The 43783-nt window shown below is 60.1% G+C and carries 44 protein-coding genes; 20 read left to right on the forward strand and 24 right to left on the reverse strand.

Annotation, left to right across the window (positions count from 1 at the left end; translation table 11 throughout):
• A partial coding sequence (locus tag VNZ65_RS00615) for an argininosuccinate lyase (protein ID WP_325665038.1) occupies window positions 1-691 on the reverse strand: 691 nt, incomplete at its 3' end.
• 17 nt (window positions 692-708) lie between these two features.
• Here VNZ65_RS00615 and VNZ65_RS00620 point away from each other — a divergent pair.
• Window positions 709-1263, forward strand: a complete 555-nt coding sequence (locus VNZ65_RS00620) for a TlpA disulfide reductase family protein (protein WP_325665040.1) — start codon at window positions 709-711, stop codon at window positions 1261-1263.
• 103 nt (window positions 1264-1366) lie between these two features.
• Here VNZ65_RS00620 and VNZ65_RS00625 read toward each other — a convergent pair whose 3' ends face one another.
• The 4 genes from VNZ65_RS00625 to VNZ65_RS00640 all read right to left on the reverse strand — a co-directional run bounded on the left by VNZ65_RS00625 (window position 1367) and on the right by VNZ65_RS00640 (window position 4662).
• Window positions 1367-2242: a 3-hydroxybutyryl-CoA dehydrogenase gene (locus VNZ65_RS00625; protein WP_325665042.1), complete on the reverse strand. Its 876-nt coding sequence runs from the start codon at window positions 2240-2242 to the stop codon at window positions 1367-1369.
• 11 nt (window positions 2243-2253) lie between these two features.
• Window positions 2254-3198, reverse strand: a complete 945-nt coding sequence (locus VNZ65_RS00630) for an electron transfer flavoprotein subunit alpha/FixB family protein (RefSeq protein ID WP_325665044.1) — start codon at window positions 3196-3198, stop codon at window positions 2254-2256.
• A gap of 90 nt (window positions 3199-3288) precedes the next feature.
• Window positions 3289-4041, reverse strand: coding sequence for an electron transfer flavoprotein subunit beta/FixA family protein (locus tag VNZ65_RS00635; RefSeq protein ID WP_325665046.1), 753 nt, complete (start codon window positions 4039-4041; stop codon window positions 3289-3291).
• Between the two features lie 393 nt (window positions 4042-4434).
• Window positions 4435-4662 (reverse strand): sulfurtransferase TusA family protein, encoded by a 228-nt coding sequence (locus VNZ65_RS00640; protein ID WP_038491550.1) that lies wholly within the window; start codon window positions 4660-4662, stop codon window positions 4435-4437.
• A 264-nt stretch (window positions 4663-4926) separates the two neighbouring features.
• Here VNZ65_RS00640 and VNZ65_RS00645 point away from each other — a divergent pair, with 264 nt between their 5' ends.
• A complete protein-coding gene (locus VNZ65_RS00645) occupies window positions 4927-6276 on the forward strand; it encodes a hypothetical protein (RefSeq protein ID WP_325665050.1) in 1350 nt (449 codons plus the stop codon).
• Window positions 6277-6287: 11 nt separating this feature from the next.
• On the opposite strand, the gene VNZ65_RS00650 is transcribed toward VNZ65_RS00645, so the two are convergent.
• The 6 genes from VNZ65_RS00650 to ugpQ form a co-directional block, all read right to left on the reverse strand.
• Window positions 6288-7877: a rhomboid family intramembrane serine protease gene (locus VNZ65_RS00650; protein WP_325665052.1), complete on the reverse strand. Its 1590-nt coding sequence runs from the start codon at window positions 7875-7877 to the stop codon at window positions 6288-6290.
• Window positions 7878-7967: 90 nt separating this feature from the next.
• Window positions 7968-8522: an NUDIX domain-containing protein gene (locus VNZ65_RS00655; protein ID WP_325665054.1), complete on the reverse strand. Its 555-nt coding sequence runs from the start codon at window positions 8520-8522 to the stop codon at window positions 7968-7970.
• A 121-nt stretch (window positions 8523-8643) separates the two neighbouring features.
• Window positions 8644-11268, reverse strand: coding sequence for an alanine--tRNA ligase (gene alaS, locus VNZ65_RS00660; protein WP_325665056.1), 2625 nt, complete (start codon window positions 11266-11268; stop codon window positions 8644-8646).
• A 259-nt stretch (window positions 11269-11527) separates the two neighbouring features.
• Window positions 11528-11791, reverse strand: a complete 264-nt coding sequence (locus VNZ65_RS00665; RefSeq protein WP_325665058.1) for a hypothetical protein — start codon at window positions 11789-11791, stop codon at window positions 11528-11530.
• Between the two features lie 29 nt (window positions 11792-11820).
• A complete protein-coding gene (locus VNZ65_RS00670; RefSeq protein ID WP_325665060.1) occupies window positions 11821-12408 on the reverse strand; it encodes a hypothetical protein in 588 nt (195 codons plus the stop codon).
• A gap of 157 nt (window positions 12409-12565) precedes the next feature.
• Window positions 12566-13342, reverse strand: a complete 777-nt coding sequence (gene ugpQ, locus VNZ65_RS00675) for a glycerophosphodiester phosphodiesterase (RefSeq protein ID WP_325665062.1) — start codon at window positions 13340-13342, stop codon at window positions 12566-12568.
• A 228-nt stretch (window positions 13343-13570) separates the two neighbouring features.
• On the opposite strand from ugpQ, the gene VNZ65_RS00680 reads away from it, so the two are divergent.
• The 6 genes from VNZ65_RS00680 to VNZ65_RS00705 all read left to right on the forward strand — a co-directional run bounded on the left by VNZ65_RS00680 (window position 13571) and on the right by VNZ65_RS00705 (window position 19157).
• Complete coding sequence (locus VNZ65_RS00680) at window positions 13571-13855, forward strand: 2TM domain-containing protein (protein ID WP_325665064.1); 285 nt, start codon at window positions 13571-13573, stop codon at window positions 13853-13855.
• A complete protein-coding gene (locus VNZ65_RS00685) occupies window positions 13852-14967 on the forward strand; it encodes a sensor histidine kinase (protein ID WP_325665066.1) in 1116 nt (371 codons plus the stop codon). The genes VNZ65_RS00680 and VNZ65_RS00685 overlap by 4 nt, the downstream gene beginning before the upstream one ends.
• On the forward strand, window positions 14964-15758 hold the full coding sequence (locus VNZ65_RS00690; RefSeq protein WP_325665068.1) for a LytTR family DNA-binding domain-containing protein: 795 nt from the start codon (window positions 14964-14966) through the stop codon (window positions 15756-15758). Before VNZ65_RS00685 ends, VNZ65_RS00690 begins: the two co-directional genes overlap by 4 nt.
• A 182-nt stretch (window positions 15759-15940) precedes the next feature.
• Entirely contained in the window at window positions 15941-17716 is a 1776-nt protein-coding gene (locus tag VNZ65_RS00695; RefSeq protein WP_325665070.1) for a glutamine--tRNA ligase/YqeY domain fusion protein, read from the forward strand.
• Window positions 17717-17909: 193 nt separating this feature from the next.
• Entirely contained in the window at window positions 17910-18554 is a 645-nt protein-coding gene (locus tag VNZ65_RS00700) for a DUF4429 domain-containing protein (RefSeq protein WP_325665072.1), read from the forward strand.
• Window positions 18555-18647: 93 nt separating this feature from the next.
• Window positions 18648-19157 carry a DUF1993 domain-containing protein gene (locus VNZ65_RS00705; protein ID WP_325665074.1) on the forward strand — a complete coding sequence of 170 codons (510 nt, stop codon included), beginning with the start codon at window positions 18648-18650 and terminating at the stop codon, window positions 19155-19157.
• A gap of 86 nt (window positions 19158-19243) precedes the next feature.
• Here VNZ65_RS00705 and VNZ65_RS00710 read toward each other — a convergent pair whose 3' ends face one another.
• Complete coding sequence (locus tag VNZ65_RS00710) at window positions 19244-20158, reverse strand: LysR family transcriptional regulator (protein WP_325665076.1); 915 nt, start codon at window positions 20156-20158, stop codon at window positions 19244-19246.
• Between the two features lie 138 nt (window positions 20159-20296).
• On the opposite strand from VNZ65_RS00710, the gene VNZ65_RS00715 reads away from it, so the two are divergent.
• On the forward strand, window positions 20297-21556 hold the full coding sequence (locus VNZ65_RS00715) for an MFS transporter (RefSeq protein WP_325665078.1): 1260 nt from the start codon (window positions 20297-20299) through the stop codon (window positions 21554-21556).
• Window positions 21557-21887: 331 nt separating this feature from the next.
• On the opposite strand, the gene betA is transcribed toward VNZ65_RS00715, so the two are convergent.
• From betA to betI, 3 genes are all read right to left on the reverse strand, one after another.
• Window positions 21888-23558, reverse strand: a complete 1671-nt coding sequence (gene betA / locus VNZ65_RS00720; RefSeq protein ID WP_325665080.1) for a choline dehydrogenase — start codon at window positions 23556-23558, stop codon at window positions 21888-21890.
• 70 nt (window positions 23559-23628) lie between these two features.
• Window positions 23629-25101 carry a betaine-aldehyde dehydrogenase gene (gene betB, locus VNZ65_RS00725; RefSeq protein WP_325665082.1) on the reverse strand — a complete coding sequence of 491 codons (1473 nt, stop codon included), beginning with the start codon at window positions 25099-25101 and terminating at the stop codon, window positions 23629-23631.
• Between the two features lie 41 nt (window positions 25102-25142).
• Window positions 25143-25736: a transcriptional regulator BetI gene (gene betI, locus VNZ65_RS00730; RefSeq protein WP_325665117.1), complete on the reverse strand. Its 594-nt coding sequence runs from the start codon at window positions 25734-25736 to the stop codon at window positions 25143-25145.
• Between the two features lie 277 nt (window positions 25737-26013).
• Between betI and VNZ65_RS00735 the strand changes: the two genes are divergently transcribed.
• The 3 genes from VNZ65_RS00735 to VNZ65_RS00745 all read left to right on the forward strand — a co-directional run bounded on the left by VNZ65_RS00735 (window position 26014) and on the right by VNZ65_RS00745 (window position 28432).
• On the forward strand, window positions 26014-27591 hold the full coding sequence (locus tag VNZ65_RS00735; protein ID WP_325665084.1) for a BCCT family transporter: 1578 nt from the start codon (window positions 26014-26016) through the stop codon (window positions 27589-27591).
• 159 nt (window positions 27592-27750) lie between these two features.
• Window positions 27751-28116: a type II toxin-antitoxin system RelE/ParE family toxin gene (locus VNZ65_RS00740; protein WP_325665119.1), complete on the forward strand. Its 366-nt coding sequence runs from the start codon at window positions 27751-27753 to the stop codon at window positions 28114-28116.
• Between the two features lie 25 nt (window positions 28117-28141).
• The gene (locus tag VNZ65_RS00745) at window positions 28142-28432 is read left to right on the forward strand and encodes an XRE family transcriptional regulator (protein WP_325665086.1); all 291 of its coding nucleotides are present in this window, start codon (window positions 28142-28144) and stop codon (window positions 28430-28432) included.
• A gap of 89 nt (window positions 28433-28521) precedes the next feature.
• Here VNZ65_RS00745 and VNZ65_RS00750 read toward each other — a convergent pair whose 3' ends face one another.
• Both VNZ65_RS00750 and VNZ65_RS00755 read right to left on the reverse strand, forming a co-directional pair.
• Window positions 28522-29820 (reverse strand): solute carrier family 23 protein, encoded by a 1299-nt coding sequence (locus VNZ65_RS00750; RefSeq protein ID WP_325665088.1) that lies wholly within the window; start codon window positions 29818-29820, stop codon window positions 28522-28524.
• Window positions 29821-30048: 228 nt separating this feature from the next.
• Window positions 30049-30567 (reverse strand): DUF1269 domain-containing protein, encoded by a 519-nt coding sequence (locus VNZ65_RS00755; protein WP_325665090.1) that lies wholly within the window; start codon window positions 30565-30567, stop codon window positions 30049-30051.
• A gap of 150 nt (window positions 30568-30717) precedes the next feature.
• Here VNZ65_RS00755 and VNZ65_RS00760 point away from each other — a divergent pair, with 150 nt between their 5' ends.
• Window positions 30718-31020, forward strand: coding sequence for an antibiotic biosynthesis monooxygenase family protein (locus VNZ65_RS00760; RefSeq protein WP_325665092.1), 303 nt, complete (start codon window positions 30718-30720; stop codon window positions 31018-31020).
• A 228-nt stretch (window positions 31021-31248) separates the two neighbouring features.
• Here the strand turns inward: VNZ65_RS00760 and VNZ65_RS00765 are convergent, their stop codons facing one another.
• Window positions 31249-31422 carry a DUF3563 family protein gene (locus VNZ65_RS00765; RefSeq protein ID WP_231880138.1) on the reverse strand — a complete coding sequence of 58 codons (174 nt, stop codon included), beginning with the start codon at window positions 31420-31422 and terminating at the stop codon, window positions 31249-31251.
• A gap of 356 nt (window positions 31423-31778) precedes the next feature.
• On the opposite strand from VNZ65_RS00765, the gene sbcB reads away from it, so the two are divergent.
• A complete protein-coding gene (gene sbcB / locus VNZ65_RS00770) occupies window positions 31779-33212 on the forward strand; it encodes an exodeoxyribonuclease I (protein WP_325665094.1) in 1434 nt (477 codons plus the stop codon).
• A gap of 156 nt (window positions 33213-33368) precedes the next feature.
• Here sbcB and VNZ65_RS00775 read toward each other — a convergent pair whose 3' ends face one another.
• From VNZ65_RS00775 to VNZ65_RS00795, 5 genes are all read right to left on the reverse strand, one after another.
• A complete protein-coding gene (locus VNZ65_RS00775; RefSeq protein ID WP_325665096.1) occupies window positions 33369-33683 on the reverse strand; it encodes a DUF3861 domain-containing protein in 315 nt (104 codons plus the stop codon).
• Between the two features lie 44 nt (window positions 33684-33727).
• A complete protein-coding gene (locus VNZ65_RS00780; RefSeq protein ID WP_325665098.1) occupies window positions 33728-34177 on the reverse strand; it encodes a PadR family transcriptional regulator in 450 nt (149 codons plus the stop codon).
• The gene (locus VNZ65_RS00785; protein ID WP_325665100.1) at window positions 34147-34293 is read right to left on the reverse strand and encodes a hypothetical protein; all 147 of its coding nucleotides are present in this window, start codon (window positions 34291-34293) and stop codon (window positions 34147-34149) included. The genes VNZ65_RS00780 and VNZ65_RS00785 overlap by 31 nt, the downstream gene beginning before the upstream one ends.
• Before the next feature lie 130 nt (window positions 34294-34423).
• On the reverse strand, window positions 34424-34960 hold the full coding sequence (speG, locus tag VNZ65_RS00790) for a spermidine N1-acetyltransferase (protein ID WP_211444554.1): 537 nt from the start codon (window positions 34958-34960) through the stop codon (window positions 34424-34426).
• 51 nt (window positions 34961-35011) lie between these two features.
• A complete protein-coding gene (locus tag VNZ65_RS00795; protein ID WP_325665102.1) occupies window positions 35012-37492 on the reverse strand; it encodes an acyl-CoA dehydrogenase in 2481 nt (826 codons plus the stop codon).
• Window positions 37493-38012: 520 nt separating this feature from the next.
• On the opposite strand from VNZ65_RS00795, the gene VNZ65_RS00800 reads away from it, so the two are divergent.
• The 5 genes from VNZ65_RS00800 to VNZ65_RS00820 all read left to right on the forward strand — a co-directional run bounded on the left by VNZ65_RS00800 (window position 38013) and on the right by VNZ65_RS00820 (window position 41477).
• Entirely contained in the window at window positions 38013-39131 is a 1119-nt protein-coding gene (locus VNZ65_RS00800; RefSeq protein WP_325665104.1) for an SDR family oxidoreductase, read from the forward strand.
• A gap of 114 nt (window positions 39132-39245) precedes the next feature.
• Window positions 39246-40124: a KPN_02809 family neutral zinc metallopeptidase gene (ypfJ, locus tag VNZ65_RS00805; protein WP_325665106.1), complete on the forward strand. Its 879-nt coding sequence runs from the start codon at window positions 39246-39248 to the stop codon at window positions 40122-40124.
• A 124-nt stretch (window positions 40125-40248) separates the two neighbouring features.
• Window positions 40249-40536: a hypothetical protein gene (locus VNZ65_RS00810; protein ID WP_325665108.1), complete on the forward strand. Its 288-nt coding sequence runs from the start codon at window positions 40249-40251 to the stop codon at window positions 40534-40536.
• A gap of 30 nt (window positions 40537-40566) precedes the next feature.
• Window positions 40567-40797 carry an RNA-binding S4 domain-containing protein gene (locus VNZ65_RS00815; RefSeq protein ID WP_211444559.1) on the forward strand — a complete coding sequence of 77 codons (231 nt, stop codon included), beginning with the start codon at window positions 40567-40569 and terminating at the stop codon, window positions 40795-40797.
• 77 nt (window positions 40798-40874) lie between these two features.
• Entirely contained in the window at window positions 40875-41477 is a 603-nt protein-coding gene (locus VNZ65_RS00820; RefSeq protein ID WP_325665111.1) for a DUF924 family protein, read from the forward strand.
• A 5-nt stretch (window positions 41478-41482) separates the two neighbouring features.
• Here VNZ65_RS00820 and VNZ65_RS00825 read toward each other — a convergent pair whose 3' ends face one another.
• Window positions 41483-42352 (reverse strand): MBL fold metallo-hydrolase, encoded by an 870-nt coding sequence (locus tag VNZ65_RS00825; RefSeq protein WP_325665113.1) that lies wholly within the window; start codon window positions 42350-42352, stop codon window positions 41483-41485.
• Window positions 42353-42769: 417 nt separating this feature from the next.
• On the opposite strand from VNZ65_RS00825, the gene VNZ65_RS00830 reads away from it, so the two are divergent.
• Window positions 42770-43783: beta-lactamase hydrolase domain-containing protein (locus VNZ65_RS00830; protein ID WP_325665115.1), on the forward strand; the 1014-nt coding region annotated here is incomplete at its 3' end.

Raw genomic sequence — 43783 nt, forward strand, 5'->3', positions numbered from 1 at the left:
TTGCATCCATGGAATTGCGCATCGGGCGGGCAAATCCCAGGCTGTGGGAGGTCGCGTCGCGATCGATGGGAAAAGACGTGCCGGCCAACGCCGCGGCGCCCAAGGGCGATTCATTCAGCCGCTTCCTGGTGTCCTCGAACCGTCCACGGTCGCGGCCGAACATCTCGACATAGGCGAGCAGATGATGGCCGAAGGTTACCGGCTGGGCCACCTGCATATGGGTGAAGCCCGGCATGATGGTCTCGACATGTTTCTCGGCCTGTGCGAGCAGCGCGCGCTGCAAGGCAAGCAGACCGGAATCGGCGTGCTCGCAGGCCGCGCGTACCCACAGCCTAAAATCGGTGACCACTTGGTCGTTGCGCGACCGTGCCGTGTGCAGCCGTCCGGCAGGCGGCCCGATCAGCTCGGCCAGCCGGGCCTCGATATTGAGATGAATGTCCTCCAGTTCGCGCTTGAAGACGAATTTGCCTTCGGCGATCTCTTTCTCGATGGCGGTCAGACCATCCAGGATGGCCTGGCCGTCGTCCTTGGAAATGATCCCCTCATTGGCCAGCATGCGGCAATGGGCGCGCGAACCCGCCAGATCTTCGGCCGCGAGGCGCTTGTCGAAATCGATCGAGGGGGTAATCTCCCTCATGATGGCGGCGGGGCCGGAGTCAAACCGTCCGCCCCACATTTTGTTCGTGCTCATTGTCTCATCCGGGTGTCATGACCAAGAAAATCATCATCTGCTTGGCCGCAGGTCTCGCCCTGGTAATGGGCGTTCTATATGGGAAAGGGCTGCTTTCTGTCCATCAGGGGTTGGAGCCGCCGGCTTCGCTGTCGGCTCTGGTGCTGGAAAAGACCCCAAAAACCGCCCCGGATGTGCATTTCATCGATGGCCAGGGCAACCGCCATGCGCTCCAGGCATTCCAGGGCCGCTATGTGCTCGTCAATCTCTGGGCCACCTGGTGCGCGCCCTGCGTCAGCGAGCTGCCGTCCCTGGCCCGGCTGTCGCGCTTCGCGCCGGGGCTGAAGGTGGTGGCGGTTAACACGGACACGACAAAGGTGGACGCCGCCGGATTCCTCAAGAGCCACGATGCCGGCGCCCTGCCGGTCTATCTGGATTCGGACCGGATGATGTTGCGGAGCTTTGTGGTGCCGGGCCTGCCCGCGACCATTTTGATCGGCCCTGACGGCAAGGTTGTGGCGCGGGCGGAGGGGCCTGCCGACTGGGGGTCGCCCGAGGCGATCCAGTATTTCAAACGCATCACGGGAACCTAGCGCCGATCTTTTGGGTCGTGGGTTCGTCGGCCGTGCTCACCTACTCTGGGTACGCTCCGCGCGCCCTCCTGCCCACGCCCCATAATCTCTGGCTACTGATGGATTAGCGCGTGGGGACGGGATGTTCGCCGCGGTAATCGTAGAAACCGCGGCCGGTCTTGCGGCCGAGCCATCCTGCCTCCACATACTTCACCAGCAGCGGGCAGGGGCGATATTTGGAATCCGCCAAGCCTTCATAAAGCACCTGCATCACACTGAGGCAGGTATCCAGCCCGATAAAGTCGGCCAATTGCAGCGGCCCCATGGGATGATTGGCGCCAAGCCGCATGGCGGTATCGATCGCGTCCACATTGCCCACGCCTTCATAAAGCGTATAGACCGCCTCGTTGATCATCGGCAGCAGGATGCGGTTGACGATGAAGGCCGGGAAATCCTCGGCATAGGCCGCGGTCTTGCCCACGCGCTTGACGATCTCCAGCGCGGTTTGGAAGGTGGTGTCGTTGGTGGCGATGCCGCGGATCACTTCCACCAGCTGCATCACGGGCACCGGATTCATGAAATGCAGGCCGATGAAATTCTCCGGACGATCGGTAGAGGCCGCCAGCCGCGTCACGGAAATGCTCGAAGTGTTGGTCGCGATCAGCGCCTTGGGCGAAATGCGCTGACATAGGTCCTGGAAAATCTTTTTCTTGACAACTTCATCTTCCGTCGCGGCTTCCATCACCAGGTCGCGGTCCCTGAGATCATCAAGTGTCTGGGTGGTGCGGATACGTGCCAAAGCCGGCTTGATCTGTTCTTCCTTGATGATGCCCTTGTGCGCCTGGCGCTGCATGTTCTTCTCGATCAGGCCCACGGCTTTGGCCAGCGCTTCCTTGTTGATGTCATCCAGCACCACGTCATAGCCGGCCAGCGCCAGCACATGCGCAATGCCGTTGCCCATCTGGCCCGCCCCGATTACGCCGATCTTTTCAACAGCCATGTCGTTTGCCTTTAGTTGTAGCCGCGCTTGGCGAGTTCTTCGTCCAGCTCCGGGAGAATCTTGAACAGGTCGCCCACCAGTCCGTAATCAGCCACCTGGAAAATCGGCGCTTCTTCATCCTTGTTGATGGCGACGATGACCTTGGAATCCTTCATCCCGGCCAGATGCTGGATCGCGCCGGAAATGCCGACGGCGATGTACAGCTGCGGGGCGACGATCTTGCCGGTCTGGCCGACCTGCCAGTCGTTCGGCACGAAGCCGGCGTCGACCGCGGCGCGCGAGGCGCCCATCGCTGCGTTGAGCTTGTCGGCCAGCGGCTCGAGGATCTTGAAATTCTCCGCCGAACCCATGCCGCGGCCGCCGGAAACGATGATCTTGGCAGCGGTCAGTTCAGGACGGTCCGACTTCGCCAGCTCGCGCGATACAAATGCCGACTTGCCGAAGTCGGCAGCGGCGGCGATGTTTTCCACGGCAGCGGAACCGCCGCTTGCAGCAGCGTCGAAACCGGTGGTGCGGACCGTGATGACTTTCACTGCATCGCTCGATTGCACGGTGGCGATGGCATTGCCGGCATAGATCGGGCGCTCGAAAGTGTCAGGACTGTCGACCTTGGTGATTTCGGAAATCTGGCCGACGTCCAGCTTGGCGGCAACACGCGGCAAGATGTTCTTGCCGTAGGCGGTAGCCGGCGCCAGGATGTGGCTGTAGGCCGCAGCCAGGGCCAGCACCTGGGCGGCGACGTTTTCCGCCAGGCCATCGGCAAAATAAGCCGCATCGGCGACCAATACCTTGCTGACGCCGGCCAGCTGGGCTGCGGCTTGCGCGGCCGCGCCGCAATTGCTGCCGGCGACCAGTACATGGACCTCGCCGCCGCATTGGCTGGCGGCGGTAACGGTGTTGAGAGTGCTGCCTTTTAACGAGGCATTACCGTGTTCGGCGATGACTAAGGCTGTCATGGGGGCTCCTGATTTTGTTGACGCGCGCCTGCATTCTTGCGGCGCTGCGCCTGGTTCTTGGTGAATGGCCGGTAAGTGCGTCTGCCGCGCTTACAGTACCTTGGCTTCGTTCTTCAGCTTGGCGACCAGCGTGGCAACGTCAGGCACTTTGATGCCGGCGCTGCGCTTGGCAGGCTCCACCACTTTCAGCGTCTTCAGGCGCGGCGCCACGTCGACACCGAGATCGGCCGGCTTGAACACGTCCAGGGTTTTCTTCTTGGCTTTCATGATGTTCGGCAGCGTCACATAGCGCGGCTCGTTCAGGCGCAGGTCGGTGGTGACGATCGCCGGCAGCGTCAGGGCGATGGTTTCCAGGCCGCCGTCGACTTCACGCGTCACGGTCACCTTGCCGTCTTCCAGCACGACCTTGGAGGCGAAAGTGGCTTGCGGCCAGCCCAGCAGCGCGGCCAGCATCTGGCCGGTCTGGTTGCAATCGTCGTCGATCGCCTGCTTGCCGAGGATGATCAGTTGCGGCTGCTCCTTGTCGGCCACGGCCTTCAGCAGCTTCGCCACCGCCAGCGGTTGCAGGTCGGTGTCGGCAGTATCGACCAGGATGCCGCGGTCGGCGCCGATCGCCATCGCGGTGCGCAGGGTTTCCTGGCATTGCGCGACGCCGCAGGAAACCGCGATCACTTCAGTGACCTTGCCGCCTTCTTTCAGACGCGTGGCTTCTTCCACCGCGATTTCGTCAAACGGATTCATCGACATCTTGACGTTGGCAATATCTACACCGCTGCCGTCCGACTTGACCCGCACCTTGACGTTGTAGTCGACGACACGCTTGACTGGTACTAATACTTTCATCGTTATGCCTTTTATTTGAAATAAAAAAATCTGAACCTGAATTGGCGCGGGTTGGAGCGGATTGCCGCGGCGAACGTAAGGTTAACGTTTACGTAAATCTCAATTGGGAATTATAAGAGAGAATTCGATCCGACGCTGAAATTTAGCACGATCGTTCTATTAAATCTTAGAGCAAATCGCCTAATCGCACACAGATCTTGTAAAACCGCTCACGTTCCATGCAATGTACGTCTTGGAAAATTGGCGTTCAGACCGGAACCGGCAGAGGGAAAATCAAGACAGGAGGAGAAAATCGAGCTACAACTCAGACAGGGGGCGGCCTACAGGACGCAGGGCATTCATTCAAACGATAGGCACAGGGAAAGACAAGCGCAGGTTCAGCTATCCGGCCGCTTACTTGCGCTTCATGAAGAAAATGAACTCCCGGTTTTCTTCACTCTGCTCCAGCAGATCGTTGCCGGTCTGTTTCGCGAATGCCTGGAAATCGCGCACCGAACCGGAATCGGTAGCCAGCACACGCAGCACTTCGCCACTCAGCATGTCCGCCAACGCCTTCTTGGTTTTCAAAATCGGCAGTGGGCAATGCAAGCCGCGGGCGTCGAGTTCTTTATTAAATTCCATAACCACTTCGTAATGTAAAAATTTTTAACATTTATTGCTATTCGCTGATTCTACTCCAAACGATGGCGCGTTTGACGCGTCGCAACATGCCATCAATCATTTTTACAACAGCATGGCGAATAGTAAATATGTCTTTAATACAATCTTTCCAGGCATCTACATGCTAATATTCAATTGATAAGTATCGCACTGTAACAAACACAATAACAAGCACAGTCGCCGGGCCCACAGCCCGGCCTGATGACAAATTCCGGGGAACTCATCATGCGGGACAGCCATAGCGAAAAGCCTTTCAGCAACATCACACCGTTCTGGCAGCGCTTGCCCCAGTTCTTTCTGTATCCGCTGCAAGGCCAGCTGATCTGGCACCCGGCGGTCTACGCCCTGATCGGCACCGGCCTGTGGCTGCTCGGCAGTCATGACGAGGACGGCGGCTTCTCTCCTTTTATCCTGACCATTGCGATCCTGGTCGGCATCGGCTTTGCCATCGACCTGACGCGCCAGGCATTCCGTATCCTGGAACAAACCTCACTCGGCAATTTGCGCTGCGCCGATTTCGACGAGGCCGACGATGTGCACAAGATGTCGCCCTACAAGCTGCTGCTGATCATGATCGTGCAAGGCTTCTTCGTCGGCGTCCTGGCCTCCATCCATCCCATGCTGGGACTGTTGGCAACCGCTATCGCCAATCTGATGCTGCCGGCCAGCATCATGGTGCTCGGCTATACCCACAGCTTTACCGACGCCATCAATCCGGTCAGGGTTTTCAAGATGATCAAGGCTTGCGGCTGGCCGTATCTGGCGCTGTGGGTCTTCGGTTTCATACTAAGCCAATGCGCGCCGATTGTCATCATGCTGTTTGTCGGAAAATTGCCGTTGACCGTGCTAATTACACTGGCCATTTTCGCCAGCGCTTACTTCACCTTGGTCGGCTTCAATCTGATGGGCTATACGATGTACCAATACCATCATGAAATCGGCTATTCGCCGGACCGCGATTTTGAAATCAATGCGCTTGCCAGCAGCCGCAACAATCGCCCCCTGAGCGACGACGACATCCTGGCGCAGCAGGTCGGCGCGCTGATTCGCGACGGCAATATCGACCTGGCGATGGAAATGATCTGGGAAGAACTGCGCTACGACCAGTTCAATCCGCAGCTATCGGCCCACTACGCCAAGCTGCTGCTGTTAAAGGGCGACAAGGCCAAGCAGCTCGAATATGCGCCGCGCCATCTGTTCACCCTGGCGCGTGCGGGGAAAGCCGGCCGTATCGGCGAAGCCTGGCAGCAGGCGCGCCGGCTCGATCCCGCATTCAAGATCGAGAATCCCGATCATGTACTGGAAATTGCCGCGGCTGCCGCCAGCGTGCGCGAATATCAGATCTCGCTTGAAATCGTCTCGGGCTTCCACAAGCGCGCGCCGCGCCACAAGGATGTGCCGGCGGCGCTGGTGCTGGCCGGCAAATTGCTGTCCGACCATCTGCGCCAGGATGCGCGCGCCTTGACGCTGTTCAATCACGTCATCGCGCAGTGGCCGGACAGCCCGGCCGCTACTGAAGCGCAGCAATACAAGAAGGTGATCGAAGCCATGACCCAGAGCTCGCAACCGGCCTGAGGCACAGCTTCTCAGTAACGGTTGCCGGGACTGGCAACCCAGCGGCTCTCTTCGCTCAGGGGAAACTGCTGCAGCAATAGCTGCTGATAGTGCTGCGCCTGATCGTGCCTGCCCGCCGTCATGAAGCCGCGGGCGATAAACTGTATCAGTTGCGGCAGCTGCTGGTGCTGGCGCGCGGTGACCAGCAGGATCTGCAGGATGGCGGCGGCGGTTTGCGGCTGGCCATTCATGGCGAAGCGGCGGGCGACCGCCAGCGACTGCTCATTGCTGAGCAGCGGCCGCGGCTCCGCGCTGGCGACATAGTCGAGATAGACCTGATGAATTTTTTGTTCGTCGAAGCGGCCTTTCGGCAAGCTCAGCAGCATCTGCGCGCTTTTGTGGAAGGCCGGCCCGGACGGCGCGCCCTTCGATAAATTGAACAGCTGCAGCAGCCAGTCCGGCTGCGGCGTCTTCTGCTGCGCCAGCGTCTTGCTGACCAGGCTGCCGAAATCGCGCCGGGCGCGCTCGAAATCGAGCCGCGCCAGGGCGGCATAAGCGCTCTGCTGCAGACTGCGCAGCAGCTTGTCGTCGTCGCCGTTGGAGACATAGCTGGCATGCGCCTGCGCCAGCTTGCCGCGCGCCAGCAAGCGGTAAATCAAAGCCAGCAAGGCGCCGCCCAGCAAGCCGCCGATGTGGGCGTAGTAATTGGTGTTCGACGGCTGGCCGAACAGCAGGTCGAAGGCTTCCTTGCCGACCCAGATCGGCAACATGATCAGCGCCGGCGCCTTGAAGAAATCGAAGTAAAACAGAAACCAGTAAAAGAAGCGGATCTTGCGCAGGCCGTACAGCACGGTGTACATGCCCATGACGCCGGAAATCGCGCCCGATGCGCCGAGCGACAAGGCCGTGCTGTCGCCTTCGAACAGCAGGTAGAACGCTGCCGACAGCAAACCGGCCAGCAGGTAAAACAGCAGGTACCAGCCGCCGCCCAGCAGGATTTCCACCGCGTAGCCGACCATCGCCAGGAACACCATGTTGCCCAGCACATGCTCGACGCTGCCATGCAGGAACATATGGGTCAGCAAGGTGACCGGCCGTTCGCCGGCCTGCGCCGGAATCAGCGCATAGCGCTCGGTGAAGCTGCGGCTGCGGATAGTCAGATAATGTTCGCGCTGCTCTTTCCACTCCGCCAGGTCGTCGGCATCGATGGTGCCCAGCAGCGGCGGCTTGGGCTGCTGCATCAAGGCGCCAAATTTGCCGTCGGCATCGAGCACATGCCAGCGTTCAATCAGGGACTGGTAGTCATCCAGGGAAGTCTTTTTGCCGTCGCGCGCCGCCGCCAGTTCGCTGCGCGCCCGTATCTGGCGCCAGCGTTCCAGCCCCTTGCGCATGGCCGCACCCGCCTCCGGCTTGTTCTGGTTTTCCAGGAAACGGGCATAGGCCAGGAATTCGAATTCCGGCAGGCGCGACTCGGCCAGGTAATACTCTGCAGCCGGCTCCATATGGCTGCGTTCGCCCCATTGGATGCCGAAGTAGATCAGCAGGTTGACCAGCACCAGCAGGATCGTGACCAGCGGCGGACGCCTCCAGTCTGGCTTACGGTCTACCGGGATGATCAGCATGGCGGCTCAGGAGCGGGATAAAATTTCGATAGCGTGATTTTACCCAGTCATTGCCGTGTGGCAGCGTTATTTTTTACGCATCAGACCGCTTCATGCCTTCAAGGCCGGCTCGGCTGGCGCCGTCTGCAGCAACGGCCGCTCGACGTATTCCACCGCCAGGCCCTGGCCGCGCATCCAGTCGGCCACGGCATGGCCGGTGCCGGCGCGCCACGGACGCAGCTGAGCCGGTTCCAGCAGCCGGTATTCCAGCAACTCGGGCGACAGCCGGATAGTGCCGGAGGCCATGACGTGATAGGCGATGATCAATTCGTTCTTGCGGATGAATTCGTAGACGCCGACCAGGCTGATCTGCTGCGCGTCGAGGTTGGTTTCTTCCTTGAGTTCGCGTGCAACGCCCTGCTCCGGCGTTTCATCGCGCTCCATGAAACCGGTGATCAGCGCAAACATGCCTTCCTGCCACGCGGCATTGCGCGCCAGCAGGATCTTGCCGTCGATCTCGACGATCGCGGCCAGCACCGGCAGCGGATTATCCCAGTGCGTCCAGTGTCCCTCGGGGCATGCCAGGCGCAGTTTGCCGCCTTCGTCTTCATCGGCGCGCTGGATCAGCGAGGCGGCGCACACCGGACAGAACTTGAATTCGCTCATGATGGTTTTATTGGTTGCAGACAGAATGAAAAAAGCGGGAAGAATCAATCCGCGATACTACTGCGATTTGATGCTTCCCGCTTTGCCGGCTCGCTTTCGGGGCCGCTGATTCAGACCAGACCTATGCCCGTTCGCCGACCCAGGCCGCGACGCCTTGCAAGGCAGCGGCCAGGCCGCTCGGATCGGTGCCGCCGGCTTGCGCCATGTCGGGACGGCCGCCGCCCTTGCCGCCGACCTGCTGGGCAACGAAGTTGACCAGCTCGCCGGCCTTGACCTTGGCGGTGGCGTCGGCAGTGACGCCGGCGATCAGGCTGACCTTGCCGTCCTTGACCGCCGCCAGCACGATGGCCGCGGTTTTCAGCTTGTCTTTCAGCTTGTCCATGGTCTCGCGCAGGGTGGCGCTATCGGCGCCTTCCAGTGTCGCTGCCAGCACCTTGATGCCGTTGACGTCAACCGCCTGCAACACCAGCTCATCGCCTTGGTTGGCCGCCAGCTTCGACTTCAGGCTGCTCAGCTCTTTTTCCAGCGCCTTGACGTGATCCTGCACCTGCGCGATGCGCTGAGTCAGTTCTTCCGGTTGCGCTTTCAATGCCGCGGCAGCTTCGTTAACGCGGTTGCTCAGACTCTGCACCAGCGCCAGGCCGGCTTCGCCGGTCACCGCTTCAATACGGCGGATGCCGGCGGCAACGCCGCCTTCGCCGACGATCTTGAACAAGCCGATATCGCCGGTGCGGCTGACGTGCGTGCCGCCGCACAGTTCGCGCGAAGTACCGATAGACAACACCCGCACTTCATCGCCGTATTTCTCGCCAAACAAGGCCATGGCGCCGGCGCCGACAGCATCGTCGAACGACATCAGCTTGGCTTCGGTAGCGACGTTGGCGAGGATTTCGCGGTTGACGATTTCTTCGATACGGCGGATCTCATCGGCGCTGACCGGGGCGTTGTGACTGAAGTCGAAACGCGTCTTGTCGGCATCGACCAGCGAGCCCTTTTGCGCAACATGCGCGCCCAGCACTTCACGCAATGCCTTGTGCATCAGGTGGGTGGCCGAGTGATTGCGGATGGTGCGGTTGCGTACCGCGGTGTCGACCTTGGCGTTGACTTTATCGCCCACTGCCAGCGCGCCGCTGCGCAGATTGCCATGGTGGCCAAAGACTTCTGCCTGGATTTTCAATGTATCGGCTACTTCAAACAGCGCGCCGGCAGCTTCCAGCACGCCGCAATCGCCTACCTGGCCGCCCGACTCCGCATAGAACGGCGTGGTGTCGAGCACCACGATGGCGTCCTGGCCGGCTTCGATTTTCTGTACCGCGCTGCCATCCACATACAAGGCCAGCACTTTGGCTTCGTGCGCCAGCTCGTCATAGCCGACGAAACGGGTCTTGTCGCCGCTGTATTCGACTGCCGCAGCCATCTTGAACTTGCCTGCCGCGCGCGCGGTCGATTTCTGCCGCTCCATCGCCGTGGCAAAACCGGCTTCGTCCAGCTCGACTTCGCGTTCGCGGCAGATATCCGCAGTCAGATCCAGCGGGAAGCCGAAGGTGTCGTACAGGGTGAAGGCAGTTTCGCCGTCCAGTTTCTTCGGATTCTTGGCCAGTGCCGTTTCCAGGATCTTCATGCCGTGTTCCAGCGTTTCGCCGAAACGTTCTTCTTCCTGTTTCAGGACTTGCTCGACGCGCTCGGCGGCTTCCGGCAGCTCGGGATAAGCTGCGCCCATTTCCAGCACCAGGTCCTTGACCAGCTTGTAGAAGAACGGCTTGGTCTGGCCCAGCTTGTGGCCGTGGCGCAGCGCGCGGCGGATGATGCGGCGCAGCACGTAGCCGCGGTCTTCGTTGCCCGGAATCACGCCGTCGACCACCAGGAAAGAACAGGCGCGGATGTGATCAGCGATAACCTTCAGCGAATTGTTTTCCAGGTCGCTGATATGGGTTTCGCGCGCAGCGGCCTTGATCAGGCGCTGGAACAGGTCGATTTCATAATTGCTGTGCACATGTTGCAGCACGGCGGCCAGGCGCTCCAGGCCCATGCCGGTATCGACGCATTGCTTAGGCAGCGGCGTCAGGGTGGCGACGCCGGTCTTCGGATCGATCTGGCGGTCGAACTGCATGAACACGTTGTTCCAGATTTCGATGTAGCGGTCGCCGTCCTGTTCCGGGCTGCCCGGAGGACCGCCCCAGACGTCAGGACCGTGGTCGTAGAAAATCTCGGAGCAAGGGCCGCACGGACCGGTATCGGCCATCTGCCAGAAATTGTCCGATGCGTAAGGCGCGCCCTTGTTGTCGCCGATGCGCACGATGCGTTCTTTCGGCAGGCCGATCACCTTGTGCCAGATATCGTAGGCTTCGTCGTCGGTTTCATACACCGTGGCCCACAGTTTATCGGCCGGCAGGCCGTACACCTTGGTCAGCAGCTCCCAGGCCCAGACCAGCGAGTCATGCTTGAAGTAGTCGCCGAACGACCAGTTGCCCAGCATTTCGAAAAAAGTGTGGTGGCGTGCGGTATAGCCGACATTTTCCAGGTCGTTGTGCTTGCCGCCGGCGCGCAGGCAGCGCTGCACCGAAGTAGCACGCACGTAGTTGCGCTTTTCGGTGCCCAGGAACACGTCCTTGAACTGCACCATGCCGGAGTTGGTAAACAGCAGGGTCGGATCGTTGCCGGGCACCAGGCTGGAGGAGCGCACGATGGTGTGCCCCTTGGATTCAAAGAATTTGAGAAACTTTTCGCGGATTTCGGCTGAGTTCATGTTCTTGGGCAAAAAATGAAACGGAATAAGGGCAATCGACATACCGCAACGCAAAAAACCGGGTCCGGCCCATACGGCGTTGCTAAATAGGTACTTTTGCAAACCTTCGATTATACGTGATACCTGCCGCACGATTCAGCAGGAGGCGCATGAAAAAAGCCCACCGGGATCGCTCCCGACGGGCTTTTAATGATATCAGGTAAGGAATTCAGTAAAATCCGGCCCGAATCCGGCCCTGTATCAGCCTTGCTGCACGCTATTAAGCGCCTTTGTTGACTGGTGTAGCTGTGATAGCGTGGCTTTTCTTGTGGTGATGCTTTTTGTGCTTTTTCACTGCCTTGGCTGGCGCAGCTGCATCCGGAGCAGCGGCAGCAGGAGCGGCCATCGGTGCGGCAGGCGCAGGAGCCGGGGCTGGAGCAGCGGTTTGCGCCATGACTGGCAGAGCGAAAGCAGCGACGACTAAGGCAGCCAGCAATTTATTGATCTTCATTTGGAAATCCTTTTCAGTGAGGTAAAAGTACACAAATGTGTTGCACTAAAGATAACACATGATCAGCCATTCGTCTTGTCACGATGAATACGGCTTGAAACTCGGTTCTGCACTCGATTAACGCGGGCCTGTTCATTTGCGTTGACATGACCGTTGCGGGCAACCCGCGCTTCGCTGCGGTCGACATGTGCCTCGCCGCGCTGCAGGCTGCCGACCTGGCGTTTGTCCAGGCTGCCGGACTTGATGCCGTTCTCGATGCGCTGTTCCTGGTTGGCGTTGCGCTGTACGTCCGCCTGCATGCGCTGGCTGGAGACCGAGTTGGGATTACCGACCGCGCCGTTATGCTTGTCGGCGCTGATATCCTGGCTGACCTTGTTCTGCATCCCCTGGATGCGGGCTTTTTCCGCCGGGCTCAGATTGCCGTTCTTGAGCGCATTGGCTTCGGTACGGTCGACCTTGGCTTCCTGATGTTCCAGCTGGCCGGCTTCGCGGGTGGTCAGCTGGCCGGACTGCAGGCCGCTTTCAATCCGGTTCTGCTGGTTGACGTCGCGCTGTGTTTCGCTGGCGGTGCTCTGGGCAAAAACCGGCGCTGCCAGCAAAGTGGCCACGAGCGCGGTCAGCAGGAAGGAAATTGATCTTGTGGTTTTCATGGTAATCCTTTCGGTTAGGCTGGTCGGGCTGATGAGCAGCTTGCTCATGTGACCTTCAACGCTAGCCGTCGCCATACGCCGACAAGGGACTTGTAAGCCATGTAACGAATCGTAAAACCAGGTAGCCCTGTAGGGTGGGCACGCCTTTGTGCCCACCCTACGCAAAATCGGCGGCGATCAGATCGATACGGTCAGTACAAAAACCGTCCACGCCCCAGTCCAGTATTTCCGTCGCCCGCTCCGGCTTATTCACGGTATAGCAAAACAGACCATAGCCGGCCTGCTTGACCGCCTGCACCTGCATCGGCGACAGGTATTTGTGGTTGGTGTGCAGCGCCACCGCATCCAGCTGTTCCAGCCGCTGCCGCCAGTCGTCTTCGATGGCGTCGCTCAGGAAACCGCGCGGAATATCGGGCGCGGCGACCTGGGCCGCGCGCAGCGCATCAAATGAAAATGAGGAGAACAAGGGCAAGGCCGGATCCGGCCAGGTGCCCTGGTCGGCCGCCACGTGCACCGCCAGCTCGGCTTCGAAGACTTGCTCGGTGACCTGCGCCACGATGCGCCCGGTTTCTATTTCAAAGCCTTCGGCCGGCTTGATTTCCACATTCATCCAGATGGCGTTCTGGCGGCAAAAATCCAGCACCTGGCGATAGGTGCAGATGCGCTCGCCGGCAAACTGCGGTCCCAGCCAGCTGCCGGCATCCATCGCCGTCAGCTGATCGGCATTGAAATCGGCAACCTTGCCGACGCCGCGCACAGTGCGGCCGAACACAGGATCGTGCATCAGGATCGGCACGCCGTCACGCGACAGCATGACGTCGAACTCGACCGCATGGAAGCCATGCTCCAGGCCGCAGCGCATGGCTGCGATGGTGTTTTCCGGCGCCAGCGTACCGCCGCCACGATGCGCGACTATTTTAGGATAAGGCCACATGAATCGTCTCTTTCTATCTAATAAACAAGAATGACAGGCGTGTTTTGCATGCTTTTTTGCTGCCAGCCGGTCGTGATTAGTCTCATTCTTAATGGATTTAAGTATTTTGGCAATCGGCGACTGCCGGCGGCGACTCGCGCCACGCAATCCCGCTTTCGTCGCATTCCGCTTTTTGGCGATCAAGAGCGAGCCCAGAATAGCCTCATTCCCACTCCAGCGAGAACTGCCATGAACGATGCCAACCCAAGCTTGCAGGACGCCCGCCGCCAGGTCGAACGGAAAATCGGCTTTTACCTGCACCTGGCGGCATATTTGATTGTAAACAGTGGCCTGTTGCTGCTGAATTTCTTGCATAATCCCGGTCACCCCTGGGCGCTGGGACCGATCCTGGGCTGGGGCATCGGTTTGCTGTTTCACGGCGTTGCCGTATTCCTCAAGGACCCAGGCGCGCAGTGGAAGCAGCGCATGATAGAACGAGAACTAGAAAAACATAAACCCACACCCCCACCATGAAACCAGCTCCACAGACAGTCTTGCCGCTCACCGCCGAACCGCTGGCGCGGCGTCTGCTGCGCACCCTGTATTTCAACCTCGCCATCGACGTCATGTGCGCCGTGATCGTGACTTACGTGATGCGCATCAGCGACCAGTTCCTGCCCAACCTGGTGTTTTCGCTGTGCATCGGCCTGACGGCGATGGTGCTGATAGAAGCCGGCCGCTCCCTGGTCTGGCGCAACGCTACGCCGCCCAAAGTACATTTCCTGGCTTACATACTGGTGGCGGCAAGCATCGCCCAATACCTCGGCATCCGCCTGGCCGGCAAGCTGCTCGGATTGTCCGCAGACAATTTCTCTTCTATGTATATGAATATAAATGGCCTCGGCCTGATTATCCTGACCGTTTCGGTCTGCGTCGGCGCTACCCTGTTTTTCTGGAATCTCAGCACGCTCGCTGAACTGCGTAACCAGGCTGCCATCGAAAGAGCACGCGCCACGGCCGTCGAGAAACAAGCCTTGCAGGCGCAACTGCAGATGCTGCAGGCGCAGATTGAACCGCACATGCTGTTCAATACGCTGGCCACCTTGCAAAGCCTGATTGCGCTGGATGCGCCGCGGGCGCAGCAGATGCTGGACCAGCTGATCCAGTTCCTGCGCGCTTCGCTGTCTTCCTCGCGCATCGAGCACACCACGCTGGCGCAGGAATTCAGCCTGATGGAAGCCTACCTGGAACTGATGTCGCTGCGCATGGGCAGCCGCCTCAGCTTCGATCTGCAACTGCCGGCCGCCTTGCGCGATACCGTGATTGCGCCGATGCTGCTGCAGCCCTTGGTGGAAAACGCCATCAAGCACGGCCTGGAACCGAAGATCGAAGGCGGCCGCATCGAAGTCAGCGCCAGCCGCCAGGGCCAGCTGCTGCTGCTTGACGTCAGCGACACCGGCCTCGGGCTGGCAGCCGGTTTTGCCGACATCGGGCAGCAAGCCCCCGCCAGCCAAGGCAGCCATATCGGCCTCAGCAATATCCACGAACGGCTGCAGGCGCTATACGGTTCTCGCGCCAGCCTGAGCGTCAAACCCAATCTGCCGCATGGCGTCATCGCCCAACTCCAACTCCCTGTCCTGTCATGACTACACCATCCAATCTGCGCGCCCTGATAGCCGAAGACGAACCGATCCTGGCAGCCGCCCTGCTGCAAGCCTTGCAGCGGCTGTGGCCGGAACTGCAGGTCATCGCCAGCGTCGACAACGGCCAGGCGGTGGTAGAGCAAACCCTGAAGCAGCGTCCCGACATCCTGTTCCTGGACATCAAGATGCCCGGCAAGAGCGGCCTGGAAGCGGCCCAGGAACTGGCGGAGGAATGGCCGGAGAACGAAGCGTTTCCACTGATCGTGTTTGTCACCGCCTACGATGAATATGCGATCTCCGCCTTCGAACATGCCGCCGCCGATTACGTGCTGAAACCGATCAGCGATGCGCGCCTGGGCAAGACCATAGTCCGCCTGCAGGAGCGCCTGCAGCAAAACAGCGACGGCGATGCCGCGCTGGAGCGCCTGATCGGCCAGTTGCACAATATGCAAGCGCGCAGCAGCGCCGAGCCGCTGACCATGATACGCGCCGCGGTCGGCAACCAGATCCGCATGATCCCGATCAATGATGTGATCTATTTCGAGGCCAGCGACAAATACATCAATGTGGTCACCGCCGACAGCGAATCGCTGATCCGCACCAGCCTCAAGGAATTGCTGCCGCAGATCGACAGCCGCCAGTTCTGGCAGGTGCACCGCGGGACCATCGTCAATCACCTATGCATCCAGATGGCGATACGCGACGAAAGCGGCAAGCTGTCGCTGAAACTGCGCGGCCGCAGCGAAAGCCTGGCGGTGAGCCGGGTATTCGCCCATCTTTTCAAACAGATGTAAGGAGCGCGCGGCCGGCGCCGGCGCCAATGTTGTTTTTGGCAACAAAAGAGCATCCGGCACCGTCCTTTTATCGCTCTCCTGATCGCAGTGCAACAAAATCCCGCAGGTGACGCCTGCAAAGCGCCACGCTACGGTAAAATGAGTCATCACCTCATTCTGCAAAGCGTATAAATAAATCTTCCATGAGCACAGACCACACCAACGGCCACACCCCACCTGCACCAGCCTCGTCCAATTTCTTGCGCGGCATCATCGAAACCGATTTGACGGCTGGCGCCTATGCCGGCCGCCAGGACAGCCAGGGTCAGCCGTTGCCGCAAGTGGTCACGCGTTTTCCGCCGGAGCCTAACGGCTACCTGCACATCGGTCACGCCAAGTCGATCTGCGTCAACTTCGGCCTGGCGCGCGATTACGCCGGCCGTTGCCATCTGCGCTTCGACGACACCAATCCGGAAAAAGAAGAGCAGGAATACGTCGACACCATCATCGACAGCGTGCGCTGGCTCGGCTTCGACTGGAAAGACGGCAGCGGCGAGCATCTGTACTTCGCCAGCAACTATTTCGACAAGCTGTATGAAATGGCGGAGTACCTGATCACTGCCGGCCTGGCCTATGTCGACAGCCAGAGCGCCGAGGAAATGGCCGCCAACCGCGGCAATTTCGGCGAAGTCGGCAAGGATTCGCCGTTCCGTAACCGCTCTGCGGCCGAGTCGCTGGACTTGTTCCGCCGCATGAAAGCGGGCGAGTTCAAGGATGGCGAGCACATCGTGCGCGCCAAGATCGACATGGCGTCGCCCAACATGAACCTGCGCGACCCGGCCATCTACCGCATCCGCCACGCCCACCATCACCGTACCGGCGACAAGTGGTGCATCTATCCGATGTACGACTACACGCACCCGATTTCCGATGCGCTGGAAAACATTTCGCACTCGGTCTGCACCCTGGAATTCCAGGATCACCGGCCGTTCTACGACTGGATCCTGGAACACCTGAGCAGCGCCGGTTTCCTGCAAAAGCCGGTGCCGCACCAGTACGAATTCTCGCGCCTCAACGTCACCTATGTGATCACCAGCAAGCGCAAGCTGCGCCAGCTGGTGGACGAAGGCATCGTCGACGGCTGGGACGACCCGCGCATGCCAACCCTGGTAGGCATCCGTCGGCGCGGCTTCACGCCGGAATCGCTGCAACTGTTTTGCGAGCGCACCGGCGTCACCAAATCGGACGGCTGGATCGACATGAGCTCGCTCGAAGGCGCGCTGCGCGAAGACCTCGACCCGAAAGCGCCGCGCGCCTCGGCAGTGCTGCGGCCGCTGAAGCTGATCATCGACAATTTCCCGGAAGGCGAAACCGTGGCCTGCAATGCGCCGGTCTATCCGCCTGCGCATCCGGAACATGCTACCGCGCTGCGTCATTTTCCTATCAGCAAGACGTTGTGGATAGAGCAGGAAGATTTCATGGAAACGCCAGTAAAAGGCTATTTCCGCCTGTTCCCGCCGACCGCCGACAAGCCGGGCAGCCGGGTCCGCCTGCGCCACGGCTTCGTGGTTGAGTGCACCGGCTTCGACAAAGATGCCGATGGCAAGGTCACGGCAGTACATTGCACCTATTTCCCTGACAGCAAGAGCGGCACCGAAGGCAGCGCCAACTACAAGGTCAAGGGCAACATCCACTGGATCAGCGTCGCCCATGCGCTGGAGGCCGAAGTGCGGCTGTACGACCGCCTGTTCACCGATCCGCATCCGGATGCCGGCGGCAAGGACTTCAAGGCCGCCCTCAATCCGGACGCCAAGGAAGTGATCACCGCCTACCTCGAGCCTGGCCTGAAGGATGCCAAGCCGGAAGAGCGCTATCAGTTCGAACGGCACGGCTATTTCATCGCCGACCGCATCGATTCGCAGCCAGGCAAGCCGGTATTCAACCGGACCGTGACCCTGAAAGACGGCTGGAGCAAGTAAAAGCCGCCAGGAAATTTCCACACAGAAACAAACAAAGACGCCACGCCGTAAATTCGGTCTGGCGTCTTTATTCATTTTGCGGCCGGTGTTACATTAACTGACTATAAGTATCAGCGTTATGTGCTGAGATGACGCCAAATAGACAGTAAATACAGGGTAAGCAGACGTGGGGCTAGCGGTTATACAGGTAGAGATGCAAGTACGGGGCGTTAACGGCCAGGTAACGCTACTCAGTGACCGGATCCAGATCAAGCGCGCGGGCGCCATGGCCCGCCTGACGCAGGCCCGCAATGGCGGCAAGGACATCTTGCTCAGCGAGCTGAGCGGGGTCCGCATCCAGCTGCCCAACCTCCTCAGCAACGGCTATATCCGCTTTTTCCTGGTCAATGGCGAGGCGGTCGACGCCAGCCTGATCCGCGCCGCCAGCGATGCCAACACGATATTGTTCAGCAGCCGGCAACTTTCCCGTTTCACTCTGCTCAAGAGCGCGATTGAAAAAAAGATCGCGGCCGGCCAGCCTGCGCCCATACTGCTGTTGCCCGCACCTGCGCTTCCTGAAACCGTAGTCCCGGAACCTGTCATCGCAGCGCCTGCAGTTCCTGAACCTGAAATGCCTGAACCCGCAATTGTTGCATCAGCAACGCTTGAACCTGTTATCGCAGCGTCGGCCGTTACTACGCCTGTGATCGCGGCGCCTGCGGCCGTCCCGCCGGTACTCCCCGCAGGACGGCCGCCGGTCGATTTCGACCAGCTGGACCGGATAGCGGAACAATACAAGCAAGGACTGATTTCGCGCGCCGAATGGGTCGCCACCAAACGCAAACTGCTTGGTCTTTAGGCAATTCGGCCGCGCTCAGCGGACTCGGCAGGCAAGCACTATAATCATGCACCTTTCCTCCCGCATTGCACGACCACCAACCAAGGAATACTCATGAGCATCTCCATGTACAGCACTTCCATTCCCGTCTTCAAGCAATTGCTGAACGCCCTTAGCGACGTCCTGGCAAAAGCCGAAGCGCACGTCACCGAAAAGAAGATCGATCCGAATGCGCTGCTGCAGGCACGCCTGTTCCCGGACATGTTCCCGCTGGTGCGCCAGGTGCAGATCGCCGCCGATTTCGCCAAGAGCGTGCCGGCACGCCTGGCCGGCGCTGAAGTCCCTTCCTATGAAGACAATGAGCAAAGCTTCGCCGACCTGCATGCCCGCATCCAGAAGACGCTGGCCTTCATCGACGGCCTGTCGGCAGAAAAAATCGACGCCAGCGAAGCATTGGAAATCGTCCTGCGCCCTGGCACGCCGAAAGAAAAGAAACTGAACGGCCAGACTTACCTGCTGGGCTATGGCTTGCCGCAATTCTTCTTCCACGTCACCACCGCCTATGACATCCTGCGCCACAACGGCGTGGAAATCGGCAAGCGCGATTTCATGGGCGCTTACTAAGCCGGTTCAGACAGGATTTTCTGTCGATGTGAAAAGCGACCCATACGGGTCGCTTTTTCTTTGGGGCCGACAGCTTTCCGTACGGCTCAGGGCAGCAAGCTCAGCTCCTCCTCCAGCATCGCGCTCATATCCAGCCGCAAGCGTTCGAGCGGCGCCGCCAGCCGGCCGGGTGCCCGGGCATGCAACAGCCAGGTATTCACGCCGCCCTTGAACTCGGGCACGTTCAGCACTTTCAGCTGATCGCGGAAAGCGCTGCGCGCCCAGGCGCCGGGCATGATCATGCCGATGCCGACGCCGCGCGCCACCAGCGACAGCTGCAGTTCAGTACCGAAGGTTTCCACCGCCACATCGATCGGCAAGCGCGCCGCATCCAGCGCATGCCGGATCGACCGGCGTATGCCGCAGCCATCCTGGTTCATCACCCAGGAATGCTGCGCCAGTTGCGCCAGCGACACGCTGCCTTTGCTGCACAACGAGGATGCCTTGCTGGCGACAATCAGGGGGATTTGATGCCCCAGCAGATGCGTCGTCAGCGTATTCGGCGGCATGACATCGTCCGGCAGCACTACGGCGGCGGCATCGATCGCATTGCTTTCCAACAGCGTCAGCAAGGCGGGCGACCAGCCGGTGGTGATACGCAAGGTCAACCTGGCGAATTCGCTGCGCAGGCAATCGATCGGATGCGTCAGCGCCAGCTCCGCCAAGAACGGCGCCACTCCCAGGCGGAATTCGCCGCTTGCCTGCGATCCCGGCTCTACCCCGGCGAGGAGATCGGCGACCGAACCCAGCACGCGCCGGCCGCGCTCGTAGACTTCCTTGCCGGCGGCAGTCGGCTTGAGCGGCTTCGACTGCCGTTCCAGCAGAGCCACTCCCAGGCGCTCTTCCAGGCTTTGGACGCGCCTGCTGATGCCGGGCTGGGTCAGATGCAGGCGGGCGGCGGCGGCAATGATCGAACCGGTCTCGACCACGGCCACGAATGCTTCGATGTCATGGGTATTCACAACAAACTCGCATAATAGTTATGACAATAATTCACTTGTAGCATAAAGATCGGTAATGCACAATCATTGCATCGAAACAATGCTGGCCAGGGATAGGACTCCGCCGCTCCCGCTGCCAGCCTCGCCGCATAAAATGCCATGAACGCACCGTTGCCTTCCAACACCGCCTATCCAGCCGCAAGCCCCGCCGCTCCAGCTGCCGCCGGCGACGGCATCTCAGCCGCGCTGCAGATGCTGTTTGCCGCCGCGGTCGGCATCACCGTGATCAACCTGTTCGCCACCCAGACCCTGATCGCCCCGATCGCAGCGGCGCTGGGACTCGACGCCCGCCTGAGCGGCATGGTCGCCATGCTGCCGCAGCTGGGCTACGCTGCCGGCCTGATCCTGCTGGTGCCGCTGGCCGACCTGCTGGAAAACCGCCGCCTGATCGTAAGCCTGCTGGCGTGCTGCGCACTGGCGCTGGCGGCGGCCACGGTGTCGATTTCCGGCTGGCTGTTCCTGCTGGCGATCTTCCTGGCCGGCAGCGCCTCCAGCGCGATCCAGATCATGGTGCCGCTGGCCGCCCTGATGGCCCCCGAAACCCACCGCGGCCGCGTGGTCGGCAATGTGATGAGCGGCCTGATGCTGGGCATCCTGCTGTCGCGGCCGCTGGCCAGCCTGCTGGTGGATCTCGGCGGCTGGCGCTTGCTGTATCTGGTATTGGCGCTGTCGGTGGCGCTGGTGGCGGCCACCCTGAGCCGCACGCTGCCGCGACGGCAGCCGGCGGCCGGCCTGTCTTACCTGGCTTTGATCAAATCCCTGTGGCAGTTGCTGCTGAGCCAGCCGGTGCTGCGCCGCAGGGCGCTGACCGCGGCGCTGGCGATGGCTACCTTCAGCCTGTTCTGGACCGCGGTCGCCCTGCTGCTGACGCAAGCACCCTTCCATCTGGATCAGCGCCATATCGCCCTGTTTGCGCTGGCCGGGGCCGCCGGCGCCATCGCCGCGCCGCTCGCCGGCCGCATCGGCGACCGCGGCTGGACCCGCCCTGCCGGCCATGCAGCGCATCTGACGATGATCGCAGCTCTGCTGCTGGCCGGAGTCGCCGGCTCTGGCTGGGGCGGCTTTACAGTGGCCGCGCATCCCTGGCTTGCGATCGCCATGCTGGTGCTGGCAGCGATCGGTCTGGATGCCGGCGTCACCACCGATCAGACCCTTGGCCGGCGCGCCATCAACCTGCTGCAGCCGGAAGCGCGCGGCAGATTGAATGGCTTGTTTGTCGGGATATTTTTCGTCGGCGGCGCACTAGGCGCGGCCAGCGCAGCGCTGGCCTGGGTCCATGGCGGCTGGACTGCGGTTTGCCTGCTGGGGATTGCTTACGCGGTGGCTACGCTGGTGATTGGCGTGCTGCAGAAACATTGAGCTGTGGGCATGCAGCGTGGACAAGTTATTGAGAGTCTCATGATCCATGACATCATCACAGAAAATGGACGGAGTCATGCGGGGCAGAGCACATTGATTGCGTTGTTTTCCAATCGCGAAGCATGCGCTCCGTAGCCCGCCAAGTGGGGTCAGAGTGAAGTTTCTGCAAAAAGCGCGCAGAAAGTTCACTCTGACCCCAGTTAGCTACATGTGTGAAGCGCGACGAAAACCAGGTGACGGTTTTATCGTTTTTTATGAAATGCTCAACAGATTCGCGTGGGCAAACCTCCTTGCCCGCCCTGCTGCTATTACTTTGAGTAATGCGCGCCGCTTAATTCCTGGCGGGATTGCTGCCTGCAACGTAATACGGCACGTCGACCCGCGGCAAGGGATCGTGGCCGCGGATCTGATCGGCGATTTTCTCGGCGATCATGATGGTCGGTGCATTCAGGTTGCCGGTGGTGATCAGCGGCATGATGGAGGCATCCACCACGCGCAAGCCATCCAGGCCGTGCACCCGTCCCTGGTTATCCACCACCGCCATCTGGTCGTAGCCCATGGCGTTGGAACAGGATGGATGGAAGGCGGTTTCCGCATGCTGGCGCACAAAGGCGTCCAGCTCGGCATCGCTCTGCACTTGCGCGCCCGGCGAGATTTCACGGCCGGTATAGGCCGACAAGGCCTGCTGGGCGATGATCTCGCGCGTGATGCGGATGCCGTTGCGGAATTCCTGCCAGTCCTGTTCGGTCGACATGTAGTTGAACAGGATGCTCGGATGCTGGCGCGGATCCTTCGAACGCAGATGAACGCGGCCGCGGCTAGGCGAACGCATCGACCCCATGTGCGCCTGGAAGCTGTGCACCTTGATCGGATTGCTGCCGTTGTAATTGATCGCTACCGGCAGGAAGTGATACTGGATGTTCGGCCATTCGAAACTGTCGTCGCTGCGAATGAAGCCGCCAGCTTCAAACTGGTTGCTGGCGCCGACGCCGGTTCCCATCAACAGCCATTCGGCGCCGATCTGCGGCTGGTTCCACGGCTTCAGCGCAGGCGCCAGCGATACTGGCTGCTTGCACTCGTACTGCTGGTAGATTTCCAGATGGTCTTGCAGGTTGGCGCCGACGCCGGGCAAATCCAGCACCAGCGAAATGTCATGCTGGCGCAGCAGCGAGGCCGGACCGACGCCGGAGCGCTGCAGGATCTGCGGCGATGCGATTGCGCCGGAACACAGCAGCACCTCGCGCCGTGCCTGCGCCGCTTGCGGCTGTTCGTTGTGCAGCCAGGCGACGCCGACAGCGCGCTTGCCGGAGAACAGGATGCGGTCGGTCAAGGCATGCGTGACGATGGTCAGGTTGGGCCGCGCGCGCGCCTGGTCCAGATAGCCGCGCGCTGTGCTGGCGCGCCGTCCGTTCGGCGTGGTGGTGCGGTCCATCGGACCGAAGCCTTCCTGCTGATAGCCGTTGAGATCGTCGGTGCGCGGATAGCCAGCCTGCACGCCGGCCTCCACCATCGCATGGTAAAGCACGTTGTTGCCGCTCTTCGGCGTGGTGACGCTGACCGGTCCGTCGCCGCCGTGATACTCGTTGCCGCCGATATCGCGCGTTTCAGCCTTCTTGAAGTAAGGCAGGCAATCCAGGTAAGACCAGTTTTCCAGGCCTTCGCGCTTGGCCCAGTGATCGTAGTCGAGCGCGTTGCCGCGGATATAGCACATGCCGTTGATCAGCGACGAACCGCCCAGGCCCTTGCCGCGGCCGCACTCCATGCGACGGCCGTTCATGTGCGGCTCCGGATCGGTTTCATAGGCCCAGTTGTAGCGCCGCCCTTGTAGCGGAAACGCCAGCGCCGCCGGCATCTGGGTGCGGAAATCGAAGCGGTAATCGGGGCCGCCGGCTTCCAGCAGCAGCACGGTGGTGTCGGCATCTTCGGTTAAACGGGTGGCCAGCACATTGCCGGCTGAACCGGCGCCGATGATGATGTAATCGTATTCTTTTGCTTGTTGCATGATGCTCCTTGCTTGCCGCTGCCGCTTACGCGGCAGGGTGCGGTATCGTGATAAGACGCGATGGTCTTTTTTAAAATACCGAGGTATAAGCGCCCAATTCCACCTGGATCGATTTGATGCGTGTGTAGTGTTCCAGCGTAGTCAGGCCGTTTTCGCGGCCGACGCCGGATTGCTTGTAGCCGCCGACCGGCATTTCCGCCGCCGATTCGCCCCAGGTGTTGATCCAGCAGATGCCGGCTTCCAGCTGATGAATCACGCGGTGGGCGCGGCTCAGGTTTTCTGTCATCAGCCCGGCCGCCAGGCCGTATTCGGTGTCATTGGCGCGGCGGATCACTTCGTCCTCTTCTTCGAAACCGAGGATGCACATGACCGGGCCGAAGATTTCTTCGCGCACAATCTTCATGTCGTCGCGGCAATCGGTGAACACGGTCGGCTGCACGAACGCGCCCTGGGCAAAGGCGCCGTTGACTTCGCGCTTGCCGCCGCTCAGCAGGCGTGCGCCCTGGGCGATGCCGGATTCGATATAGGACAGCACGCTATCCATGTGCGGGAAGCTGACCAGCGGGCCGAAATTGGTGTTGGCGTCAAGCGGCATGCCGAGGCGGATGCGCGCCACCCGCTCCAGCACCTTGGCTTCAAACGCCTGCTTGATCGAGCTGTGCACGAATACCCGCGTGCCATTGGTGCAGACCTGACCCGAGCTGTAAAAGTTGGCCATGACGGCGACGTCGGCGGCGCGTTCCAGGTCGGCGTCGGCAAACACGATCAGCGGCGACTTGCCGCCCAGTTCCATCGTCACTTCTTTCAAGGTCGAGCTGGAAGCGCTCGCCATCACCTTCTTGCCGGTGGCAGTGCCGCCGGTGAAGGAAATTTTCTCGATGCCGGGGTGTTCGGTCAGCCAGGTGCCGACTTCGCGGCCGCTGCCGGTGAGGACGTTGAAGACGCCGTCAGGCAAGCCTGCTTCGGTGTAGATTTCGGCCAGCTTGAGCGTGCTCAGCGGCGTCACTTCGCTCGGCTTGAAAATCATGGCATTGCCGGCCGCCAGCGCCGGCGCCGATTTCCACAAGGCGATCTGGATCGGATAATTCCAGGCGCCGATGCCGGCCACCACACCCAGCGGTTCACGGCGGGTGTAGACGAATGAACTTTCGCGCAGCGGGATTTGCGTGCCTTCGATCGACGGCACCAGACCGGCATAGTATTCGAGGACGTCGGCGCCGGTGACGATGTCGACCGCGCGGGTTTCCGACAAGGCTTTGCCGGTATCCAGGGTTTCCAGCTCAGCCAGTTCATCATTGCACTCACGCAGGATAGCTACCGCGCGGCGCAGCACGCGCGAGCGCTGCATCGCGGTTTGCGCGGCCCAGATGCGCTGGCCTTGCTTGGCGCTGGCGACGGCGCGGTCGACGTCTTCCTTGGTGGCGCGCTGGACTTCCGCCAGCACTTCGCCGTTGGCGGGATTGATGGTCTGGAAGGTATCGCTGCCGCTGGCGTCGACACGGCGGCCGCCGATGTAAATTTGTTGTTGCTTGAAAACAGGCATGCAGATTCTCCTCAATGGGTTGCTGTCAGATAGGTCAAAGATCAGGCCGCAGCGTTGGCGCCGGTGCTTTTTGCCAGTTGGTAATCCAGATATTCGTAAGCCAGCCGGCGAGCCGCATCGGCATCGAAAGCCGTGCCGGCCAGGGAACCGCGCAGCCATAGTCCATCGATCATGGCCGCCAGGCCGCGCGCAGCCTGGCGCGCCTGCGCCAGCGGCAGTTCGCGCAGGAACTGGCAGCACAGGTTGGAACGCAGACGCTGGTCATTCACGTGCTGCAACCGGCGCAGAGATTCCTGATGCATGCTGGAAGACCAGAACGCCAGCCAGGTTTTCATGACCGGTCCGCTCACCTGGCTGTCGTTGAAATTGGCGTCGACGATGGCGCGCAGGTGGGCGGCGGCGCGGTCGTCGCCAAGTTCCTCGCGGCGGCGGCGGGTATCCGCGCTCAGGTCGTGCAGGATCTGGCGCATGGTGGCTTCCAGCAAACCGCTCTTGTCGCCGAAGTAATGGCTGATGATGCCGGTCGACAAGCCCGCTTGCCTGGCGATCAGGGCAATCGTGGCGTCAGCCAGGCCGACCCGGTCGATCACTTCCAGCGTCGCCTGGATCAGCTGCTTGCGGCGCAGCGGCAGCATCTCGTTTCTTTTCCTCAACTCACTCTCCCATTGCGTTCGCGGAAAGCGGTCCGTCAGTCCGCTGGGTGTGCAGTATAATTTAAATTGATTGGACGTTCAATCAATTTAAGATTAGGCTCTCATTGTGATGTCAGTGACAACACAAGATTTTTCTTTTGACAACAATATCCATACCCGGCAACAGAATCGGAACGAGGTTTATTCAAATGCAACAACAATCCAACATGGATGCAACGAGACACCAACCATCCATGCGATCAACCCGCGGGCAGAACAAATGAGCGCGGCGGCCACCATCACCGGCAGTGTGCCGGCCAAGATCCGCCTCAACCGGCCAGTCTTCTTTTCGTCAGCCCTGCTGATCATCGCCTTCACCATTGTCATCATCGCCTTCCCGCAAGCGTCGACCGCCTGGCTATCGCAAGCCCAGGTGACGCTGGCCGCCAGCTTCGGCTGGTATTACATGCTGGTGGTAGCCGCCTACCTCGGCTTCATCATCTGGCTGGCGGTCTCGCCATACGGCAAGGTGAAACTCGGCGCCGATGACGAACAGCCGGCCTTCAGCTACGGCGCCTGGGCCGGCATGCTGTTCTCTTCCGGGATCGGCATTTCGCTGCTCTACTTCGGCGCTTCGGAACCCTTGACCCACTACCTGTATCCGCCCCAGGGCGCAGCCGCCACGCCGGCGGCGGCCAGCCAGGCGATGACCCTGACCTTTCTCCACTGGGGACTGCACGGCTGGGCCATCTATGCGCTGATCGCCGTGGCGCTGGGCTACTTCGCCTATCGCCACAAGCAGCCTCTGGCTTTACGCACAGCCTTGTATCCCTTATTAGGAGAACGCGTGCACGGCGCTGCCGGCCACGCGGTGGATTGTTTCGGCATCGTGGTGACCGTGCTGGGCCTGGTCAGCAACCTCGGCATCGGTTCGCTGCAGATCAGCGCCGGCCTGGAACATTTGTTCGGACTGCAAAACAGCCATAGCTCGCTGCTGGCGGTGATCATCGTGATGACCATCGTCGCCACGCTGGCGGCCATTTCCGGCATCGAGACCGGAATCCGCCGCCTGTCTAACCTGAACGTAGTGCTGTTTGCCAGCCTGCTGCTGTTCGCTTTGACTATGGGACCAACGCTGCACCTGCTGAACGCCCTGATCCAGAACCTGGGCGACTACGTCAGCAACTTTGTCGGCAAGACTTTCGACCTGTACGCCTACGACCGCCCCAGCGACTGGCTCGGCAAGTGGACCCTGTTCTACTGGGCCTGGTGGATTTCCTGGGCGCCATTCGTCGGCCTGTTCATTGCCCGCATCTCGCGCGGCCGCACCATCCGCGAAGTGGTGACCGGCGTGTTGCTGCTGCCGCTGGCGTTCACGCTGGTATGGCTGTCCGTGTTTGGCAACAGCGCGCTTGACCTGCTGATCAATCACGGCGCCGCCGAACTGAGCCAGACCGCGCTGCAGCAACCCGCCATGACCATGTACAAATTGCTGGCGCACTATCCGTTCGGCACGGCCATGTCGGGCGTGGCGATCTTCGTCGGCTTCGTACTGTTCCTGACGCCGGCCGATTCCGGTGCGGTGATGCTGGCCAACCTGTCGGTCCGCGGTACCGACAACGAAGGCGACGCGCCGCACTGGCTGCGTATCTTCTGGTCGGCGCTGATCATGGCGGTGACGGTGGGCCTGATGTTTGCAGACAATATCAGTGCCATCCAGACCACCATCGTGCTGGCGTCCTTGCCGTTTTCAGTGGTGCTGGTGCTGTATATGGTTTGCCTGCTGAAAAGTCTGCGGATGGAATTCAAACCTGCGCTTGCTCCCAAAGTCGCGACAAAGATCGCCAGGCAGACCTGAGATGGAAACCAAGTTTTAAGACTTTCCCGCTGACCGGCTACCCGGATTGCCGATTAGACTGAACGACCCGCTCACTTACGTGGCGGGTCGTTTTTTTTGGACCTGACAAAAATTGCGAATATTCCATTGATGGAATATGCCTTTTATGGAATACTTGAAATGGAATGGGAAATTGAATATACAGACGAATTCGGCGGCTGGTGGGAATCCCTAAGCGAGAATGAGCAGGAATCGGTCCATGCCAGTGTTAAGTTGCTGCAACTTCTGGGACCGGATTTACACTTTCCTTACACCAGTGGCGTACATGGTTCCAAGCATTCACACATGCGAGAACTGCGCACTCAGCATGCCGGTCGCCCCTACCGCACCTTATTCGCTTTTGATCCGCGCCGCTGTGCGATCTTGCTAATAGGGGGTGACAAAACCGGCAGCCAGCGTTGGTACGACATACATGTGCCTCTTGCAGATCATCTGTATGACGAACATTTAGCTGCATTACGAAAGGAAGGAGCATCAGATGGCTAAGAAATTTTCCGAACTGGAGGCCAAGATGTCGCCGGCCTCGCGCGCGCGCGCGAATGCCAAATTCCACGCTTTGCTCGAGGAAATGCCTTTGCATGAGTTGCGGCGCGCTCGCGGCCTGTCACAAAAGGCTTTGGCCGAAGTGCTGCACGTCGAACAACCGGCGATTGCCAAACTTGAGCGTCGCGCCGATATGTATATTTCCTCGCTGCGCGCCCATATTGAAGCAATGGGTGGCGAACTCGAAATCATCGCCCGATTTCCTGACGGCGCGGTAAAAATCCAGAATTTCACCACCCTGGCGTCAGTGGAAATCTAGCGTAAACGTGCGCGGGGCCGTTCAGTCGTTGACTGAACGGCCCCGCGGCATGATGAAATTCTGGTTGCGCGACGATCTAAAAATCCATCCTAAGCTTTCCTCTGTCGCAGCAGCGCGTGCAAGATGATCGCCCCAAAAGTCGCGGTACCGATGCCGCCCAGCGAGAACTGCCCGAGCTTCAGGGTAAAGTCGCCGGCGCCCAGCACCAGCGTCACTGCGGCCACAATCAGGTTGCGGTTATCGGAAAAATCCACCTTGTTCTCGACCCAGATGCGCGCACCCGAGACGGCGATCAGGCCGAACACCACGATCGAGACGCCGCCCAGCACCGCGCCCGGAATAGTCTGGATCACGGCGCCGAATTTCGGCGAAAAGCCCAAGATGATCGCCAGGCAGGCCGCCACCACGAACACCAGCGTCGAATAGATTTTAGTGACCGCCATCACGCCGATATTTTCCGCGTAGGTGGTGACGCCGGTGCCGCCGACGCTGCCGGAGACGATGGTCGCCAAGCCGTCGCCGACAAAGGCGCGGCCCATGTACTTGTCCAGGTTCTGCCCGGTCATGGCCGCCACTGCCTTGATGTGGCCGAGGTTTTCCGCCACCAGGATGATGGCGATCGGCGCCAGCAAAGCCATGGCGTCTGCCTTGAATACCGGCGCCGAGAAATGCGGGATGCCGAACCACGCCGCGTTAGCAACGATGGCAAAGTCAATCGGTTTGCCGAGGCCGGCGCCGTTGGTCAGCAGCGCATAGATGACATAGGCCAGCATCAGGCCGACCAGGATCAGCAAGCGCTGCAGCATGCCGCGCGCGAATACCGCGACGACGCCGACGCACAACACCGTCCCCAAGGCCATCCAGGCGTCGAAATTGTTGCCGCTGACGCCCTTGACCGCGATCGGCGCCAGGTTCAGCCCGATCACCGCCACCACCGCGCCGGTGACTACCGGCGGCATCAGGGTTTCGATCCAGCGCGTGCCGATCGCCATCACCAGCACGCCGATCAGCGCATACAGCACGCCGCAGGCAATGATGCCGCCCAGCGCCACGCCGAGATTGGGGTTCAAGCCATGTCCACCATAGGCGCTGACGGCGATCACCAGACCGATGAAGGAAAAGCTGGAACCGAGATAGCTCGGCACCCGGCCGCCCACCAGCACGAAGAACAGCAAGGTGCCGATGCCCGACATGAAGATCGCCAGGTTCGGATCGAAGCCCATCAGCAACGGCGCCAGCACAGTCGAACCGAACATCGCCACCACGTGCTGCACACCCATCGCAAAGGTCTGCGGCCAAGGCAAGCGCTCATCGGCGGCGATGACCTGCCCTTTTCCATCCGCCGTGCTTGCGCGCAAACGCCACGTGGGAAAATAAGATCCTGCCATGAATTCCTCCCTGTATGCCGATCAGCCAGTCCTGCCTGCGGGATGGCCAGACTAGCTGAATCGTCTGTGATTGATTTTGTTTTTAACCGGAGGCTAGTGTACGAAGGCGGGCATAAAATAACAATCGCGATCAGGAGAAATCAGACGGAAAGCTGGAATAACGACGTAACGGACATAAAAAAGCACCGGCCAGCGGCGCGGTGCCTTTGCATCGTCACTTCAAGCAGGTTATGGAAAAACCGGAATATGTTTTTCAACGCCGGCAAAAGATGCTTCCGGGTGGCGTTTTTCCAGCATTTCCTCGATCTGCGGCACGCGCTTGAACGGCACGTCGACCAGCAGCAGTATCTTGCCTTCCTCGATCCCGGCATGGAAGGCCTTCAGGCGCGAATTCGGCAAGGCCGCCGCCGCCATGCCCGACATCCAGCTGCCCAGCACCGCGCCAGCCAGCGTCAGCGCCACCAGCGCCAGCCAGTTGAGATGCACCCATTCGGGCGGGAAATACACTAGCCACATGCCTAGCAGCAGGCCGATCACGCCGCCCGCCAGGAGGCCGACTTCCGCGCCGTTGGCCAGATCAGTCTTATGCAACACGTTGGCTTCTGGCATATCGGCCGGCAATTTGCCGTCTGCCGCCCAAAAGTGGATATTCCGTATCCCTACCCGCGCCAGCAACAGTTCGTCCAGCATGCTGCGCGCGCTGGAAACGTCCGGCAACATGAAGTAAAGCCTTTGTCTTCCCAACATGATGGTCTCCTATGGACTGGTTATGCCTTCAGCATAGTCAATCGGCATGGAATCCACAAAGTCTGATTGCCGTCATTCCGTCCGCCATCACCCGGAAATGGGAAAAATGCGACAATCGCCATTCAGCCAACCAACCATGATGGAAACCCCATGATCCTAGAATTAGCCGATATCCGTATCCAGCCGGGCAAGCAACAGGAGTTCGACGCCGCCATCCAGCGCGGAGTCGAACAGATCATCAGCAAGGCCACTGGCTTTGCCGGTTACAAGGTACACAAGGGAATCGAGTCGCCGGAGCGTTATGTGTTGACCATACTCTGGCAAACCCTGGAAAACCACACCGTGGATTTCCGCGAATCGCCGGCATTTGCCGACTGGCGCGCGCTGGTAGGGCCGTTTTTCGCCGTGGCGCCGACCGTCGAGCATTTTACGCTCTTGACAGAGTCACATTGATTGCAGGCTGGGGAAGCAAGAAGACGCGCACTGTGTGAGCAGCAGGGCAACCCGGTCTGACGGCCTGTGCCGGCGGGATGCCCGACTGCTACGCAGCGGCAATGTACTACGAGATGTTGGAACAACTGCTAAAACTGTACTACTTACTGCAAACAACTACTGCTGACCTTGAATTGCCGGCAACTCCGGCAATTCCGCCCAAGCAAGATTTCAGACTATGATGCAGTCTTAGAAACCCTTGATCCATGCTGCAGTCTGGGCGCTTTCACGGTCCAGGCGTTGCATGCGGTATTCCAGGTCGTACAGGTCGACAGCTTCTGCCAGGTAGGCTTCCTTGCGTGCCGCTTCCGAACGTTCGTAGGCGGTACCGAGACGCTTGAAGAATGCGGCGACCTTGCTCAGGGCGCTGGCGCTTTGCACGGCTGGCGCGGCCGGACGGGTAACTGCGGCAGCACGGACTGCTGGTGCTGGACGGGCAATGCTGGAGCTGTTGCTGATTGTCATTGTAGACATGATGAATTCCTCTTTCGTTTTGCGTTCACCGCAAGCCAATTGTTGCGTCGCACAATCAGAATAGCGTTTCCCCATCAAATATCCAATTTCGATTGCCAATAGCAGTTATCAGTTTTGTGAATTTAAGGGGCTAAACGCGGTTTTCCAGCACATCCTAGGATTTGTCTTAATGTGTTGTAAAACTGCTATACAGGCAAGGAAAGATGCCTGTAAACTGCAGCACCTTCCTTACCAGCCTAGCTCTGATGTCTAACCACACCTTCCTCTGGCACGACTACGAAACCTTCGGCGTGCAGCCGCGCCGTGACCGTCCGGCCCAGTTTGCGGCGATCCGCACCGACGCCGAGCTGAACGAGATCGGCGAACCGATCATGCTGTATTGCCAGCCGGCCAATGATTTCCTGCCGGATCCACAGTCTTGCCTGATTACCGGCATCACACCCCAGCATTGCCTGCAGCACGGCATTCCGGAATATCAGTTCGCCGCCCAGATTGAAAAAGCGTTTTCCGAACCCGGCACCATCGGCGTCGGCTACAACACCATCCGCTTCGACGATGAAGTCACGCGCTTCCTGTTCTGGCGCAACCTGATCGATCCCTATGCGCGCGAATGGCAGAACCAGTGCGGCCGCTGGGATATCCTGGATGTAGTGCGCACCGCCTACGCCCTGCGGCCGGACGGCATCCAGTGGCCGCACAACGACGAGGGACGGCCCAGCTTCCGCCTCGAACTGCTGACCAAGGCCAACGGCCTCAGCCACGAAGCCGCACATGATGCGCTGTCCGACGTGCGGGCGACGATTGCCCTGGCGCGCCTGATCCGCCAGCACCAGCCGAAGCTGTTCGACTTCTGTCTGGCGCTGCACAAGAAAGATCGCGCCGGCGCTGAAATCGGCTTGCCGACGCCACGTCCCTTCTTGCATATTTCCGGCATGTTCCCGGCCGAGCATGGTTGCCTGGCCGTCATGTGGCCGCTCGGCGTGCATCCGACCAACAAGAATGAAATACTGGCCTGGGACCTGGCCTACGATCCGAGCGAACTGTTTGCGCTCGACGCCGACACCGTCCGCACCCGCCTGTTCAGCAGATCCGCCGACCTGCCCGAAGGCGTGACCCGGCTACCCCTGAAATCGGTGCACCTGAACAAATCGCCGATGGTGATCAACAAGCTGCAAACCCTGTCGACCGCCATGGCGGCACAGTGGGGCATCGACATTCCGCAAGCCTTGAAACATGCGAAAATCGCGGCGCAGGCGCCCGACCTGAGCGGCCTGTGGCGCCAGGTGTTCCAGCGTCCGGACGAAGGCGCTAGCGATGTCGACGAAGACTTGTACGGCGGCTTTGTCGGCAACAACGACAGGCGCAAGCTGAACGATCTGCGCGCCATGACGCCACAAAAGCTGGCGGCAGCGCATATCAGTTTCGACGACCAGCGCCTGGAAGAACTGACTTTCCGCTACCGCGCCCGTAATTTCCCCGACACCTTGAGCCCGGAAGAGCAGGAGCGCTGGGAAGAACACCGCGCGGCGCGCCTGTTCGACGGCGAAGGCAAGGCGCGTACGGTCGACATGCTGTTTGAAGAAATCGACAATCTGTCGGAGACCGCCGACGAGCGCGGCGAAGAAATCCTCGGCACGCTCTACGAATACGCCGAGATGATTGCGCCGGCGCGCGGCTAGCAGCACTGCCGGCAGCGTACTGCCGGTGTGATGAAAACAGCACACGACAAAGCGGGGCCAGGATAATTTCCGACTGTTCAGACGAAAATTATCCTGGCCCCGCTCGTTTACACATTGCCCGGACGGCGTCCCGCCGGGGCAATCGCTACTTTAATTCTAGGTTTCCGACGCCGGCGCCGCTGCCTGCGGCCCCGCTTTCAATTTCTGGATGAAATCGCGCATCGGCTGGTGAATCTCGGCGAACAGCGGATCGCTACGGTTTTTCAGCATGACTTCGGTAAACAGCTTCAAACCCAGCGCCAGCGACGCCGCAGTATCGTCGTCAAACTGGCCTCTGGCGCGCACCTTGCCGATAATCGCGAACAGATCGTCGTGATTGCCGGTTTCAAAATGGATTGCTGCGTTGGTCGGCTCGCCCTGCTTCGGCGTCGCCAGGTGCTCCAGGGTAATGCGGTAGCGGTGTTCACGCATGGTGACTCCTTTTTCCAGACAGTTCTTACAGTCGCCGGACGCTCTCAGACGCGCTCGATCTTCACCGCGGCCAGGTCGATGGCATCGACGATGGCGTGGATCTGCTCTTGGGTCAGTTCGCCCTTTTCCAGCCGGGTGTGTATCGCCATCCTGAAGTTCACCATGGCGCGCTTCAATTCCGGCGCTGAACTGCCCGATGCGCGTTGCGCGGCTTCCAGCCGTTGTAGCGCCAGATTCAAGGCTTCGCTGTTGGCCGCCAGGAACGCCGCGCCCTCTGGTGTCAATCGATACAGCTTCTTGCCGCCCGCTTCCGCTTCGATCGCTGCGTAGCCCAGTTCTTCCAGCAGGGTCAGGGTGGGATAGATCACACCCGGGCTCGGGCTGTAATCGCCGCCGACCAGTTCCTCGATCGCCTTGATGACTTCGTAGCCGTGGCGCGGCTTTTCCTGCAGCAGATTGAGTATCACCAGCCGCAGGCTTCCTTGCTCAAACATGCGGCCGCCACGCCCGCCTTCACGCCGGCCGCCACGCTCAAACAAGCCGCCGCCCCGATGTTGCCTTTCATGACCTTGATGCATGCGGCTGTGGTCACAGCCTCTTCGATGCCCAAACATGGTTCTTCCTTATCTCGTTGAATGAGATAATAAGATATATCTTAGAAACTACTAAGTCAAGATTGAGTTATGTTTTATTTGCCGACACAGGCAGGTCCAGGCCGGCCAATCCACCAGAAAACAACATCAGCGCGGACGCTTGGCCAAGTATTCCGGCTGGAACATGCACATGCGGATCGCATCGCGATACACCCCATTGATGAAAAATTCGCTTTTCAGCTCGCTTTCCAGCTCAAAGCCGCACTTCTGGTAAATATGGATCGCCTTATGGTTTTCCTTGTCGACATATAAATACAGCTTGTACAGGTTGAGTACGCAAAACGCGTACTCGATCGCCAGCCGGGTGGCCCGTTCGGCATAGCCCCGGCCCTGGGCGCTCGGCGCCACGATGATCTGGAATTCGGCGCGGCGGTGGATATGGGTGATCTCGACCAGTTCGACCAGTCCCACCATTTCGCCGTTATCGCTTTCGAGGATGAAGCGGCGCTCGCTCTGGTCGTGCACGTGCTGGTCATATAATTGCGTCAGCTCGACATATGCTTCGTACGGCTCTTCGAACCAGTAGCGCATGATGTGGCTGTTATTGTCGAGCTGATGCACGAAGTGCAGATCGTTGCGCTCCAGCGGGCGCAATTTAAGGCCCGGTTGAACGAGGGTCGTCATAAAACGTCTTTCTTCTTTGTTGCAAATATTGTCGTTATTGGAAATTCAAGGCTAGCCTCGGGCCTGCACCGATTCGAGCCGGTTGAAGTCCTGCGGGAAATCGTCCACCTGCACGCTGATATCGCCGTAACGGGCGAAATCCTGCAGCACCTGCGCCTCTTCTTGCGTGATCGCACCTGAGGCCGCAGCCGCCGTGGCCCAGCCATGCAGCTCGATCAGGCTTTGCGGCATCGGCGCCAAGGTGCCGGCCTTCAGGGCGGGCTTGAGCCGTGCCTCGATCGCATTCACTTGCGGAATCAGCTGGAAAGCCAGCTCGCCAAAAGCTTGCGGCGACTGTTCGGCGCTGGGCAAATGGATGTCGCCAACCAGGCGGTCACGGCTGGCGCCATTGGTTTGCATGGCTTTCGCCACGGCGCTGTCGAGCGCATCCGACGGCTTGTGATAAGGCCGGCCGAAAGGAAACGTAATGACCCGCAACAAGAGCGCCAACGGCCGGTTCGGGAAATTGTCGAGCACGCCAAGATAAGCCTCCTGGGCCTGATGCAAGGCATCCTGTATCGCCCAATGCACATAAGGCAGATCTTCTTGCGGACGGCCGTCGTCTTCATAGCGCTTGAGCACGCTGGAAATCAGATAGAGCTGCGACAGGATGTCGCCCAGGCGTCCGGATATCCGCTCACGGAATTTCAGCGAACCGCCAAAAACGAACATCGACTGATCGCTCAGCAGGGCGAACGCCGCCGACATGCGGTTGACGGCACGATAGAAATGGCGCAGCTCAGCCGGCGCCGCGCTCGGCGCCGCCGGGAAACTGCCGCCCGACAGGCCCGCCACCAGGGTTCGTGAAAAATTGGCGCAGACAAAACTGATATGGCCGAAGAATGCCTCATCGAAATCGGCCAGCGCCTTCTGCCGGTCCGGCTCGCCCGCCGCCGCCATTTCCTTCAGCACATAGGGATGGCAGCGGATCGCGCCCTGGCCGAAGATGATCAGGCAGCGCGTCAGGATATTCGCGCCTTCGACCGTGATGGCGATCGGCATCTGCTGGTAGCTGCGCGCCAGGAAATTGTTCGGTCCCATGCAGATGCCCTTGCCGCCCAAGACGTCCATGCCGGCGTTCACCAGGATGCGGCCGCGCTCGGTTACATGGTATTTCGAGATCGCGGAAATCACCGATGGCTTTTCGCCGGCATCTACTGCCAGCGCCGACAGCCGCCGCACGGCATCCATCAGGTACAGGTTGCCGCCCATGCGCGCCAGCATTTCATGGATGCCTTCAAACTTGCCGATCGGGATGCGGAACTGATGGCGCATTGCCGCATAAGCGCTGGTGCCGCGCACTGCCAGCTTGGAAAAACCGACGGTGGAAGACGGTAAGGAAATCGCGCGGCCGGCAGCCAGGCATTCCATCAGCATGCGCCAGCCCTTGCCGATCTGTTGGCGGCCGCCGATCACCCAGTCCAGCGGGATGAACACATCCTTGCCGGAAGTCGGACCATTCTGGAACACCGCATTCAGCGGCCAGTGGCGGCGGCCGGTGACCACGCCGGGATGGTTGGTCGGAATCAAGGCGCAGGTAATGCCGAGATCCGTTTCCGCCTGGCTATCGCCGGCGCTCAGCAGGCGGTCCGGATCCTGCACCCGAAAGGCCAGCCCCAGCACGGTGGCGACCGGACCCAGGGTGATATAGCGTTTGTCCCAGGTGAGACGAAAGCCAAGCATGTCCTGGCCATCGTACTGCCCCATGCATACCACGCCGACGTCCGGTATCGCAGCCGCATCGGAGCCGGCATAGGGGCTGGTCAGCGCGAAGCACGGGATTTCTTCGCCGGCGGCAAGCCGCGGCAGAAAATAGTCTTTTTGCGCTTCGCTGCCGTAGTGCAGCAACAGCTCGGCCGGACCGAGCGAGTTCGGCACCATCACCGAAATCGCCGCCGCCGAACAGTGCGACGACAGCTTCATGATCACCTGCGAATGCATGTAGGCGGAAAACTCTTTGCCGCCGTACTGCTTCGGAATGATCATGCCGAGGAAACCCTTGTCCTTGACGAACTGCCAGGCCTGCGGCGACAGGTCCTGCCAGATTTCAGTACTCTCCCAGTCGCTGACCAGGCCGCACAGCTGCTCGACTTCATGATCAAGAAAATCCTGCTCCTCCGCCGTCAGCTTGGGCGGCGCCAGCTGCAGCAGCTTGTCCCACGCCGGCTTGCCGGAAAACAGTTCGGCATCCCACCAGGTGGTGCCGGCCTCGATGGCGTCGCGTTCGGTCTGCGACATGCGCGGCAGGATGCGCTGGAACATCTGCAGTATCGGCCCGCTCAGCAGGCGAAGACGCAGCGGCTTGAGCGCCACGATCAGGGCCGGAACCAGCAGCAGCAGCGACAGCAATATCGCCGCCAGTGCGCCAATGCCCGCCAGCCAGAAGCCGCCGGCGATCCACACCAATATGGCGCCCAGCCAAACCCAGGCGCCGACACGCAGCTGCATCAATGCCAAAGCGCCGATAAGCAACGCTGCAATCCAATAGAACATGCTTGCTCCCAATTTGACGGTTGTCCTTGCGACGAATCTTGCGCATGACCGCCGCCAGCGCGGAACACGGTCAAGAAGACAGGACGTCACCGAATGTAGGTGGGCATGTCAGGCAAATGCGTTGCCTGGAACACCATGGCCCAGTTAAGGAAATAGAGTAATTCTTTACCCTTTGGTCACTTTTCAAAGGAGAAAAGTTCACGAACAGCAAATTTAAATGTTAAACAACAATGTGTTAGCTTATTCTAGGCGGCGCTTTGGAAATAAGTATGAAGATACTGAATAAACAACATGCAACCCTTTGTAAATCTTTGTATCGATCTGTCAACCATAGTATAGAATCGCGCGTTACATTGCATGCATAGTTGCGCATTGTTGCGCATTGTTGTGGGAAAACGTAGAAAACCAAATGCCGAGCCTGAGCGGCTCAGCCCATACTGCAATGTGCACCACGTAGCCGGCCCACCAGCGGCCAGTCATCAACCCGTAGCAAACTAGTTACAAGAGCACTTAGCCTTTAATGAATAATTTAATTTTGATGACCGGTGCGACCGGCTTTCTGGGTGGCGCCAACGCTGTCGAAGCAATTCACCGTGGACTAGGCAAGAATCTGCTGTTGCTGGCACGCGCAGACACTCCTGCGGCGGCACACGCCCGGGTTATCAAGAACTTGAAATTGCTGGGCGCCAGCGCGGCCGATATCGCGCAAATCGGCGTCGAACAGATTCTCTGCTCGGACTTGTCGGAGCTCGACAACGTCGCCGGCGACCCACGCCTGGACCAGGTATCGGTGGTCGTCCATTCCGCGGCCTTGGCAACTTTCTCGAATCATCCTTCGCTGGAAAAGATCAACGTCGACGGCACCGTGGCGCTCGGCAAGCTGATGCACCGGCGCCCGGCACTGAAGCGCTTCATGTACATCGGCACCGCCATGGCCTGCGGCGAAGGCGCCGGCATCAATGCCGTGGTCAAGGAAAACATCGACCTGCCTCTGGGCGACGAGCACCTGGTGGCGTATACCCGCTCCAAGGCAATGGGTGAAAAGAAACTGCGCGACATGTATCCCGACCTGCCGGTGATCTACGTCAGGCCATCGATCATCGTCGGCCATACCTTGCTCGGCTGCGCACCGTCGCAAAGCATTTTCTGGGTCTTCATGGTGTGGCAACTGCTCGGCGCGCTGACCACCGCCCTCGATGAAAAAGTGGACGTGGTGCCGGTGGACTGGTGCGCGCAAGCGATCATCGATCTGGCGCAAAAGAAAACCCTGACGCACAACGTCTTCCATATCTCGGCCGGCCAGGGTTCCAGCGTCTCGTTCCGCGAGATCGACCTGGCATTGGCGGCGGCACGCGGCATCGAACCGATCGGCGCGACCTACAAGCAAATCACGCCGGACGCCATCGCCACCCTGCTGCCGCGCATGCGCGAGTGCGTGCCGGAATGCAATGACCGCCTGCTGCTGCGCGCCCTCAAGCTGTATGGCGCCTTCGCAGGCCTCAATTATGTATTCGACAACAACAACCTGCTGGCCGAAGGAATCCGTCCGGCGCCGATGTTTACCGACTACGTCGCGCTGTGCGTCGAGTCGGCAAAGCACATCCCGATTGCAGAACAGATGAAATGGGACTTTAAATAAGCCGTCCTGTCGCACCGCATCTGTTTCCGGCATTCGTCGCTTGCTCCTAATTGCTGCTGCTTTCCGTTAGAATTGCCTTCTATTCAGGACAACAAATCACCAGGGGTAACGACCATGAAATGGGAAGGCAATCGGGAAAGTGACAACGTCGAAGACCGCCGCGGCGATGGCGGTGGTGGCGGCGGATTTGGCGGCCGCTCGATCGGCCTCGGAACCATTGCGATTGCCCTGGTGGCTTCGTACTTCTTCGGCATCAGCCCGACTACCGTCATCAGCCTGCTGAGCGGCGGTCCGGTCACCCAGCCGCAATCCCAGCAGGCGCCTGCGCCCAACCGCGCCAACCAGCCGGAAGACCGCCAGACCAAGTTCGTCAAGACCGTGCTGGCCGACACCGAAGATGTCTGGACCCAGATTTTCCGCGCCAACGGCAAGACGTATGCACCGCCGAAGCTGGTCTTGTTTTCAGGCGCCACCCAGACTGCATGCGGCACCGGCCAGACCGCTTCCGGACCGTTCTACTGCCCCGGCGACCGTAAAGTCTACATCGACCTCAGCTTCTATCAGCTGATGCAGCAACGCTTTCATGTCTCCGGCGAATTTGCTCAGGCTTACGTGATCGCCCATGAAGTCGGCCACCATGTACAAAACCTGATGGGCGTGATGGACAAGGTCAACAACGCCGAGCGCCAGATGTCGAAGGCCCAGGCCAACGCCATGTCGGTACGGTTGGAACTGCAAGCTGACTGCCTGGCCGGGGTCTGGGCCTTCCATGCCAACCAGGCGCGCAGCATCCTGGAACAAGGCGATGTCGAAGGCGCGCTGAATGCCGCCACCGCCATCGGCGACGACGCCTTGCAGAAACAGGAACAGGGTTATGTGGTGCCGGACTCGTTCACCCATGGCACCTCGGCGCAACGGGTGCGCTGGTTCAAGCAAGGCGTCAGCAGCGGTGAAGTCAAATCCTGCAATACCTTTGAAGTAAAGACGCTGTAATCGATTGCACCAGACAAGCCGGCACACCCGGCTTGTCCAAGTGACCGGCAGCGCCAATCCGCGGCGACCGGGCCAACCGCCAGCTCAGACACTACCCCCAATTCCTTCATCGCGACTCATCAGCATGCCACATCAAGAAACCGTTCAATTGCTGCGCAGCGCCGTCAGCGCCATGCGCAACACCCCAGCCGGCATCGCCGGCCTGTGCCGGACCTGGCGTGCGCAGACCGCTCTGCTGTCGGCATTGCCGCCGCGTTTTGCCGAAGTGGCGGAAGATATCCTCGGCCGGCTGGAAGCCGCCAGCCTGTTTTCGGAAGAAAGCTGCTCATACAGCCAGCAAGACCTGCTTACCCATCTTGGCGCCTGGCTCGATCAGGCCCAGCTGGCGCTGCAAAAAAGCGCCAGCGTTTAATCTTTTCATCACTACCCTCATCGGAATGCTATGCAACAACTGGAATTACGCCTCAACAGCGATTACGTCGAACTCAATCAACTGCTCAAGCTGACCGGCGTCTGCGACAGCGGCGGCGCCGGCAAGGCGCTGGTCGCCAGCGGCGTGGTATCGGTGGACGGCAAGGTCGAATTGCGCAAGACCTGCAAGATCGTGGCTGGACAAAAAGTCACCATCGGCGACCTGCTGATCTACGTGCTGCCGCGGCGCGCGGCAAACTGAACGGCATTTCCCTGCGCCGTAGCGCGGCAGGGAAACCGCGCAAGCCGGCCACGCCTGACGCATCGGGGACAGACAGAATGGCGGAAGATAGTGTGACGATCAGGCAGTTCTGGTTCGGCGACCATCCGGACGACGGCGTTGTCGCCAGCCAGCAAGCGGGTCTGTGGTGGAGCAAGAAGCCGGCCGTCGACCTGCTGATCAGGGAACGCTTTGAAAGCACATTGCTGGCAGCCGGAGAGCAGCAGTTATCCGGCTGGGAGACCACAGCGCAAGGCGTGCTGGCGCTGGTGATCCTGCATGACCAGTTTCCCCGCAATATGTACCGCGATACGCCACGCTCATTCGCCTTCGATGCGCAGGCGCGCCATTTTTGCAGACTTGGCCTGCAGCCTGATTTTTATAATGCCCTGCGCCCGATCGAACGCAGTTTCGTGCATCTGCCGCTGACCCATTCAGAATTGCCGGTAGACCAGGAGCAAGCCGTGGCGCTCTGCGCCGCGCTGGCCGATCAAGTCCCGGCCAGTCACAAGCAGCGCTTTGCCGGCTACCTGTCGTCTGCCGTACGCCACCGCGACATCATCGCCCGCTTCGGCCGTTTCCCGCATCGCAACCGTATCCTGCAGCGGCCATCGACGCCGGAGGAACAGCTATTCCTGCAGCAGCCGGGCTCCTCCTTCTAAGAACTCTATAGCATTACATTCAAGGGAATCTTGAGGTAGCTGACGCCGTTCTTCTCCGCCGCCGGCAATACCCCGGCGCAGATGTTGAGCTGGATCGACGGCAGCATCAAGGTCGGCAGACCCAGGCTGGCGTCGCGCGCGGTGCGCATGGCGATGAACTCGCTTTCGCTGACGCCGTCGCGGACATGGATATTCTTTGCACGCTGCTCTGCTACCGTGGCGACACAGGCCGGCGCGCGTCCCGGCGGCGGATAATCGTGGCAGACAAACAGCCGGGTCGCCGCCGGCAGCGACAATAGGCTGCGCACCGAACGATACAGGCTGCTAGCGCTGCCGCCGGGGAAATCGCAGCGCGCCGAGCCCAGGTCCGGCATGAACAAGGTGTCGCCGACAAACGCCGTCTCCTGCTCCACCAGATAAGCCATGTCGGCCGGCGTATGGCCGGGCACATGCAGCGCCTGCGCGCGCAGCTTGCCGATATAGAACACCTCGTCGGCCGCAAACAGGCGGTCAAACTGGGCGCCGTCCAGCAAAAATTCCGACTCCAGGTTGAAGACTTTCTTGAACACTCCCTGCACTACCCGGATCTGGTCGCCGATCGCAATGGCGCCGCCGAGCTGCCGGCGCAAATAGGGCGCCGCGGAAATGTGGTCGGCATGCGCATGGGTTTCCAGCAGCCATTGCACTTTCAGGTTCTTGGCGCGCACGAATTCGATCACGCGATCGGCAGCAGCGGTCGAGGTATGGCCAGCCACCGGATCGTAGTCAAGCACCGAATCGACGACGGCGCATTCGCTGCCGGCCGTCTCGTAGACGACATAGGTAAATGTCGACGTACCCTGATCAAAAATCACTTCCACCTGAGGACTAGGCATCAAATCACTTCCTTAAACTTAACAATAGGTAACTATATTTAAATATATATAACATTGACAATTGCTTAATCTATCTCTATATTATTAACAATTAAATAAGTAGCAATAAAGCAACTAACACAACGTTTCACAGGAGCATTCAATACGCACGAACTGCCCCGAACTAACCGCGAATTGTTACATGGTTTGACGCACGGAAGGCCATTCCCCGCACTCGCCACGCCATCCAGGCTGTGCGGACATGATGCGTGCTTCTACCTTGCCATCTTAACATTTGCGACCTGGGGCGATAGCGTCGCGTAGCGATACCGGATGCGCCGCCAGTGTCGTGTCATGTCTCATCTGTCGGTATATCGCGCAGCCGGATCTTGCGCAGGCAAGCAGTGCCAATCACCCGTGAAGATGGAAGCATCACCTATGAATCTTAATATCATCAAGCATAGCGAGTTATTTTCAACTACCGGCCAGATCGACCAGGAAGATTTGCGCGAAATTGCCGCCGCCGGCTACCGATCCGTGATTTGCAACCGCCCCGACAGCGAAGACGGCGGCCGTCATGTCTCCAGCGGGAAGCTGGCTGCCGCCTGCGAAAAATTCGGGCTGGCGTTCAGCTATCTGCCGGCAGACGCCACCCATCTCAGCAAAGAGCATGGCGCCGCCTTGCGCCGGCTGCTGATCAGCATGCCGCCCCCTATCCTGGCTTTTTGCCGCACCGGCAACCGCTCGACCAATATCTTCCGCCTGGCGAATGCGGCCGAGACCAGCAGTCTTGCATTGCCGGAAGGAACAGCGCACGACAAGCCGCGTCAATTTGAAGTCGTCATCGTCGGCGCCGGCGCTGCCGGCATCGCCGTCGCCGCCAGCTTGCTGCGGCGCGCGCCGAATATCCAGATCGCCATGATCGATCCCGCCAGCCGGCACTACTACCAGCCGGCATGGACCCTGGTCGGCGCCGGCGTCTACTCGCAGAAAAAAACGGTGCGGCCGATGGCCTCGGTGATCCCACAATCCACGCAATGGCTGCAGCGTTCGGTGGCGGAATTCCTGCCTGACCATAACCGCCTGCGGCTCGACGACGGCAGCCTGATTGCCTACCAGCAGTTGATTGTCTGTCCCGGCCTGCGCCTGGCCTGGGAAAAAATCGAGGGCCTGGAACAGACCCTGGGCCGCAATGGCGTCACCTCCAACTACCGCTACGACCTGGCGCCGTATACCTGGCAGCTGGTGTCGCAGTTAAAACAAGGCAAAGCCTTATTCTGTCAGCCGGCAATGCCGATCAAATGCGCCGGCGCGCCGCAAAAAGCCATGTACCTGTCGTGCGACCACTGGCGGCGCAAGGGTGTGCTGGACAAGATTACAGTTGAATTCCACAATGCAGGCGTCGTCTTATTCGGCGTCGCCGTGTTTGTGCCGGCGCTGATGTCCTACGTC

Origin of the sequence: Collimonas sp. (assembly GCF_035566555.1) — a bacterium.
GTDB lineage: Bacteria > Pseudomonadota > Gammaproteobacteria > Burkholderiales > Burkholderiaceae_D > Collimonas.

Bases quoted from the DNA above. Each gene is read 5' to 3' on its own strand.
- VNZ65_RS00620 (WP_325665040.1), top strand. From the start codon at position 709: ATGACCAAGAAAATCATCATCTGCTTGGCCGCAGGTCTCGCCCTGGTA.
- VNZ65_RS00625 (WP_325665042.1), bottom strand. From the start codon at position 2,242: ATGGCTGTTGAAAAGATCGGCGTAATCGGGGCGGGCCAGATGGGCAAC.
- VNZ65_RS00630 (WP_325665044.1), bottom strand. From the start codon at position 3,198: ATGACAGCCTTAGTCATCGCCGAACACGGTAATGCCTCGTTAAAAGGC.
- VNZ65_RS00635 (WP_325665046.1), bottom strand. From the start codon at position 4,041: ATGAAAGTATTAGTACCAGTCAAGCGTGTCGTCGACTACAACGTCAAG.
- VNZ65_RS00640 (WP_038491550.1), bottom strand. From the start codon at position 4,662: ATGGAATTTAATAAAGAACTCGACGCCCGCGGCTTGCATTGCCCACTG.
- VNZ65_RS00645 (WP_325665050.1), top strand. From the start codon at position 4,927: ATGCGGGACAGCCATAGCGAAAAGCCTTTCAGCAACATCACACCGTTC.
- VNZ65_RS00650 (WP_325665052.1), bottom strand. From the start codon at position 7,877: ATGCTGATCATCCCGGTAGACCGTAAGCCAGACTGGAGGCGTCCGCCG.
- VNZ65_RS00655 (WP_325665054.1), bottom strand. From the start codon at position 8,522: ATGAGCGAATTCAAGTTCTGTCCGGTGTGCGCCGCCTCGCTGATCCAG.
- alaS (WP_325665056.1), bottom strand. From the start codon at position 11,268: ATGAACTCAGCCGAAATCCGCGAAAAGTTTCTCAAATTCTTTGAATCC.
- VNZ65_RS00670 (WP_325665060.1), bottom strand. From the start codon at position 12,408: ATGAAAACCACAAGATCAATTTCCTTCCTGCTGACCGCGCTCGTGGCC.
- ugpQ (WP_325665062.1), bottom strand. From the start codon at position 13,342: ATGTGGCCTTATCCTAAAATAGTCGCGCATCGTGGCGGCGGTACGCTG.
- VNZ65_RS00680 (WP_325665064.1), top strand. From the start codon at position 13,571: ATGAACGATGCCAACCCAAGCTTGCAGGACGCCCGCCGCCAGGTCGAA.
- VNZ65_RS00685 (WP_325665066.1), top strand. From the start codon at position 13,852: ATGAAACCAGCTCCACAGACAGTCTTGCCGCTCACCGCCGAACCGCTG.
- VNZ65_RS00690 (WP_325665068.1), top strand. From the start codon at position 14,964: ATGACTACACCATCCAATCTGCGCGCCCTGATAGCCGAAGACGAACCG.
- VNZ65_RS00695 (WP_325665070.1), top strand. From the start codon at position 15,941: ATGAGCACAGACCACACCAACGGCCACACCCCACCTGCACCAGCCTCG.
- VNZ65_RS00700 (WP_325665072.1), top strand. From the start codon at position 17,910: ATGCAAGTACGGGGCGTTAACGGCCAGGTAACGCTACTCAGTGACCGG.
- VNZ65_RS00705 (WP_325665074.1), top strand. From the start codon at position 18,648: ATGAGCATCTCCATGTACAGCACTTCCATTCCCGTCTTCAAGCAATTG.
- VNZ65_RS00715 (WP_325665078.1), top strand. From the start codon at position 20,297: ATGAACGCACCGTTGCCTTCCAACACCGCCTATCCAGCCGCAAGCCCC.
- betA (WP_325665080.1), bottom strand. From the start codon at position 23,558: ATGCAACAAGCAAAAGAATACGATTACATCATCATCGGCGCCGGTTCA.
- betB (WP_325665082.1), bottom strand. From the start codon at position 25,101: ATGCCTGTTTTCAAGCAACAACAAATTTACATCGGCGGCCGCCGTGTC.
- betI (WP_325665117.1), bottom strand. From the start codon at position 25,736: ATGCTGCCGCTGCGCCGCAAGCAGCTGATCCAGGCGACGCTGGAAGTG.
- VNZ65_RS00735 (WP_325665084.1), top strand. From the start codon at position 26,014: ATGAGCGCGGCGGCCACCATCACCGGCAGTGTGCCGGCCAAGATCCGC.
- VNZ65_RS00740 (WP_325665119.1), top strand. From the start codon at position 27,751: ATGGAATGGGAAATTGAATATACAGACGAATTCGGCGGCTGGTGGGAA.
- VNZ65_RS00745 (WP_325665086.1), top strand. From the start codon at position 28,142: ATGTCGCCGGCCTCGCGCGCGCGCGCGAATGCCAAATTCCACGCTTTG.
- VNZ65_RS00750 (WP_325665088.1), bottom strand. From the start codon at position 29,820: ATGGCAGGATCTTATTTTCCCACGTGGCGTTTGCGCGCAAGCACGGCG.
- VNZ65_RS00755 (WP_325665090.1), bottom strand. From the start codon at position 30,567: ATGTTGGGAAGACAAAGGCTTTACTTCATGTTGCCGGACGTTTCCAGC.
- VNZ65_RS00760 (WP_325665092.1), top strand. From the start codon at position 30,718: ATGATCCTAGAATTAGCCGATATCCGTATCCAGCCGGGCAAGCAACAG.
- sbcB (WP_325665094.1), top strand. From the start codon at position 31,779: ATGTCTAACCACACCTTCCTCTGGCACGACTACGAAACCTTCGGCGTG.
- VNZ65_RS00775 (WP_325665096.1), bottom strand. From the start codon at position 33,683: ATGCGTGAACACCGCTACCGCATTACCCTGGAGCACCTGGCGACGCCG.
- VNZ65_RS00780 (WP_325665098.1), bottom strand. From the start codon at position 34,177: ATGTTTGAGCAAGGAAGCCTGCGGCTGGTGATACTCAATCTGCTGCAG.
- speG (WP_211444554.1), bottom strand. From the start codon at position 34,960: ATGACGACCCTCGTTCAACCGGGCCTTAAATTGCGCCCGCTGGAGCGC.
- VNZ65_RS00795 (WP_325665102.1), bottom strand. From the start codon at position 37,492: ATGTTCTATTGGATTGCAGCGTTGCTTATCGGCGCTTTGGCATTGATG.
- VNZ65_RS00800 (WP_325665104.1), top strand. From the start codon at position 38,013: ATGAATAATTTAATTTTGATGACCGGTGCGACCGGCTTTCTGGGTGGC.
- ypfJ (WP_325665106.1), top strand. From the start codon at position 39,246: ATGAAATGGGAAGGCAATCGGGAAAGTGACAACGTCGAAGACCGCCGC.
- VNZ65_RS00810 (WP_325665108.1), top strand. From the start codon at position 40,249: ATGCCACATCAAGAAACCGTTCAATTGCTGCGCAGCGCCGTCAGCGCC.
- VNZ65_RS00815 (WP_211444559.1), top strand. From the start codon at position 40,567: ATGCAACAACTGGAATTACGCCTCAACAGCGATTACGTCGAACTCAAT.
- VNZ65_RS00820 (WP_325665111.1), top strand. From the start codon at position 40,875: ATGGCGGAAGATAGTGTGACGATCAGGCAGTTCTGGTTCGGCGACCAT.
- VNZ65_RS00825 (WP_325665113.1), bottom strand. From the start codon at position 42,352: ATGCCTAGTCCTCAGGTGGAAGTGATTTTTGATCAGGGTACGTCGACA.